Genomic DNA, 57,671 nt, shown 5'->3' with positions numbered 1-57,671 from the left:
CGGTTCCGCCCGATGTCACCGCCGACGTCATCCAGGCCGAGCTCGCACGATTCCCCGATGCCGTCGTCACCGACGTCGCCAGCGTGAAGCTCGAACCGTTGCGCACGCTGCAGGCGCGCGGCGTCGATCTCGCCCGCTACATCGGCTCGCACCCGCTCGCCGGTCGTGAGCGCGGGGGAGCGATCTCGGCGCGCGCCGACCTGTTCATCGGCCGCCCCTGGGTGGTCTGCCGGGACGAAGACACCAAGGCCGCCGACCTCGCTCTCGTAGAGGCGCTCGCGCTCGAGGTCGGGGCGACCCCCCTGGAGATGACTCCCGAGGAGCACGATCGTTCCGTCGCGCTGACCTCGCATGTTCCCCAGGTCGTCGCCAGCCTGCTCGCGGCGCGTCTCGCGGATGCGGAGGACGGCGCGCTGCGCCTTGCCGGGCAGGGTGTGCGCGATACCACGCGCATCGCGGCATCCGCTCCCGAACTCTGGGTGCAGATCCTCGGCGCGAACGCCGGTCCTGTCGTCGAGATCCTCGATGCTCTCGCCGCCGACCTCGGCGGCATCTCGGACGCGCTGCGCGCACCCGAGGCACCCGGTTCGCGGCGTGCGGTCGCCGAGACGATCCGTCAGGGCAACGACGGCGTCGAACGGCTTCCCGGCAAGCACGGACAGAACCAGCGCTTCGAGTCGCTCATCGTGATGATCGACGACACCGCAGGGCAGCTCGGACGTCTGTTCGGCGACCTCGGTGAGCTCGGCGTGAACGTCGAAGACCTCCGCCTCGAACACTCGCCGGGCGCACAGTTCGGCCTCGCCGAGATCAGCGTCGACCCGGCCGCTCTCCTCGGCGCGATCGCCGGACTCCAGGGCCGTGGATGGCGCATCGCAGGGAACTCCAATGACTGACGCCACCAAGTTCATCGCGATCGACGGGCCGGCCGGCTCCGGCAAGTCCAGCGTGTCGAAAGCCGTCGCCCGCGCGCTCGGCTTCGGGTACCTCGACACCGGATCGGCGTACCGTGCACTCGCCTGGCACGTGCTCGACCGCGGCGCGGACACCGACACTGCCGAAGCCGTGCGGGAGGCCGCTTCCGACTTCCCGGTGCGGTTGGGGCTGGATCCGGACGACCGCACCGTGCTCGTCGGCGATGTCGATGTCACCGAGGCGATCCGGGACCCCCGGGTCTCGGGCGCCGTGAGCGGTGTGGCCCGTGTCCCCGAGGTGCGCGCCCAGGTGAACGAGCTGTTCCGTCGGCTCGTCGCCGAGTCGTCGTATCCCGCCGTCGTGGTCGAGGGTCGTGACATCACCACCGTGGTCGCGCCGGATGCTCCGGTGCGGATCCTGCTCACCGCGGCCCCTGACGTGCGGGCTGCTCGACGTGCCGGTGAACTCGCCGGCGAGAACGCGGCCGCTGTCGCCGCGGCGTTGCACAAGCGCGATGCCTCAGACAGCGCCGTCGTCGACTTCCTGAACGCCGCAGAAGGCGTCGAGGTCGTCGATTCGACGGAACTCGATTTCCCCCAGACCATCGACGCCGTGCTCACGGTGATCGAGCAACTCCGAGGAGCACACCGTGGCTGACGACGAATACGAAGGCGGCCCCGACCAGCTCGCCGAGAAGATGGACCAGCTCGACGAGCACCTCGCCGAGCAGCGTGCCGAGACGCTGCGCGCCGGGCTCGCCGACTACGAGCTCGACGATGAGGATGCCGCGCTCCTCGCCGGCATCACGCTGGGCGAGGACGGCATCCAGTACAGCCCCGCGCTGCCCGTGGTGGCGATCGTCGGACGGCCCAACGTGGGCAAGTCGGCGCTCGTGAACCGCATCCTGGGGCGTCGCGAAGCTGTCGTGGAGGACACCCCCGGCGTGACGCGCGACCGTGTGACCTACAAGGCCGAATGGGCCGACCGCCGCTTCTCGCTGGTCGACACGGGTGGCTGGGAGCCGGATGCCCGCGGCATCGACCGCTCGGTGGCCGCGCAGGCGGAGGTCGCGATCGACCTCGCCGACCTGGTCCTGTTCGTCGTGGACGCGATGGTCGGCGCGACGTCGACCGATGAGCACGTCGTGAAGCTGCTGCGTAAGAGCGGCAAGCCGGTGTTCCTCGTCGCCAACAAGATCGACGACGCCCGCCAGGAGCCGGAGGCTGCCGCCCTCTGGAACCTCGGTCTCGGAGAGCCGCACCCCGTGTCGGCCATCCACGGACGCGGTGTCGCCGACCTGCTCGACGAGGTGCTGAAGAAGCTTCCGGAGGTCTCTGCGGTGGCGAAGCAGGAGATCGGCGGACCGCGTCGTGTCGCCATCCTGGGCCGACCGAACGTGGGCAAGTCGTCGCTGCTGAACAAGGCGGCGGGCGAAGAGCGCGTGGTCGTCAACGATCTGGCCGGCACGACTCGCGACCCGGTGGACGAGGTCGTCGAGCTCGGCGGGAAGATGTGGCGCCTGGTCGACACGGCCGGCATCCGCCGTCGCGTGCACATGGCGCAGGGCGCCGACTTCTACGCCTCGCTGCGTACCTCGGCCGCGCTGGAGAAGGCGGAGGTCGCTGTCGTCGTGCTCGACGTCTCCGAGACGATCAGCGAGCAGGACGTGCGCATCATCGACCTGGTGCTGGAGTCGGGCCGGGCGCTGGTGCTCGCGTTCAACAAGTGGGATCGTCTGAACGACGACGACCTCGAGAACGCCGACCGCCGTCGTTACCTCGAGCGGGAGATCGAGCAGGACCTGGCGCACGTCGCCTGGGCCCCGCGCGTGAACATCTCGGCGAAGACCGGACGCCACCTCGACAAGCTCGTGCCCGCGCTGGAGACGGCCCTCGACAACTGGGACCGCCGTATCCCCACGGGCAAGTTCAACGCGTTCCTCGCCGAGCTGGTCGCGGAGCACCCGCACCCGCTGCGTGGAGGCAAGCAGCCGCGCATCCTGTTCGGCACGCAGGCGTCGACCCGTCCGCCGACGTTCGTGCTGTTCACGACTGGATTCCTCGACCCCGGTTACCGCCGGTTCATCCAGCGCCGCCTGCGCGAGCTCTACTCGTTCGAGGGCACCCCGATCGTGATCAACATGCGTGTGCGCGAGAAGCGCCAGCGCTGACCTGTTCCGGCGCTGACCTGTTCCGGCGCATGTCGCGCCGTGGTGCCGTGACCCCGATGCTGTGAAAAGCTGAGGGGGTGACTGTCGTACCTCCTGCCGCAGGTGAACCGCGCCGCCCCGACGGACCCCGGAATCCGGGCGATGCCTGGGTCGTGGCGGAGTCGGGGGAGAGGTACTGGGGGCGCTTCGGCGCTGCCGGGCTTCTCGCCGTCGACCCGGTGCGCGGCATCCTGCTGCAGCACCGCGTCGCATGGAGCCACTTCGGCGGCACCTGGGGGCTTCCGGGCGGGGCGCTGCACGAGGGCGAGAGTGCGATCGTCGGTGCGATCCGTGAGGCACAGGAAGAGGCCGGCGTTCCCGATGAGGCCGTGCGCCCGCGATTCACGAGCGTGCTGGATCTCGGCATCTGGTCGTACACGACGGTGGTCGCGGATGTGCAGACACCTTTCGAGCCGGTGATCAGCGACCCGGAGAGCGTCGCGCTGGAGTGGGTCCCCGTGGACGAGGTGGATTCCCGTCCCCTGCATCCCGGTTTCGGAGCGGCGTGGCCCGCGCTGCGCGAACTGCTCGGTGTGCGTCCGGCTGTGGTCGTGGATGCCGCGAACATGGTCGGCTCCGTGCCGGACGGCTGGTGGAAGGATCGGGCCGGTGCGGCGTCGCGCCTGCGCGATCGTCTGGACGGCCTGTCCGTGCCCGCGAGTGTTCTGGAGTTGGGCGGCGACGTGTGGTTCCCGGGGGTCGCGTTGGTCGTCGAGGGGCAGGCGCGCGGCATCGACCAGGAGTCGGGCGCGGTGTCGGTCGTGCGTGCGGCTGCCGCGGGTGACGACGCGATCGTCGCCGAGGTCGAGCGTCGGGTGGCAGCGGGACAGGCCGTCGTCGCCGTGACGAGCGATCGGGAGCTGCGTGAGCAGGTGGAGCGAGCAGGAGCGGTGCGGACGCAGTCGGTCGGATGGCTGCGGGACCTGCTCGACGGCCGGGACTGACTCGCTCTGACCGGGATGATTCTCTCCCCACGGCATCAGACGAACATCACTCGTCGAGGTGGGGGATCGGAGTAGTCACGCCCGAGCGGACTGTGCCAGGTGACACTGCCATCTTTCTCCTGTCGCGCCGTCCACCGGTGTGGATCCGGGACGTCCGGATGCTTGAGCGTGTGATGCGCGCGGCAGAAGTGCGCGAGGTTGTCGAGTCGTGTTCTCCCACCGGTGGCGTGGTCGTGGTTGTGGTCGATCTCACTGCGGTGCGCAGGCATACGGCAGCCCGGAAAGCGGCAATGCTGATCGCGTGCGCGGAGGAAGCGCCGCATCCCTTCGGTCGGCGTGTAGGTGTCGGTCTCGACGAGCATTCCGCTCGGATCGAGGAACAGACGACTCCACCCGGTGTTGCGTGCGGCGAGGTCGCGCGCGATGTCGGGATCGAGTGGGCCGTGCCCGTCGAGTTCGGCGGGACGATCATCGGCGCCCGCGAGCGTTGTCGCGGCGACTGTGACCTGCACGCGGGCCTGGATGTGGTCGAGGCCGTCGCCGTGCGCGGCGCTGGGGTCTGCCGTGAGGAGCAGGTCGCTGAGGAGGTCGGCCTGGATCTGCGCCCACGTGCGCGTATCGGTGGGCAGGTGCTCGATCTCGGGATCGGTCGCGAAGGTATCGCCGTCGGCACTCGCGATCACCGCGGCACCGCGGGGGCCGAAGCGGGGGTCGTCGAAGCACGGGTCATCGAGGGAGAAGCTGTCGGGGCCGATGGTGTCGTGGTCGTCGTCGAACCACCAGGGGAGGGGCACGATGTCGCTGTCGTCTCTCGAGCGCACGATCTCGCGCGTCATGCGGCTCAGTCGATCGGAGATCGCCGTGGCGATCCACTCCGGGAGCACGGCGGTGAGCAGCGCGAGTCCATCATCGAGGGACTTCACGGTCACGCACCGCTCCGCGGCTGCGCGGCGGTGCCGGTCGAGGACGGTGTCGCCGATGAGCGCGGCAGCGACCTGCCGCGCGTGCGATCGGGTGCGTGCCGACGTGTCTTCTTCGGCGACCACCAGCACCGCTGTCTCGAACAGAGCCATGACCTCTGTATCGGCCCTCCCATTGCGGATGGCCTCGGCGACGATCGCACTCGCTCTGGCGATCTCGCGGACGTGACCGGAGCTGATCGCGCCGCCGGCGAACGCGGCTCGCACCGCGGGCAGGTGCGTCTGCAGCGCGAGAGCGTCGGCGAAGGCGAAGTCCATGGACCCCTTCGACACGTGCGCTGCGGCGGCGAACTCCGCGACCATGGAACGGCGGATCGCTTCGCGGTGGAAGGGGTTCGTCGAGACCTCGGCATCATGAAGAGCGATCTGCTCCACCAGGAGCTCAGCGGCCTCCGCCTCGAGCGCGGCGATCTGACGTCTCTTGTCGGTCCACGCATCCAGCACACGACGTCGCTCCTCGAGTTCGAGGTCGAGATCGGTCTGGAGAGTCATGCCTCCAGTTTAGAACATATGTTCGAGAATGGAAGAGGTCAGTCGGAAAGAATATCGCTTCGGCCGCGCAGCTTGTCGATGTCGCGGCGTTCCCGTTTGGTCGGTCGTCCGGCGCCTCGATCACGGAGACCGAGGGCGGCCTGGGGTTCCCGCTCCGGCGTGCGATCCTCATAGGCCAGCGCCGCGATCGGCGCGCCCACGCGTTTCACGAGAAGCTGGCGGACGATGAGGATCCGATCGAATCCGGCGATGCGGACGCGCAGTTCGTCGCCCACGCGCACTTGCTGGGCGGCCTTCACCTTCTCGCCGTTGACGCGAACATGCCCCGCGCGGCATGCCGTCGTCGCGGCCGAGCGCGTCTTGTACACCCGGATGGCCCAGAGCCAGCTGTCGACGCGTGCCGCATCCATCAGGCGTTCCTCTTCCTGAGTGCGATCAGCGCGCCGGCGACGATGAGGCCCTGCCCGAGCGTGTAGGTGAGCATCACGGCGGGGCTGCTCCACGAGGGGAGGGAATCCGGCAGGAACAGCCGGAATGCGAGCAGCGTGTCGCTGGCGAGGAAGAACGCGCCGCCGACGGCCACGAGCGGGTTGCAGCGGGCGGAGAAGGCGGCGGTCCCACCGAGGACGACTCCGTAGAGCCCGACCGCGATGAGCTGGTTTCCCGTGTGCGGGCCGAGGAAGAGGATCATCGCGACCCACCACGCGGCGTACACCAGCGCCCACCACGGCACTCTTCGGATGGCGAGATACCGGGCGAACAGGACGATGTATGCCACATGGGCGATGCCGAAGAACAGCAGCATCAACGGGAGTTCAGGAGCCGCGGGGAAGAACGCACCGGCGCCGTCGCCGAGCCAGGAGAACAGCAACGCCGCAAGTAACAGGAGCAACGTCGCACGCGGCGCGAGTCGGCGGGCCGAAACCAGGACGGGGATGGCGAGCATCGGCATGAGCAAGAGCTTCGTCGGCCCGGCGAGGGGGCTGTCGACCGCCAGCAGCACGACATGAAGGAGCGAGACCACGACGAAGGGGGCGAAGGCCCACGCGAAGAAGGTGGGCCGGGTGCGGCGCTGCATCCCCTCATCGTATGGTCGGGCGGACTCCGGTTCGGTCGCCGGGCCTGGCGGACGCACGGCGCTCACGACTCGACGGTGACCTGCGCGACGGTGTCGTCGACGCCGAAGTGGACGGCGGGCCAGTAGCCCTCGGGGAAGTGCTCGCCGCACCCGTCGTTCAGGTGCAGCACGACCGTTCCGTCGGCCGCCGATTCGATCGTGTCGAGAGTGAGGTCGGATGCCGCGTCGTCGAGCTCATGCGGTTCCGGCTCGCCCGTGCTGAACTGCGTCACGACGGCATCTGTGGCGATCCGCCGGAGGGTGTCGAGTCGGGCTACGACTTCACGGAGCCGGGGGAGCAGGGGTGCGACCTCGTCGGGTGTCGTGCCTTCGAGCATGAGCTCGACCTCAGCGCCGTCGACCGAGACGGTGCCGACGAACCAGTCGTGGGTCAGCACGGTGCCGTCGGTCAGCTCGGAGCGGGCGCGCGTGAGCGTGCCGAGGCGGGGGTCGTCGATCGTGGAGTGCGGGTCGCTCATGCCCTCACGCTATCGGCTGGCGTGCGCGGCGAGGTCGAGTGCCACAAGCGCACGACCCGGCTTGAGCTCGGTCTTCTCGGTGAAACCCGCGGCGAGGAATGTGCCGAGTGTGCCGTGGAACAGGTCGTTGCTGCGCTGCTTCGTGCCGCCCGTGTCGACGGGATACCCCTCGATGAGGCGGGCGCCGGACTCCTGCGCGTAGGCGACCGCGGCACGCAGCAGCTCGAGGTTGAGCCCGGACCCGCGATGTTCGCGTCGTACGACGAAGCAGGTCACGGCCCAGACCGAGTCGTCGTCGAACGGTTCGGTGCTCGCCGCCGCGATGATGCGTGTACGGGGGACGCGCGCCTGCTTCGTGCGCGGACCGATCCTGATCCATCCGGCCGCTTCGCCGTCGACGTAGGCGATGATGCCCGGAGGTGGACCCTCGTCGACCTCGGCGCGGAACAGCTCGGCGCGCTGTGGGGTGGTGGTGGCGTTCCAGTCCTTGTTGCTCAGCACCGGCCAGATGCACTGGCAGCTCGCACCGTCACCGCCGCCGGTCAGTGCATGCTGCACATCGTCCCAGCGCTCGGCCGTGGCCGGTTCGGTCGTGATCGTCACCATGCCCGCGACGGTACGCCGGGCGTCCGACACCCGCAACGGCTCGGTTCGCGGAGGGGCCGAACATGCGGCTAAGATAGGGGAGTTGCCTGCGCGAGAGTGCAGAACAACGGGCTGTGGCGCAGCTTGGTAGCGCACTTGACTGGGGGTTAAGTGGTTTCAACCTCCAGTAGCCCGAAAAAGTGAACAACGGGATGTGGCGCAGCTTGGTAGCGCACCTGACTGGGGGTCAGGGGGTCGCAGGTTCAAATCCTGTCATCCCGACAGAAAAGCCCAGGTGAGAGTAGGTTTCTCACCTGGGCTTCGTCATGTTCGGAGCGGTTTTCGTTTGGTCCCCCTCTGGTCCCCCTGGCCGGTCGAGGCGGCGCGCCGACTGCCTTCGCGATGGTTGTTCGGCCGCGGCCTGTGGATAAGGGGACCAAAAGGGGACCAGAACGGTTTCGGCGACTATCGCCCCGGCGTAGGGACCGCATCACAGGCCCCTGGACGGGGTGCTGCCGCGCCGGGCGTGCTTGCGCTGTCCGGCGGCCGAGAGGAAGGCGTTGGCCTGCTCGGCGGCGGACGCCAGGTGGCGATCGTCGGGGTGGAGGTAGCCCCGCGTGGTCTCCATCGAGGCGTGCCCGAGGATGTCTTGGAGGACGTGCAGCGGGATACCGGCATCCGCCATCCAGGTCGCCCCGGTGTGCCGGAGCCCGTGCCGGGTGAGGTTGGGCAGTCCGAGCTTGGCGACGATGCTGTCCCAGTTGGTGGCGTCGCGCACGGTCGCAGTCGTGAGGATGCCGCCCTTCGGCCCCACGAGGAGCTGGTCTTCGGGTTGCTTGTCCTTGACTAGTCGTTCCAAGACGGGGCGGAGCGGTTCGAGGATCGGCACCCGCCGTTCCTTGCGGCTCTTGGTCGGCTTGGTGACCAGGCCGCCTTTCCCGGGGAAGATCTGCCGGCGGATCACGACGAGGTTCTTCCCGAAGTCCACGTCCCCGACCTGGAGCCCGGACACCTCGGAGGAGCGTGCGGCGAGCAGGGCGGCGAGCATCACGAAGTCGCTGTAGGACTGGTGCACCGTCCCGCAGGCCCGGGCGAGCCTGTTGAGGGTCTTCATGTCCGGGATCGCGTGGGCGCGCGGTGAGGACTGCGTGGCCGACTGCCCACGGAAGGCGTTGCGGTTCAGACTCCGCTTTGCCCGGTTCTTCGCGGGGTTGATCTGGATCAGCCCGTCCCGGACCGCTTCATCGAGCACCCGCACGAGCGGCGCGATGGAGTTCTTGATAGTCGACGCCCCGTAGTGCTGTTCCCAGCCGTCGATGGTGCGGTCGATGATCCCGGCGGTGATCTGCGAGACGGGCAGATGCCCGAGGGCGGGCAGCACACGCAGCTTCAACCCGTACCAGTAGGTCTCTCCCGTGGATGTCGGGTCCAGACCTCGCGCCCACCTGTCCCCGATGGAGGTGACGTACTCCAATATGGTCATGGACACGTCCATGCCTTTCACGGAGGAGTTGCGGAGCTGGTCGAAGAAGGCGTGCGCCGCAGCCTCGTCCCGCACGATCTCGGTGCGGATCACGCGGCGCTTGGTGGTCGGGTCCGTCCAGCGGGCGCGGGCGCGGATGCCGTAGGAACGGCGCTCCATGTCGGTGGACAGCTTCACCCCGATCGGCGGTACCGGCTTGGGCTCGGCGGTCGGTAGCGGCTCAGCCCTCCGGGGCATGGTCGTGCTCCAAGCCGTCCAGCCAGCGGTCGACGGCGTCGAGCCGATACCGGGCGATCCCGCCCAGCCGCAAGAACGGCGGCCCGCTTCCTGCGGACCGCCACCGCGACAGCGTGGACTCCGACACCTTCAAGTACGCGGCTACCTCGCGGCTGTACATCAGCGGCGACACGAGCAGGCTCCCCGCGCTCTCGCTCACGGGAGTTCTCCGGTGTCCGGGTCGAGGCCGGCGTAGAACGCGTCCTCGGCGTCGCGGCGGCGCTGCACGTCGGCCAAGACGAACTCCACGAACTCAGCGTCGCGATCGACGATCGGTGTGTCCTCGATGGGATCGCCGGGCTTCTCGCCGGGCCAGACGGTCCGCCGTGTGGGGCGGTCGCGGTCGAGTCGGGTGCCGCACGCGGCGACCCAGTCGCGGAGCCGCATGCGGGCGTCGGCGAAGTCGCGATGCCAGCCCAAAGGCGCGGACCCATTCTGGTCGGGGTCGTAGGCGCAGAGCCAGTGCATATGCAGCGCTGACAGTTCCCAGACGAGTTCGGGGTGGAGATGCCAGGCCGGTGGGATCACCGAGGCCGGGAGTCCATAGGAGTGTCGGAGCCAGTCGACCCAACGGTTGAGCTCCAGCCATTCGACTTCGGCCTCCTCGGCTGTGAGCAGGTTCCAGTTGATCGGATGTGGCGGCTCCGGGATCATGGGATCGTTGAGGTCATCGTCCGGTGCATCCATCTCCGGTACCGGCGCCGACTCGCGCTCGTCGTCCATGACCGGCCTTACAGTCCCATCGCCGGGGCGGCGCTGCGCTGTGAGCTGCGGGCGGACGTGAAAGCCGAGACTTCCCGTTTCGGTGCCTCGCGTTCCGCACTGGCGCGTCGCGGCGTGCGGTCGACGTCGTAGCGGGTACGGGCGAGGTCGTGACCGATCTTCTTGGCGACGAACTCCTCGTCGTCGACGGTCTGGCCGTCTCGTTCGTAGTTGACGGGGCGGGTGTAGCCCTCGGCGACGAAGTTGTCGCCCTTCGCGAAGCGGGCGTCAGCGTGCTCGGCGGAGCGGTCGAACATGACGAGGTTGTGGAAGGTGGTCTCCAGTTGGGTGAAGGTGCCGTCTTCTTCGCGGCGGTAGTGCTCCTGTCCGAACCGGAGATACAGCCGCGGGTCGCCCTTTGCGGTCTGGGTGAGTTGCGGGTCGGACGCGACGAACCCGGAGACGGATTCCTGCGTGTGAATAGTCATGATCGTGCTTCCCTTCTGCCGCGCCGCCAGGTGCAGCCGGTGTGGCGGGAAGGTGCGCGATCGCCTCCCTGGTCAGTTCTCGGCGTGGTGCAGCTGCGCTTCGATTTCGGCGCGGTCGCTCTTGAGCCGAGCGGCGTCGGGACGGCCGGGCCAGGGGTGCAGGTCGGTGACGATGGGTGGTGCGGAACGCAGCAGGACGACGCCGGTTCCGAAAGGCAGTCGGCGGATGCGGTCGGGCGGGAAGGTCGGGACGCGGCGCACGGATCGTTGGTTGGAGCGGGTGCCGTGGTCGCCGAGTGTCACGCTGTCGGTGTATTCGTCGCGCTCGCCGATAAGTGCGGAAAGGTCTTGCAGGTCGCGGCTGTTGGATGCGCCGCCGAGGATGACCTTTACGATCGAGGCATCCCAGATCGCGTTGGCCTGGTGCTCGTTCCACTTGTCCCGTGCTTGCGCGAGCGACTGGAGAACGGGCATGGTCGTGATCCCCGATCCGCCGCCTTCCGCCATCAGGGTGGGCAGGCTGGGCAGTGGTGAGAGGTTCGCGATCTCGTCCAGTGCCAGCAGCAGGGGCGGGTCGAGACGTGCTCCGGGTGAGCGTGCGGCGAGGCGGCGGGCGGTCTCGATGAGGTCTTCCACCAGCGCAGCGACCAGTGCGGCACTGGCTCCGGCCCCGGCGCCGGTGGCCAGCAGAAACAGGGTTCCCTTGTCGCGGATGAATGCCTCTGGGGCGAAGCCTTCGCCTTCGGCGGGAGATACCGTGTCGAGGACGCGGGGGTCGGCGAGGGAGCCGAGGGCGAGGGAGACACCTTGCCAGATGGAGTCGCGGGTACGGGGATCGGAGTCGATCATCGCTTCCAGGGATTCGGCCCAGCCGGTCGCGGCCCGGGTGGAGCCGGTGAGGATCGCGACCGCATCGGCTGCGGCGGTGGGGTCGAGGGTCCATCTGAACAGTTCGGCGGGTGGCCGGTTGTCGATAGCCGCGGCGTGCAGCAACGCTTGGAGTGCGGTACGGGTCTTGCCTTCCCAGAACCCGCCGGAATCGACCCCGCCTGCGGACAGTCCGGTGCAGGCGGCGAGGCCGGCGGCGCGGATCATGGCTGTCTGCGGTGATTCGCAGCCGCGGATCGGTGACCAGCGCATCCCGGCGGGCAGTCCTTCGGCGAGGTGTTGCGGATCGAAGATCGCCACCGGTCCGACCCGCCTGCGAGCGCGCATGGTTGCGGTCAGATTGTCGGGCCGGGTGGAGGTCGCGATGACCGCGCCGGGCGCGTCGAGGATCGCGGGGATGACCAGGTGCAGGCCCTTGCCGGAGCGGGGCGGGCCGATGACCATGATGGAGTCCTCGACCGACGCCCACACGCCCACGCCCTTCGAGGCCCCGAGCCGGTAGCCGACATCTTGCGGCTTCGGATTCGCGAGACCCGGGCGGAGATTGGCGGCTCGACGGAGCAGGGCCTTCTGGGAGGCTGCGGTCGCGACGTCTTGGCGAGTCGCGATCCCGGCTATCCGCCGCGGATCGGCCTCGACCCGATGCGTGTACCTGCGGACTCTGACCCACACGAACCCCACCAGCGTGACGAGGAGGGCGAGGATGAGGCCGGTGACGATCCAGTAGACGACGACGTTCAGATGCTCGGCGTCGAGAGCTGTACCGGGGTCGCCGGGATGTGCCAGGACACCGATTCCGGATGCCGGCCCGCCGTGGGGTTGGCTGGTCCCGGTGAGCCAGGCGGTGATGGTGCCGGCGCCGCGGAGGACGAGGGCGATGCCGAAGAGCGCGACCAGCCCGATCATGGCGGCGTTGGTCAGCTCGTCTCCGAACGATCCGGTCTGCCGGCCCTCACCGTTCACGACAGTCGCCGGATCACCGTCGTGCCGGAGATGCGACCGAGCAGCAGGACCTCCACGGGGCCGTCGACGTGATCCGGGAGCGGGCCCGCGGGGTCGATAAGCGCGCGGGCAACGCCGGTGGGGGCGGCGTCGGTGTGTCCAGTGATGATCGCGACTGCGACATCCTCGCCGGGGATGAACCCCTCGCCGTCGATCTGGTCGAAGGCCGGCGTCGTGGGCGCGGGAGCGGCGTCGACGGTGGGCTCGGGCTCGGAGAGGGCCCGGCGGCGCCGGGCGGTGATGAGGTCGGTGAACACGGAGCCGTCTGCTTCGCGGACCTCGACGCGGATGGTGCGGGTGCGATCGTGGCTGGCCTGGTCGATGATCTGCGGGAACGACTCACGCCGCCAGGGCGGCGCCCATTCAGGCGGCGTGATCGGGGCCCCATCGATCGTGGCAGTCAGCGTACCGGCCTTGTGCACCGTGAGGATCAGGGTCGGGATCGCGACGGGCGGCTGGTCGAGTTCGCTTCGCTTCATGCCCGGCAGGTACGCCGCCGAGCCCAGCTTTCTAGATCATGCGGGTGGTGGTGTCGAACAGGGCGAGCTCGTCGGGATGCATCTGGTGCTGCACGACGAAAGAACGCTCCTTGATGCGCCACAGGCCCTGTCCGGTGCCGAGCCCGGGCAGGAGGCGTTGTTCGGTGCCGGTCAGACCGAGAGCGTTCGCGGTAGTGGAGAGCTGGTCAGATTCCTGCCGGTAGATCACCCGCGTTTCCGCGTTGGCGAGCAGACTGTTCGCCAGCGACCGCATGGCCGAGCCCTGATCGCCGACGTTATCCAGGTCGGAGAGCTTGTGGAAGATGAGCATGTTCGCGAGCCCGTAGTGCCTCGCGAGTCGCCACTGCGCGTCCATCCGGCGTAGGAGGGCGGGGTGGGCCATGAGTCGCCAGGCCTCGTCGTAAATCATCCAGCGCTTTCCGCCGGCGGGGTCCATGAGTGCGGCTTCCATCCACGCAGACGCGCAGGTCATCAGCACCGATAGGAGGGCGGCGTTCTCCGCGACACGGCTGAGGTCGAGACTCACCATCGGTAGCGACGGGTCGAACCGCACCGTTGAGGGTCCGTCGAACAGGCCGGCGAGGTCGCCGCCGACGAGTCTGCGCAGCGCGTGGGCGACGAGCCGGCCATCTTCGGCGAGGCGGTCGTCGGCGTCGGCGGACGGGGTGAGGAGGCGGTCCACGATCATCGGCAGGATCGGCACGTCCGCGTCCTGGACGGCGGCGGTGAGGGCGGTGTCGATCGCGGTGTGCTCCACGGGTGAGAGGTCGCGGCCGAGGACCGTTTCCGCGAGGGCACCGAGCAGTTCGCGGCGCCGCGAGGCCAGGGTGCTGGCCCATTCCTGGTTCGAGAGCCCGGAGGGGCGGTGGCCTTCATCGAGTGGGTTCAGTCGCGCGGCGAGTCCGTGCCCGAGGACGATCGCTTTCCCGCCGACTGCTTCCGCCACGGGGCTGTGCTCGCCTTTGGGGTCGCAGGGCACGTATACGCGACGCCCGAACGGCAGGGAGCGCGTGTAGAGCGACTTTGCGAGGCTCGATTTCCCGGAGCCGACGATGCCAGCCAGGATCATGTTCGGCGCGGTGATGACGCCCCGCCGATACAGTTCCCACGGGTCGTAGACGAAGCTGCCACCGGAGTACATGTCTTGTCCGACGAACACGCCCTGACTGCCCAGACCCCCTTCGGCGAGGAACGGGTACTGCGCCGCGAGCACGGCGCTGGTGTCCTGATGCCTCGGCAACCGCAGTCCCCCCGGTGAACGCAGGGCCGCCAGCCCCGCCTCGCCGGCCCTCGGAAGATACGTGACCGAGCGTCGTTCAACCCGTTCGGCCACAGCCTTGGCTTTCGCGACGTCCCGGTCGGTGCGGCGTTGCTCCGCGATCAGTCGGGCGGCGGCCTCGCGACGTTGCTTGCGGTACTTGCGGCGCTCTGAGGCTGGCTCCACCAGCACCGCGGTGTGCAGCTTCTCCCGCTCGGCGCTCATAGCGTCAGCCCTCGCGCCTGCTTGACGGCGGTGATCGCAGCTGGCTCGAACCATGACCCGTCCCGCTTCGCAGGCTGAACCGGTGCCCGCTTCGGTGCGCCCGGCGACGAGTACGACCCCAGCACCTCGGGGCCACCCATGGCCGGTGGCGCGAGCATCTCAACCTCTTCGGCCTCCGGGGCGGGCTCAGTCCGGCGGAGGAGTGAGACGTATCCCATGTGCGGATTGACAACCAGCGCGTAGTCGCCCGAGGTGATCACCTGGTCGTTGGCGCCTGCTCCGGGTTCGTCGTAGACGTACCCGTTCTCGAGCGCGGCCTGGGTGGTCTCGTCGCCATAGTCCCACTGGGCGAGGTAGTCCACCGCGTCAACGTGGCCCAGCTCGCCGAGGATGCGCAGCGGCCGTTCAGCATCCTCACCCTGCAGGAACACGACCGTGATCCACTGCTCGGCCGGGGCCGGGCGCGGGTGCCAGACAATCCGGCCCGACTCGGCGAACGCGGCGGAGAGTTGGTCGTCGGCCTGATCGATCAGCGCCGCCGCCTGCTGGAACCCGTCGGCAGCAGCGGTCGCGGCCTGCGCGCCGGATGCGCGGTCGCCGTCGTCGGCACTCACGTGGTCCCGGCGGGCGGTGTGGACGGCGGCGATCTGGCCGAGTATCTGATGCAGAGACCGGATGCCGACGGCCAGCTCGCCGATCACCTGGTAGGTGTCGGCGGGGTCGTCCCAGGTCCGGGTCGCGTGGGCCAGGCCGCGGAGAGCCTCGGAAGCTTCAGCGGCGTCGGCGAGGGGGTTCTCATAGCTGGGCATGACCGGCCTCCATGGCTCGTATCGGAAGTGCTGATCAGGTGCACGCGCCCGATTGGTGTCGGTCATGCTCCGTAGGCTTGGAGGTATGCCTTATGTCGCCACCGTGCTCCGCGTGATGATTGCCTCACCGTCCGATGTGCCTGAAGCGCGCGACGCGGTGGAGAAAGCGGTACATGGCTGGAACGACGCCAATGCAAGGACGAAGGGCGTGATCCTGCAGCCGTGGCGTTGGGAGACATCCGCGGTTCCTGTCATGGGCGCCCATCCGCAGAAGCTCATCAACGCCCAGGGCGTCGATGATTCAGACATCGTGTTCGCACTGTTCGGCGGCCGACTAGGTTCGCCAACCCCCGATGCAATCTCCGGGACCGTGGAAGAAGTGGACCGCGCCGTGGAACTGGGGCGGCCGGTGCATATGTACTTCTCGACCGCACCGCTTCCTCATGACGTTGACACCAGTCAGCTCGATGCAGTGCGCGCCTTCAAGAAGGGCATGCAGGATCGTGGCCTGCTCGGCGAGTTCAGCAACGTCGAACAGCTCAACCACGAGGTCTGGAAGGCGATTGAACACGACATCGCGGCAATGTCGCTTCAGAGCGTCACAGCGCCTCCGTCCGAGCCAGTCGGCGTCGACTTCTTTGTCCAGCCTCGGCAGGAGCGCGAGATGTCTGGTCTGAACTCCAAAGGGGCTCCTCGCTACAGCACCAAGCATTGGGCGGAGGTCACGAATACGGGAGACCGAGACGCCGAGAGCGTCACGTTCGAGAGTCCCGCGGAGAATGGCGGCATGTTCGTCGCCGGAGCCGACGAACCCACGATCATCCATCGCGGCCAGATGCGGCGGGTGCCACTGATGTTCACATGGGGCGGGTCCAGTGATCCCATCCTCCGGATTCACTGGATCGAGGATGGCGAGAGCCGGCACCGGGACTTCCACGTCGGCTAGTTTGTGCCCATCAAACCGAGCGGCACAGTGGGAGGGCGGCTGCGGTGAACGCGGCTGCCTGCTGGCCGACCAGCCGCCTGGTTTCGCAGGAACTCTGGATCGCAGCCTGGGTGATGGCTGCAACCGCGGCTTCCAGCTCGTCGACGGTAGGCGCGGACACGCTGATCAGGCCGGTCACGCGCAGGACTCCGTGGCCCGCGGTGAGGTCCGCTTCCTGTTGCAGCACGTCTTGGAACTCCGCGGTTTGGGCGGCGTCTTCGATCTGCCCGAGTCTGGAACGCTGGGCGGCGTCGCTGATGTACTCGACCTTCTTGCGGCGGATGTCGCGGGCGGCCTGGTCGGAGCGCATCGGGGTGTAGATCAGCGACACGGCTCGCTGGATGCCGGTGGACAGCAGGATCGGGGCGGTGAATCCGGGGTAGACGAGGCTTCGGGGCCATTCGGAGATCCAGAGCACGGCGTGGTGGGCGGAGTCGGTGCGCAGGTTGCCCCAGGTCTCGGTGACCGCGACCGGGCCGGCGGTGGCGAGGTCGCGGCCGATCTGCCCGTGCCGTTCCAACGCGGACGCGACGGCAGGGTCGTAGGCGGAGCGGAGGATGACGGCGATCTGTCCGGCGTCGAGCCACCCGGACGGGGCGAGGTCGGCCGACCGCAATGCGGACGCCAGGGTCGACATCTCCTGCCGCAGCACCCCGGCGGCCCCCTTGATGCCGCCGCCGGCGGTTCTGATCTGCCGGGCCGCGGCCTTCATGTCCAGGCTCAGGCTGATCGTGGTGGCGTGCCGTTCCCCAGCAGGCCCGGCACGTTCGATCAGCTCGGCGTAGGTGTCGGCGGCCCAGGAGCCGTCCGGGGTGCCGTGCGTGGTCCACCACTCCGCGAGCCCGGTGCCTGAGTCGGGCAGGGTGCGCTCGAGGACTTGCAGGGTCGCGATCCGTCCAGACCGGCATACCGTCGCCAATGCGCGGCCCCAGGTGGTGACGCGGCGTTCCTGCTCGCCAGGATCGAGGAGCACGAACGCGGGATGTGTCACGTCACAGACGACCGTCAACGTCGCGGCGTGGGGGTCGCGGATCATGCAGGCCCCGGTCTCCGGATCGATGTATTCGCGGAGCCGGGCCACGTCGCCGGGCAGGGCGAGGGTGCAGGCGGGGCGGGGCTTCACGATCCCGCGACGGTAGAGCAGTTGCCCGCCCGTGACCCGCCACAGCCACCAGAACGCGACCGGCAGCCACTCCACCACCGGGCGCCCGCCGACAGGGATCCACGTCAGTGCGGCGCTGAGAACCCAGATCGGGGCGGTGTAGGCGAGCAGCATCCCGCCGCCCGCGTAGAACGCGGCGATAAGGGTGAGGCCGCCGATGCCGAGGGTGACGAGCTGCGCGACCGACAACCCCAACAGCACGCCCCGGCGCGTGAGGCGGGAGAACTTCACCGGCACGAGCTCGCCCGGCGCGGGCTCTTTCGCATGACTGACCATCGGTCACTCCTTCGTCGCCTTGGGCGGGGTTTGGGGTGCCCGGCGCACGCTTGGCGCTGCGGTCGGCGCGGGTGCCGAAGGCGGCGGAGGGGCGCTGGATTGTCCGGCGCCGCTGGCGACCGTCTCGCCCTGACCGGCCAATGCCGCACCGGCCTTCGGTCCCGCGGTGGCCGCGGCTTTCACGACCTGCGCGCCCACGACCACGGCCACCGCTGGGCCTGCCGCCGCTGCACCGGCACCCGCCGCGCCTGCTCCGGCACTCGCCCCTGCCCCGGCGCCCGCCCCTGCACTCGCACTGGTCGCCCCTGCTGAGCCGCCGGTCGGGGAGGCCATCGGCGCCGCCGCACCACCGCCTCCAGAGCCGCCGCCGGGCCTGCTCGCTTGACCGTCGAGTACCTTCTTCGGCCCGTCACCGGACGGCTTCGACGGGATCGGGATGGGTCGGTTCAGGGCGCGTTTCGCGTCGTCCTCGGCGGCGGCCTGCCCGTAGTAGTCGGTGCCGACGAACGCGAGGAACCGGTACGTCAGGTACGGCGCGAACCCCGCCAACGCCATCAGCACGATCCCTGCGAGCGGGTCGGACACGGAGGCCAGGTCGAGGTCGATGGGGGCCGCGACCTGGGTGATCGCGACGAGGAAGATCACGACGAGCACGAGCTTGGACAGGATCAGGGCGATCACGAACATGGCCCACTTGCTCACCCAGCCGCGGGCCGCGTCCCACGACGATCCGGAAAAGGCGAGCGGGGCGAGGGCGACCGCGACGAGTAGCAGCGATTTGCGGATCAGCAGCGACAGCCAGACGATCGCCGCTGCTGCGATCGCGAGACCGGCGAGGAAGATCATGATGATCGCCCCGACCCCGGGCGCGGGGATGGACAGCGCGGAGAGCCCAACGACGAGGGCGGCGATCTTGTCGCCCATGGTCTTGGTGGTCTCGCCGGCGGCTTGGATGATCCCGACGCAGAGCTGGTCGGTGATCTCCAACAGCAACGCGACCAGGGTGACGACCACGAAGGAGCCGATCACGGCCTTCCCGAGGCCGAGCGCCGCGCGGGTCAGCGCGGTGGGGTCACGCCGGATCATCCCGGTGATCAGTTGCAGGCAGAAGAACAGCAGCATCACGAACACGGCGATGCCGAACACGAGGTTGAACACCGACAGGAACCCGGGCCGTTGCACGTTCACCAACGTGGTGGTGTCGAACACGGCCCAGACGGCGGTGAACAGCCAGCTTGCCGCGCCGCCCATCGCCTGGGCGAGCCAGTCGAACGGCGCCGCTACCAGCGATGCCGCCGCCTCACCTGCGGTGTTGCAGACGGTGGAGATGACGGGGACATCGCATATGCCCATCACAAGACCTGCTTTCTACCGGACCGGGTTCTAGACGGTCTGGCCGACGCCCCAGAAGAAGTTCACGAGCGCGACGCTCGCGCCGCAGACGATCGCGGCACCGCAGGACACGAGGACGCCGACCTTGCCCCGACCGGCCAGATGCGGGTTGCTGGAGTTCGCGCCGTAGGCCCAGACGACGGCTGAGACGATCAGTGCCAGGACGGCGAGGATCAGGCCGACCGTCATCACCGCACCGACGATGGTGCGCAGGGCCGCGATCCCGGGAAGACCGGAACTGTTGGGGGGAATGTCGATCACGATGGTGTCTCCTTCAGGCGAGAGGTGGCTTCTGCCCACAGGTGCACCGTGCTGACCGCCGCGTCCTCGCTCGCCCGCATCACCGGGCACGTCTCAGGGGGCGGGTCCGGGTGTGCGTCAGAGTCGTTGACCGAGAGCGATGAGCCAGTTCATCCACGCCACCCCGCCGCCCGCGAGCACGGCGGCGCCGAGCGCGACGAGCACCCCGACCCGGCCTTTCGTGGCGGCGGAGTAATTGCCCTGCGCGGCGGCGATCGCCCAGCAGATCGCCGAGACGATCAGCATGAGCACGGCGATGACGACCACGAACATGAACAGCGCGCCGACGACCTGCTTCAGATCACCGATCCCGGCCAGCCCGCCGAAGTTCGGAAACACGCCCATCACGCACCACCGCGGGGGAGTGCAGCCGTGATCGGGCCCGCCGGTTCCGGCCAAGGCGCAGCTGTGGTCCCGTGGGCCTCACATCCGGTCGTGGGGCCGGTGGTCGCGGTGGGGAGGTTCGCGGCGCCGTGCTGGGTGAGCCACGCGGCGGCGTCGATCGCCGTGCCGTTGGTGCCGCCGGGGCGGACCTCGAAATGCAGGTGCGGGCCGGTGGACATGCCGGCGGAGCCGACGTCGCCGATGTGCTGACCGGCGGTCACCCGGTCTCCGACGTGGACGAGGACGCCGGTGTCCCACATGTGCCCGTACGCGGTCGCGACCGTCTGACCGTCGATGTGATGCTCGATGACGATCAGGTTCCCGTATCCGCCGACCGGCCCTGCAACGGTCACGACACCGTCCGCGGCGGCGAGGATCGGCGTCCCCTCAGGGGCGGCGAAATCGGTGCCGGTATGGAACGACGCTTCCCCGGTGATCGGGTGGATACGCAGGCCGAACGGCGACGCCAACACCCACGTCCCTGCAGGCAGCGGGAACACCACACGCGACGAGCCGTCCGCAACGGTCGTTCCGCCGGTGGCGGAGCCCGCCCGCGAGACACCGGCGTGGGTGAGGGCGTTGAGGATGACGTCCGCGACGGGTGCGTTGTTGCGGTAGCGGTAGGGGAACGCGGACACCTCGACGGACTGTGCGGCTTCCCCGGGGTCCATGGTCTGCCAGCCGGGAATGTCGAGGAGACCTCGGGGGGAGCCATTGTTCGGGCCGGTCGGGCCGCCGAAGAATGCGCGGGCTTGGTACGTCGGGTCCATGAGTTCGGCGACGGTGCCCCACCCGGATTGCGGGCGCATCTGGAACAAGCCGAGGGAATCGTGGTCGCGGCCGTTGCCGTCGTTGGGGTAGTTCGCGGACTCGGGGTAAGTGCCGGTGTTCGCGAGCATCCGCAGCGTGGACTCGCTGAGCGCCGCCATCAGCGCGATCTTCACCCCGGGCCGGCCGACCCCGTCGATCCGGCCGCCGACCGTGATGATCGTCGCCGCATGCGTGAGCTGTGTCTTGTTCAGCGTGAACGTGGAGCCGTCCGCCGTGGTGACCCGGAGGCTGTCGGGCACGGCTCCGACCGAGAGCGACCCGGTGGTCGAGCATGCGGCATCGGCGGCCGGGTTCATCAGCACCCCAACCGACAGCAGCAGAGTCGCCGGCGCGAAGAAGAGTGCGGCGAGCGTGAGAACGGCGAGCTTACGGAACACGAGACGCCTGCTCTCACCGCAGCGGGTTGTCGAGCTGAGACAGCCGCAGCAGATGGCAGGTCGGGTAGGTCGGTGCACAGACGATGAACACGGTGAACGACACCGCATGCTCGCTGGACACCGGTTCGCCGTTCCACACGCCGTCGCGGTACCGGGTGCCCTCGATCGTGTACGCCCCGGTGCCCGGTGCGATCTGACCCGGCTGAGCCTGTGCTACGGCGTCGGCCCACGCCGCGGGCACGAACACTCGATCGATCACGAGGTGTTGCCGGGTTTCGTGCTTGCGCAGCTCGATCCACGCGTCCCGCGTCGGCAGATACGCCGAGACATCGGACGCCAGGCCGGCCTGTTCGGTGCCGGTCGGGTCACCGGTGTCGAGGACGATGGACGTGTAGTCCAGAGGCATCAGCCCGCTCGTGGTGTCCCACCCGAAGATCGCCTTCGCGACATTGCGGGCGAACGTCTCCGGGGCAGCGGATCGCACCACCACCGGCATCCGCTGTGACGCCGGTCCCGGCATCGACGGTGCGGACGGCGGGGACGGTGAAAGCTCCGGGTGCGGGGCGCTCGCGCCGCGCGGGCCGGCGATGAGGCCGTGGATGCCGACCCCGGCGAGGAGCAGCAGCACGACCCCCGCGGCAATCAGCGCGATCAGGCGGCCACGCGAAGGCGACGGAGAACGAGAGGTCTTCATGCCCCTTAGGTGCACCCCGACCGCTACAGGCCACGGCCTCACACGGCGCGCAGGTGCGGCATTGCAGCCCGCTCACGCGCGGCGCGGAGGTCGCTGGCGAACCGTCGGGTGCCCTCCGCGGTCGTGTAGAACGCCTCGGCTTGCTCGTCGGTGAGCTGCGCGGTGAGTTCGTCGAGGTCGTAGTGCATCCACCACGAGTCGAGCTCGGCCCAGGTCAGCACGAACGCCCGCACCGCGTACCGAGCCTCCGGTACCGCCGGCGTCGGCGCCTTGGGCTTCTTCGTCTTCTTCGAGCCGTTCTTCGCCTCGGCCCCCACCCGCGCAAGGGCCTGTTCGGCAAGATCGTGCAGATGCGCATCGCGGGCGGCCTCGCCGCTCCGTTCGAGTTCGCGGACACGCTGATACGCCGGATCGACCGGACTACCGGTCTCGATGGCCGCCAGCCCGGCTCGTGCTTCTGCACGCAACGCATCGCGCGTCTCAGGGTCCGCGACAAGGCGTTCGAGGTAGCCGATCTGTTCCAGCCGCGTGTACGACGCCGCACCGGTGACCATCTGCGCGGCCTGCCTGCGGGCATCACCGGGAGGGGTGGTCAACGGGTCCGCCGATTCGGCGGACCCGTTCTTCCACCGCGGTTGGTAGTCGCTCGTGAACTGCCCGGCCGCCTCCCGGCGTGCCGCGTCCTCGGCCATCAGCGTCTTGATCTCGCGATACAGGCCCGCGGCTTCCAGTGGGGTGAGGGTCTTGTGAAGCTGGTTGTCGTCCTGCTCGGCCAGCAGGTGCCCCAACCGGTCCGAGATGGCGGAACGCACCCAGACGTTGACGGTGCGCCAGCCGAGCGTCTTGATCGCTGCGAGTCGCCGCACCCCGCACACGAGCACACCGTCCGGGGTGATCGTGATGGGTTGCAGCAGCCCGTCGCGGTCGATGGACGCGGCGAGGGCGTCGAGGTCGCCGAGGTCGTGCCGGTGCCGGTGGCCGACCTGGATCGACTCGACCGTTCGGTCCAGCTCGATGCGCCCCGTCGCCGTGGTCATCACGCACTCCGCCGCCCGGTCCCCGTATGGGGCGCGGCCTGGCTGATGGTCGCCACGAGCCCGTCGTCGGCCAGCAGGCTCGGCAGGCTTTCGCCGATCAGGAGGCGCAGCAGGATGCCACGGCCTTCGCCTGTCGCGCTGTAACCGGGAGTGGTGCGACCCAGCAGCACCCGCAACAACACGGTCCACGACACCGCAGGGACATCAAGGAGAGCGCGGGCGTGCCGGTCGCGGCGCAGCACCTCGTAGGTGGAGGTGCGTGATCCGATCCGGGCGAGGGCTTCGCAGACGTGCTCGATCGCGGGTCGGGCGGTGCCGTCGGGCCAGCCCAGCAGCAGGAACAACAGAATCGCGTCCTCCACCGCGCCGGTCACCGACGCAGGCTCACCCGAATCCACCTCGTCGTCGTGGTGGTAGGGGTCGGTGACGTGGAATGCCGGGTGGTAGTCCGACAGGGTGTTCTCGCGTTCGGAGAGGCGTTCGGGGTCGTGGAAGCAGGAGACGTGCGGGCGGCGGGCTTGATGCACCGAGCACAGCAGCCCTTGGCCGCGTTCTTCGGCGATGCAGGTGATCCGCACCGCGTGGGTGACGACGGCCCAGGGGTCGTCGGCTTCGCGGGCGGCGCGGGTGCGCATCACGTCGAACGCCGCTGACGCGGCCTCCCACGGGTCCAGGCCGTGTTTACGCGCCAGCGGCGTGTACTTTTCCGCGGCGTAGGTCATCAGTTCGGCGGCTACCGGGTCGTGCTCCCATGCGCCGGGGCCGGCGTCGTGGAGCCGGCGCAGCAGGGCGCGCAGGCCCTCCCCATTGGTGTAGTCCTCACCGGCAGGATCGGTCGCCGTCGTTGTCGTGGTGGTCATGGTCAGGGCACCTCCTGGCAGGCAGGTGCGCCGGTCGCTCCTAGCTACCGTCACCCCGCCGTCCTGGGTGTCCATGACCCATCACCACCCCGGGCTACCTCATCCCGACCCCGGGCCGTGCCGGACTCTCGGCGTGTTGACCGCGACGACCGAACGCGGACACGGGCGGCAACCGCTTTGCCCGCTCCGACACCGACCGTGCCCCGGTCGCGAGGGTCGAACGGAAACGGCGGCCCTGCACGGCTTGGAACTCGATCCCGCGCCCTGCGAGAGCTCCGCTGGAACGGACGAGCAGATCGGTCGGGCGCACCCAGTCCACGCCCCTGCCGCGTACCCGATTCAGCCGCTCCTGCAGCGCATCGCGGCGGTCGGACTCCTGCTTGATCGCATCAGGCGTGCCCGCCTCCAAGGCCTCGGCTTCGGGCTTGGACTGGTCGTGCTCAGGGATGCCCTTCGGCGATGGTTCGCGCATCAGGTGGTTGGGGCTCATGCTGTCGCTCCCTCCGGCAACGGCCCAGAGTCCGGTTGCGCTGGTTCATCGGATTGGTGCGCGTCGGCGAACCAACGCCCAACGGTCGAGGGATGCACGTCCAGGGCGCGCGCGATCTTCTTGTTCGACAGCCCCGACTCGCGCAGTTCCGCCGCCCTCTCGCGTCGGCCCGCCGCTCGCTCGGGCATTGACGGGGTGATCGCGACCATCCCGGCCTGCATGGCGGTCAACGGCGCCTCAGCGACCGATACGGCCCCCGCGGTCTTTGCCGTCTGGTCGGCTGACTCGCTGGGACGGGCGCGGGTGAGGATGACGGTGAGGTGCGTGATCGCGAGCAGCACGACCGGTGGCACCGCCGCGACGGACGCAGCCAGCCCTGCGGGGACGTCCGCGTCGGCCGAGACAACTGCGTGCAGCGAGTTCGCCGTCACCGACACCGCCGCCGAGCCAGCGAGCAGCGTCCACGGATACCAGGCGACCCGTTCCCCGCCGAGCGCGACGACCGCGACCGTGGACACCACGATCACGCCGTCCACGATCAGCGGCCACGCCCAGGCTTGTCCGTCGCCGATCCCGGACCGACGCGCCAAATCCGCGAGCGAGGTGAACGACAGCCAGAACGCGCCCGCGGCGATGAACACCGTGCCGGCCGCCGACGTGATGACCGCCCACTGGCGGCCTGGCCACGCCCTCACAAGAGCCCCCGGGCCGGCACCCGCTGCCGAGCGACACTAGGCGCAGCAGGAGCTGCGCGGTCGTCTCGGATCGCGATCGCGTGAACGCGGCGATAGGCGCTGTCGACAGTCCGGACGATCTCACGCTCCTCGAAGCCAGGCTGCACCGCAGCCGTCACCAGCACCTCCCGTGCGTCCGCGAGGGGGACATCATCCTCCGCCAAGCGGCACGCCGCCCAGAACAATGAACGATTCCGTTCACCCTCGCGCTGCCGGCTGACCCACAACGCCAACCGCTCCGCCTCGACGGCCGTGTCGCGCATGACCGCGGCTGACGGTCTCGGCGGGGTGGCGCGTGGTGGGGTGAGGAAGTCACGCAGCCGCAGCGCGTCCACTGGAGCACCTCCGCTGCCTCCGGCGACGATGCGGTAGCGGGTCGGGGTTCCGTCGATCGTACGGATCGAGGGCGCGGCGACGATGTAGCCGCCGTCGCCGCGGAAATCGATGCCCGCTCTGGCAGACTGCCACGACCTCTGCTCGACCCCGGGTACCGCAGGGAAGTAGGCGTGCAGGCCGCCAGTCGGAGTGCCCACCAGCAGCCCCCATCCGTCGACCAGACCCGCGGCGTCGGCGCGGGCGAACGCGACGGTCCCGTCGACCGGACCGTGCACGTCGACATCCACGACGACCAGGCCGGACACGCCCCCGGTCGGGATGCCGATGTTCGCAGCCGGGGCCGCTCGCCACCAGGCCCGAATCTGAGCCGCATCGGTCGTCGCGTCGAGGAACCCTCGCCCGCCGCGGATCAGCGGCGTCTTGCCGCCTGGCGCACAGGGGAAGACCGGCACCCCTGCCAGCGCGAGAGCCAACGCCGTGCTGGGTAGCCCCCAACCACGTCCCGCCCGTGCGAGTACCGCGAGCCTGTCACCGTCAGGCATCACAGCCCCCGCCCTGCCCGCACCTGCACAGTCAGCGTTGGCTGGCGCTCCGGCATCGGCGCTGTCGCCCGAGACGGCTGCTCAGCCGTCGCCGCATCGTTCCCGAGACCCGGCGGGATGCCGTCACCGACGTGAACTGTGTCGAGCCGATCAACGATGCCGAGGGCGGTCTTCCGCACGCGTTCCCCGGTGGCCTGTACCACCTGAACCGGGTCCTTCCCGTCGACCCGCGCGGCCCAGGTCGAGACATACGGGATCGTGTAGCCGGTGGTGTCCATGCCGTGCGCGGCGCCGATCATCAAGGCTACGGACTCGGCCTCGACTTCGCCGATACCGCGATGCTGCCGGGCGTCCTCGTCGTCAGGGCCGTGCATCAGCACATGCGCCAGCTCGTGCGCGAGCGTCTTGACCTGCGCGGCCGGGTCCATGTTCTCCCGCACCGCGACCTGACGTGCACCCCAGTCGGTCATCCCGTTCGCGCCGTGGATCATGCCCTCGTGCGGCACCCGCAACAGCGTGAACCCTGCCGCCGCGACCTGCGCGGCCAGGCCATCCCACAACCCGGAGGGCGCTTCGCCTTCCAGCAGTGTCGGAGCGGGTGGCTCCGGGATCGGATCGCCGGCGGTCTGGGACACGTCCCACACGTAGGCGGGTCGGGCACCGACCATTCTCGAGCGCACGACCTCGCCAGGGTGCGGCTTCTCCCGCGGATCGAGCCGACGCCATGAACTCGCATCCGCGGGCGTCGAGGACGCGAAGCGGCCAGTGACCGGGGCGAAGATCATGTAGCCCGACTGGCCCTTCCCCACCTGCCGGCCGAGTTGCTGCCACTGCCTGTAGCCGGCGACGTACGACGGCATCGGCTCGGGCACACGACCGGCCCCGAATGCGGCCTCGTGCTGAACCCAGATCAGCAGCGTGTTGTTGAACGAGCGCGAACGGAACCTGGCTGCGAATGCCAACGCCCGCGCCCAGTCCTGCCCGGACACTAGGGTCTCGACGGCGCCGGTCAACCGCTCGTGTAGCTCATCGAGCTTCGCATCTCGCGCCGCCCGCGCGTCCTCGGTCACAGCCATCGTCAGACCTCCCTCCGCGAAGACCACACGTGCGTGGTCGTGCGACTGCGAGGTACGCCGAGAAGATCAGGAAGACAGCACGGACAGGAACCGAGATGGCGACCGGCAGGCTCCGTGACGAACCCGACGAGTCCTTACCGGCCTACACGATGCGCAGGATCGGCGCTGCGGCAAGAGCGCCAATCTGCGGGTAACACCCGGACATTCGCGCGCATCACCCGGATGTCGGCTCTTTGACGGATCGGATCATCGCTCGGTATCGACTCGGCGTAACGCCGACGCTGCGCCTGAACTGCAGTGCTGCGAAATCAGAATCGCTCCAACCCACCTCACGGGCAACCACCGCGATCGGACTGTCCGAGGCGCGCAGGCTTGCGGCCATTTGCTCGACGCGAAGCATCGTCAGATAGGCCATCGGAGGCTTGCCGTATGCATCGACGAACAGACGACCGAACTGGGATTTCGACAGGTTCGCCCGCGCGGCGAGACCGCCTACCGACCATGGTCCGGCAGGGTCAGCGCGTAGCATCCGTTCGGCTTCACGCACTTCGACGCGCAAAGGCGCGAGTCTCCGCACGCGGGGCAAGGCTGGATTCCTGGTCTGCCTTTGCGTTCGCGATGTTCGGACTGGCGAAGTCTTGATGAACGGTGAGATCACGTGCGTGATCGCGAACCACAGCGCCTGCATTCGGTAAAAATTCGACACTGGCTTGTTGGCGGTGCTTAGCATTACCAGCTCGTCCAGCCATGGCGACAAGAGTTCGAGGCGGTCTCGCCCGATCCGAATGACCTGGACGGCCTCGGTGTACAGCTTGACGGCGAAGTCCTGAGCAGCACGACGGTCCTCCAAGAGACCGACGTTCTGCCAGTAGATCTGATCGATCACATAATCCGCGTCCGCGAACATCGTCGTCACGGTGATATGCGCATCCGGTTCGATCCCGCAGAGCGTATTCGCGCTAAGCAGCACCACGTCTCCTGTGCTAAGCGATTGCTGCCCGAACCCGCTTAGGAGGGTCGCGCTTCCACTACGGATGACGATCATCTTTACGTAGTCATAAGCGATCGGCCTCACCGGATCGCGGACCAATTGCGTTCGTGCAGCGATTGGCGAGAACAGGGGTGCCTGTTCACGCTCTGGTGCGGGTTGTTCGTTGGGCATTCGATGCCCTATTCGAGCGCGCGCGAGGAAGAGCTGCGGAGACCCGCCCTACCGCGTGATTCGGAGGCGCTGAACAAGTGCGCGTCGTCGCGGCGCGCCGGGACACGAGCAAGCAAGCGCCGCCTGTTCATCCGCCAGGCGACGCTTGCTTGGTGTTTCGGCTGCGACGTATCAGGTGATCGCCTTGGCCTTCAGGCGCTCAAACTCCGCTTGGGTGATCGTTCCCGCGTCGAGGAGCTGACGTGCCTGCGAGATTTCCGCTGCGGGCGACGCCTGGGCGACGGAGCGGATGTACTCGTCCGCCGCCTGCTGCGCCTCGCGCTGCACCGTGGAGGATCGCTCGGCCATGCCGCTGCCACGCGCTATGAGATACACGAGCGCGGTCAGGAAGGGCACGAAGACGAGAAAGATCAGCCAAACGGCCTTCGCGACACCGTGCAGTTTTCGATCACGGAACAGATCTCCGATGATCGCGAACAGCGCGAAGAGGTAGGCAATGAAGACGAAAACGGTGAGGAACCACCAGATGGTGTCCCAGATGGTCGACCAGAAAGGCATGGACGCTCCAATAAGCTCGTGGGCGGATTCGTTCAGAGCCTAAGGTGACCAGGATCATCGCCAACACGCGTGGAATTGGCCACCCCTAGATATGGGGTCGGCTCTATGCAGGCCATTCCGGGTCGGCATCCGCCGGAGCCGGACGGGTGCCCACGGAATTCTCCTCGAAGTAGGGGTGTGAGTGTGACATCTGGTCGGGTTCCGGGCTCCGGTATCCTCGTAGACGGGATGTCGAACAGTGGCGTGCCTTCGAGCGAGACCATCTGGGAGGCGGGCATGAGGGCACGAGTTGGCATCATCGACGACCATCCTGCGGTCATGCTCGGGGTTGCGTCGGTGCTGAGCGCGCAGCATGACCTCATGGTTACCGCGACCGTCACGACGGCTGATGAGCTGCTCGCGCTTGACCAGCAGTTCGACGGGATCCTCCTCGATCTGACCTTGGCTGACAGGTCCACACCGGCTGAAAACCTTCGTGCGTTGGGCGCTCTGAATGCTCCCGTACTTGTCTACACATCCGGCGACCGTCCTGGGCTCATTCGGGAGGCCGCACGTGCGGGAGCTGCCGGCATGGTGCGCAAGTCCGAGTTCCCAGATGTCATCGTCGAGGCTGTGCGCGGGATGATTCGCGGTGAGGTGGTCGCCTCCGCCGATTGGGCAACCGTGATCGACTTTGATCCCGACTTCGTCGACGCGCACCTCTCGCCCCGCGAGGCAGAGGTGCTCGGACACTACGCAGCGGGCGAGACGGCAGAGCGCGTGGCGTCACTCCTCTTCATCTCACGGCAGACCGTGCTCGACCACATCACCCGCATCCGCGCCAAGTACGCGAGCGCCAACCGCTCAGCACCGACGAAAATCGACCTCTATCGTCGCGCGGTCGAGGATGGCCTCATCCCCGCGGGCGATGACACAGCTCCCTGACGTCCGAATCTCCTCGACGATCGACCGCCCGCTCGGCTGGCTGATCGCCGTCGGCGGCTGCATCGTCATCCTCGATCAGACCGCGTTCAGGTTGCAAGAACTCGGCGACTGGGCGTCGTGGTGGAATATCGGAGCATTCGTCGTTGTCGCGGGGATCGTTGTCCTTGCGGTAGGCGGACTCGTGCTTCCGACGCGCCTCCTCACGATCGTGTGGTGGGGGCTTCCGACTCTGTACATCGCGTTGCAGGCAACATGGATGCTGGGGTACCACGGGACTAGCCTCGACGCTGCAGTTCCCTGGCTGTGGACGGTCGAGCCTCCGATCGTCACACTTCTGCTGCTCTTGATGCGCCCGGTTGCCGCGGTTATCACGACGCTGATGATCTCCTCCGTCCCGGCGCTCTCCAGCCTGATGATTCTGGGCACGGTCCCTTATGGGGTGCTGCACGAGACGCCGATTCAGCTCGGGAACGTGGTCTACGTGGCGGTATTCATCGGCGTCCGCTACCAACTCACACGGCTGCGAGCGCTTGAGCGGGAGGCCCACCGTCAACAGCGTCGGCAGATACGGGCTGCGGTCGTCGCCGAACAACACGCGAAGCTCTCCCGCGTCGTCCACGACGAGGTGCTGTCGGTGCTCTCCTCTGCGATGCAGACCGTCGGTGGCCCGCCGACGGTGCTTCGGCGGGCGGCGGCTCGCACGCTCGTCGCACTGGACGAATCGGCTGGCGGGGACGAGCCCGGTGCGGAACTCATTCCCGTACGCGAGGCGGTCGCCCTGGTCGCTGGTCGTCTTCGCATGATCGATGAGGACTGCACGCTGAACACGCGTGCTTCCGAGGGGGCTGTCCGACGGGACCTCGCCGAGACGGTTTCGCTTGCTGCGGCTGAGGCGCTTCGAAACAGTGTGCGGCATGCGGGCCATGATGCGACCCGGAGTGTACGGCTTGCGCTGTCGCCGGAACGCGTGAGGGTTGTCGTCGAGGACGACGGTGTTGGTTTTGAGGCGTCAGCGTCACGATCGGGGATGGGGATTCCTGAAAGCATCATGGGCCGGATGAAGGAAATCGGCGGGTCTGCTTCGGTGCGGTCGCACCCGGGTCAGGGGACGGAGGTGGTCATCTCGTGGCCGACGTAGTCACCGCATCCACCTCTGCAGGCGGTCTAGGCACGAAGCCAGCACGCTGGGCTTTCGTGTTCATGTGGGCGACCGGGGTCTGGCTGGGGCTGATGGGTCAGATCACTCCGCTCGAACTTTTCAACGCGTCAGCGTACGCCGCCGCACCGATCGGCGGATTGTTGCTCACGACTCCAGGCAACCAACCGTTGCCACGGCACAAGGTCTTCTGGCTGCCCGTGATCGCGCTCTACGTCACGGTTGTGGTCCTCTACCGCACCCCAGAGGTGTCGACAGTATGGGCGCTAACCTTCACGGCCTACCTCGTCGCCTTCCTCATTCCGCGAGGCAACCCCGTGGCTGGCGGAGTCGGCAGTGCGCTCGTCATCGGCTATGCGCTGGCCTGGGGTCTCGTCCGAGATCCGTCTGGCTCCGGTCTGGCCCTCCTTCTCGGGATCCCCGTCGGCTGCTTGGTCGCGGGTGTGGTGTGGCGGCTCGTACTGGGTTGGATCGTGCACAAGGAGCGCGCGCACCGCGGCGCGGCCGCAAACGCTGCGGAGCACGCGGCAGCATCAGACGAGGCCGTTGCGGCCTCGCGGCGTGAGCTTGCCGATATCCGTGCGGCGGTCACGCCCCTGTTGTCAAGAATCGTTGCGGGTGAGACCATCGACGATGCGATGCGCACGGAACTGACGCTGACCGAAGCCTCCATCCGCGACCGCATCCGGGCGCCCCATCTTCAGCACCCTCTCCTCCTTGATGCGATCGCGCGTCTGCGCGCTCGTGGTGTGATCGTCGTCGTACTCGGTGAGCCGGCCGCTTCTGGCGCGGTGATCGCGACGTCGCTCGCCACACGGATCGTTGAGCTGATCTCAGGAACATGCGAGGGTCGCGTCACCGTTCGGAATCTTCCGGAGGGCAGGGCCGCAGCGGCGAGCGTTGTCGTCCAAACTCGGGACACCTCTGAGCAGGTGCTGCTCGCCGCCGACGGTCAGGTGCGTGCCCGCACGTGAGGCCGCGAGGGACGGCCGAGATCACCGCTTTGACGGAGTTGATCGGCGAGTTCAGCTCGGACGCGCAAGTACCGTTCCCGTACAGATGGCCCGGACGTCTTCAGCACCCGAGCGATGACGTCGAGCTCGAGCCGCTCCCAGGCCACCAGGCGCACGATCTCGGCGTCGAGCGGTTCTCGGTACGAGATCAGCTGGCGGACGTGCCAATCACGGTCATCGGCGTCCAAGTCTCGCTTGCCGTCATCCGCCGCGATCATCCGCAGCGCCCGATGGAGCGCCGGCGCCTCGGCACCGAGGGGTTCACCTCGACCCGCGGCCGTTAGCACTGCACGCGCCGCCCGGAATACGCGAACGGTATTCTCCGCACCATCGTGCACGGAGTCCGGGAACGAGCTCCGTAGCCGTCGGGCAGCCACAACGAACAGCGGCGCGCCGTCCTCGAAGTGATCTAGACGACGCACCAGGTACAGGAGCAGACTTCGACGGTGACGGTCGAGCGCGCGCAGGCCGGCGGACGGAGCGCGCGGGGAGCCGGGCTCGTCGCGGATCCAGTCAACGACCTTGCGTAGTTCCACCTCGACTGTCCGAGGCAGCGCGATGAGCGGCGAGGACGCCGTGAGAAGGTCGTCGATAGTCGGGATGGCGCACCTCTCAGGAGCCGATCTCGAGAAACGGATGCTGCCCTTGTCGGCAACATCTCCACGCTAGGTCTCGGCTCGCCCGCCATGGCATCCCTCGTAGCAGGGGAAGAGACAACGGCAGGAACCTAGGTCTTTCGGTGGAGTATTCTCCACCGAAAACGATGGAGAGCGGGCAGCGAACTCATGACCAGCACGGAGATCATCGGCGTTGTCGTGCTGTGTGTTCACATCGTCATTGGCTTTGTCGCCGCGGTGGTGATCTCCTTGCGTCGCAAGCCCGCGACCGCAATCGCCTGGATTCTGGCGATTGTCTTCATCCCTCTCCTCGGCCTCGTCGCCTTCTTTCTCGTCGGGTTCGGCCGTCTTCCTCGGGCTCGACGCGACAAGCAGCGCGCTGTCAATGCGATGATGCTGGAACGCTCCGGCGTGACCGAGCATCTCGCGGGGTCGGGTGACCCCGAGTGGCTCGGTACGGCGGTCAGGCTGAACGAACGGCTCGGCGCGCTCCCCATGGTGGGGGGCAGCACCGCCGCTCTGATCGAGGACTACGGGGAGTCGTTCGATGCGATGATCGCTGACATCGATGCGGCGGACGAGTTCGTGCACGTCGAGTTCTTCATCCTGGTCCTCGATCAAACCACCCGCCCGCTCTTCGACGCACTGGCTCGCGCCGCGGCGCGCGGTGTACAGGTACGAGTGTTGTCCGACTTCGTGTCGGGGCACATGTTCCCGCATCGGAAGGAAACCGTCGAGTCGCTTCGTGCGATGGGGGCGCAGTGGCGGCCCATGTTGCCGCTACGGCCGTGGCGCGGGCAGTGGCAGCGACCGGATCTACGCAACCATCGCAAACTCGTCGTGGTCGACGGGCGGGTGGGATACACGGGGTCGCAGAATCTCATCGATGAGTCATATCTCAAGCCGAAGAACCTCGCACGCGGGCTGCATTGGCTCGAGCTGATGGTCCGGCTCGAGGGTCCCATTGTCGGCGAGCTTGATGCCGTCTTCGTCACCGACTGGTACAGCGAGACCAGTGAGCTCCTGGCTGTGCGCACGCACCCGGCTGCGATGCCAGGGGCCGTGTCGTTCGGCTCACCAGCAGGCAGCGGCGCGGTGGTGCGGGGTGTCGACGCGCAGGTCATCCCGAGCGGGCCGAGTTTCGAGAACGACAACAATCTCAAACTGTTCGCGATGCTCATCCAGAACGCTCGAAGGAGGGTGAGTATCACGAGCCCCTACTTTGTGCCCGATGAGTCCACGTTGCTCGCCCTGGTCACCGCGGCCTCTCGTGGGCTGGAGGTCGAATTGTTCGTGTCGGAGGTAGCCGACCAGATACTGGTCGCGCATGCACAGCGTTCGTACTATGAGGCGCTGCTGGACGCTGGCGTGGTGATCTGGCGCTATCGTGCGCCGACAGTGTTGCATTCGAAGCATTTCACGATCGATGACGACGTCGCGGTCATCGGCTCGAGCAACATGGACATCCGCTCCTTCAGCCTGAACATGGAGGTGTCCGTGCTCGTTCGCGGCCAGGAGTTCACCAGCCGCATGCGCCTCGTCGAGGACCACTACCGCTCGAACAGTGCTCGGCTTGATCCGGAGACGTGGTCCCGGCGACCGCTAGGAGGCAAGGTGCTCGACGCGATAGCGCGCCTCACCTCTGCGCTGCAGTAGGAGGAATTCCCTACATCGAGGGACATACGCCGCGCACGCGCGCGCCCTAACGTCGGTGATGCCGCCACACAGACAGTAAGGACCACCGTGCAGATCGACATGCCCACCCGCGCCGACATCGAACGATTGGCTGCTGCCCGGGACCCCCTGAGCATCAGCATCTACCTTCCAACGAGTCAGGTTCCGGCGCATGACGAAGAGAACCGGCTCCGAGCACGCGCTCTCTTCGAGCAAGCGATCGAGCGGGTGGGTGAGCTGACCGACAAGCGCACACTGCAGGCGCTCAAGGACGACCTATACACGCTTCTCGACGACCGGGAGTTCTGGATGGATCTGGGTCGTAGCCTTGCGGTGTTCGTCACACCGTCGGGCGTTCTTGAGTTCCGGCTCGCGAACGAGCTTGCCGCCTACGTGGCCGTGGCCGACCGGTTCGCGATTAGTCCGCTCCTGCGTGCGGTCACATTCCCGCACGCCGCTTTCGTATTGGCCATCTCCCAGAACGGCGCTCGGCTGGTCGAAGTGAGCGCGGACCAACCGGCTCGGGAAGTCCACGTTCCCGACTCCCCGCGCAACGCAATGAGCCCCTTTGGCCTTCGTTCGATTGGAGGTCGCTCACCATACGGCCGCCTCCAAGGCGACGAAGGACGCAAAACCCGTCTCACGCAGTATGCGCGAGCAGTCGACCATGCGCTCCGGCCCGTTCTCAACGGTGAGTCGATCCCGCTCATCCTCGCGGCGACGGAGCCGTTGGCATCCATCTATCGCGGCGTCAGCGGCTACGCGGGGCTCGCTGCGGAAGGTATTCACGGGAATCCCGACGAGTTGACCGAAACGCAGCTCGCCGAAGCCGCCCGCGCGGTACTCGACGGCATCTACGACGCCGAGCTGGCGGAGCTCGCCGAACTGTTCCGCGACAGGCGGAACACCGGACGAGCAGCCACCGATCTCAGCGATCTCGCGCGGGCGGCAGCGTTCGGGATGCTCGACACGCTGGCGGTCGACATGGACGCCATCGTGCATGGGCATGTCACCGACGAGGGCGACCTTGTCCTCGAAGACGTCGATGGCTTCCCGACCCCGGGTCACGACGCCATCGAGGAGATCACCCGCCGGGCACTCGCAACTGGCGCTCGAGTTCTCGCCGTACGCGGCGCCGATCTTCCGGAGAGCGTGCAGGCCGCGGGAATTCTGCGCTACGCGCTGTAGACGGTTCCAAAGCCCCGCGGACTTCGCTGAGCTGCAACCCGAACCGAGAGAAGGACGCGCCAATGTGTACTCGTATTCTGTGGAACCGCTCGACGCCGTACGTTGTGGCCCGCACCATGGACTGGCCCGACTCGACGATGCCTGTGCTCACGGTCCTCCCACGCGGACTCACGCACGACGGCTCACTCGTCGCCGGGCAACCGATCACCGACAATGGCCTGATCTGGACATCCCGGTACGGTTCGGTCGTGACCACGATCTACGGCGTCGGTACCGCCGATGGATTGAACGAGAAGGGCCTCGGCGCGCATCTGCAGTATCTCGAAGGCACCGACTTCGGACAGCGCGATGCGGAGGTTCCGGCACTTGGAGCTCACCTGTGGGCGCAGTATCTCCTCGACATGGCGGCGACGGTCGAGGAGGCCGTCGCTCTCCTCGACCACGTGCAGCTTGTGATGATGGAGTCGCACGGTCACCGCGCGACGGCCCACCTCGCGATCGAGGATGCCACAGGAGACTCGGCCATCATTGAAGTGCTGGGCGGGGTCGTGACCGTGCACCGCGACCGGCGTTTCACCGTGCTGACCAATGAGCCGCCCTTCCTCGAGCAGGTGCGACTGCTGCGCGAGCAGGACTTCTCAGCACCGAACGACCGATCGCCCCTCGACGGCAACGTGAACCCCGAGGCCCGCTTCCAGCGCGCCGCGTACTTCACCAACCTGCTCCCGCACCCTCAAGAAGAACGGGAAGCCGTCGCCGGGGTGCTCGCGATCGCGAGGAACGTGTCGATCCCGTTCGGCGCGCCGTACGAGGGATTCGGGCTCTACAACACGGAGTACCGGACGGTGGCGAACCTCACTGCTGGACGGTACTACTTCGAACTCACAACGGCGCCGAACGTGTTCTGGGTGACCCTTGCCGAACTGGACTTCTCCGTCGGCGCTGCCGTGGGCTCACTCGACCCTGACGACATCACCCTGACCGGCGACGTCAGTGCACTATTCCGAAGCGCTCCCGCACCGTTCTAACCAGGCGTCTAGCGCAACGGTTCCGGTCGTTCGAGGTCGCGTGGATCGAACCGAATCCCCTACGTGTAGGGGTGAGGCCAGATCGGGAGCCTCGTTACTCTGGCCGCGGCAGCTGCTTTCAGACTGCAGATTGGATAGCACATGTCATCGATAGCAGCGGCAAAACCGGACAAGTCCAAGGGGTTGCTCAACCGGATCGAACGCATCGGTAATGCGGTGCCGAACCCGACGATCATGTTCGTCTACCTGATCCTCTTCATTGCTGTGCTCTCGGCGGTGCTGTCTTGGTTCAACATCAGCGTGACGGACGACGTTGTCGTCCAGGTGCCGAAGGATCAGTTCCATCAGATCAACGAGCAGATGGGTGGCTCATGGTCGATCTACGACTCGACCACGGGACAGCCCGCCGACGTACCGGACTTCGTGATCAAGAAGGAGACCTTCGAGATCCGCAACCTGCTCTCGATCGACGGCATCCGATTCTTCTTCAGCAACTTCGTCGACAACTTCGCCGGATTCGGCGTGGTCGCCGTGGTGCTCGTATCGATGGCGGGCGTCGGGGTCGCAGAGGTCGCCGGGCTCATGGGCGCGCTCATCCGCAAGACCGTCAAGGTCGCGCCACCCAAACTGGTCGCCTTCATCCTCATCTTCGTCGGCGTCCTGTCCTCGGTTGCCACCGACGCCGGCTACCTCATCCTGGTGCCGCTCGCTGCGGTGGCGTTCAAGACCGTGGGTCGCAACCCTCTCGCAGGACTTGCCGCCGCGTTCGCAGGCGTCGGAGCCGTGTTCGGCGCGAACTTGCTCATCACGCCGTCCGACAGCATGCTCACGGAGATCACGAACGAGGTGCTCTCGAAGGCAGGGATGCCGACCATCACGGTGACCCATAACTTCTACTTCAGTATCGTCTCCGCCATCGTCATGTCGGTCATCGTGCTGCTGGTCACCGTCTTCATCACCGAGAAGCGCCTCGGTCCCTGGGATGCGGCGGAGAGCAGCTACACAGACCCGGACGCCGCGATCGACCACACCGCCGAGGGCCGCGGACTGAAGTTCGCGGGGTGGGCGCTCCTCGGATACCTGGCCGTGATCGCGCTGCTGACGTTCCCACCGGGTGCACCGCTGCGCGACCCGGAGGCAGGCGCCATCATCGGCACAACCCCGTTCATGTCGAGCCTCATCTTCATCATCTCCCTCGCGTTCCTCGTATGTGGCATCGCGTACGGCGTCGGCGCGAAGACGCTCCAGGGCGGAGACGCGACAGTCGGCGCCATCGCTAAGACATTCGGCAGCCTGGGCGGGCTGCTGGTGATGTTCCTGATGATCGCCCAGTTCATCGCACTGTTCAACTGGACGAACATGCCCACCGTCGCTGCGGTATCGGCTGCGGATCTGCTCGAGAAGGCGAACGTGCCCACGGTGGTTCTGCTCGTTGCCTTCATCCTGGTGATCGTCGTGCTCGACATCATCCTTCCTGGGCTCCTGCCGAAATGGGTCATCTTCGCGCCGGTGTTCATCCCGATCTTCGCGTCGCTCGGCGTCGCACCACAGACGCTCCTCGCCGGCTACCGGGTCGGAGACTCGCCATTCAACGTCATCACCCCGCTGATGGTCTATCTGCCGTTCATGGTGACGATCGCCCAGCGGTACAAGAAGAACGCGGGCATCGGCACGATCATCGCCCTGATGATGCCATACGCGATCACGGTGCTCGTGGCCTGGACCCTGCTCTACGTCGGCTGGTTCCTTCTCGGCATCCCCTGGGGACCCGACTCACCTGTCAACGTCCCTGCCAGCTGAGCTCTCTTCTCGAAAGGACCCTGCCGTGAGTACCCTCTCCGTTGCTCCCTCCCTCCAAGCTGAACTCGACATCCGGGTTGTCGCGCAGGACGCGACCATCGTGGCCGACGCGCTGGCAGTTCCCGTCACGACCGACGGACCAGTGCCTGATATCCTCGGCGTCGACCTCGAAGCGCTCGAGCGAGCGGGGTTCACGCCGAACGTGGGGCAGTCGATCTCGTTCCCGTCGTCCCGGCCGCCCGTACTCGTCGCCGTGGGCGTCGGTACGGTGATAGATCTCGATACCGCGCGGCTGCGGGATGCCGCCGCCGCATTCGCATGCGCTGTACCGAAGGACGCAAAGCTCGCCACTCGAGTGCCTGTCACGGGCGGGCTGCGGGCGGATGATGCGGCCGCGGCCATCGTCGAGGGCATCGTGCTTGCGCGCTACCAGTTCTCGCTACGCAGCGAGCCGAAGGGGCCAGTCCCCGTCACCTCTATCGTCCTCGTGGCCCCTGACGGTGAAGAGACCGCGGTTGCCGAAGGCGCGGCGAAAGGACTCGCCACCGCGCGGGCTGCGGCATTCGGGCGAGACCTCGCCTCCTGCCCCGCCGGGATCCTCACCGCCACGCGACTGGGCGAGCTCGCGCTCGAGGTCGGGGCGACAGCTGGCCTTCACGTGGAGGTGTTCGACAAGGCGGCGGTCACCGAGATGGGCCTTGGTGGGCTGCTCGGCGTCAACAAAGGCTCGGTCGAGGAGCCGCGCATGATCGTGCTCAAGTACGTCCCCGAAGGGGCGCCAACGGGACACCTCGCCCTGGTCGGCAAGGGCATCATGTATGACTCCGGCGGCATCAGCCTCAAACCTGGTGACCTTGCGCATTCACAGATGAAAAACGACATGACCGGAGCAGGCGATATTCTCGCCGCGATGTCCGTGCTCGCCGAACTCCGGGCGACGACCTCTGTCACCGGGTATCTGATGTGCACCGACAACATGCCCTCCGGATCCGCAATGCAACTCGGTGACGTGCTCACCATGCGCGGAGGCAAGACCGTGGAGGTACTCAACACCGACGCTGAAGGCCGACTCGTCATGGCAGACGCACTCGTGCTCGCCGTCGAGGAGGGGGTCGACGCGATCCTCGACATCGCAACGCTCACCGGTCAGGCGCTACGCACGCTCGGTGAAGATGTCGCCGCAGTCATGTCGAACTCGGACGTCTTCGCGGCCCAGGTGGCCGCCGCAGCCGAGACGGTCGACGAGCCAGTCTGGCGATTGCCGCTCGTGCGCCGCTACCGAGAAGAGCTCGATTCCGATATCGCCGACCTCAAGAACATCGGGGGAGCGAACGCCGGATCGATCACCGCAGGGCTGTTCCTCGAAGAGTTCGTCGGGGATACTCCGTGGGCTCACGTCGACATCGCAGGCACGGCGCAATCCTCCACGGCACGCCGGTGGATCAACCGAGGACCGACTGCGTTCGGCGTCCGGCTCCTGATCCAGCTCGCCCTCTCCTTCCGCCCGCCCGAGAGCAGCTAATGCCCGGCGTACGGCGGGTCGGGCAAGCCTCCACGACCCTACTGGTCTGCCTGGCAATCGGGCTCGGCACTGCAGGGTGTGGCGCCGTCGAACTCCCCGAGCGAACAGCACGTCCGACCATTTCACTGCCCACCAGCCTGCCAACGCGAGACCCAGGTGGTGGATCGCAGGAGGGTGCTGGCGAGGAGGCAACCGACCCCGCCGCGCCGCCAGCCGAATCATCCCCGGAACCCGAGCCCGAATCGTCCGCGGAACCCGCGCCCGAAGCTGGATCGGAGCCCGATCCTGGGGCCTTGCCCGAAAGCCCAGACGCAACCGCGCCCGAAGACGAGGAACGCAGTACACCTGACGAAATCCAGCCTGATTCGTCGCGCACCACATGGTGGCCTTTCGCGATCGTGCTGGTCCTTGGGGCCGCGCTCCTAATCGTGCTCGCACGTCGCGGCCATACAAAGCGCGCTTGGGACGAACGCCTTGAAGCCACGCATGCCGATCTTCGATGGCTCGAACAGACCCTCGTCCCGCAGGTTCTCGCACAAGCGACATCGGCCGAAGCCGGTGCCGCGTGGTCCGCCGGGAAGACACGCGTGCTGTTGATCGATGAAGAGCTGTACGCGTTGCAGACCGCGGACATTGATGAGAACCGTGTCCGGCGCGCGGCCGACGACCTGCGGGCCCTGCGTGACTTGGTGGACGCCGTTAACGTGGAGACTTCGGCGGATGAGGCCCTCGATGCTGAAAGTTTGCGAGTGCGGCGGGCCACTGTAGAGCTAAAGCGCGCTCACGTACGCGCCCGTCTGGGGGGCGCATAACGATGGAGACCACACGTCGAAGCATTCGGCGCCACATCTCAACCGGCGCGCTGCCTGAGCCTGGGATCGTGACCGACGTTTTGGAGCGCACCCACCGCAGATACGGCAGTGTCGAAGACGGGAACTTGTCGTCCGTGTACCCGGCCCTCGAGCGCGCCGACCCGGCGCACTTCGGCATCGCGCTGGTGGGCGCCACCGGGTCTGTCTACGAGGCAGGGGATACGCGGGTTCCGTTCAGTCTGATGAGCGTCGCAAAGCCATTTGTGTTCGCCCTCGTATGCGATCGAGTCGGGGCAAGCCGCGTGCGCGAACTCGTTGGAGTCGATGCAACCGGGCTGCCCTTCAACTCGGCATATGCCGTCGAGCGCAGCCAACACGGTCGCACCAACCCGATGGTGAACGCGGGCGCGATCGCCGTCACCAGTCTGCTGCCCGGCACGTCACTGGAGAGACGTTGGGAGGTCCTGGCAGAAGGCCTGTCGCTGTTCGCCGGGCGCGTTCTGGCGCTCGATGACGACGTGTTGAGCTCCGCTCGCGAGACGAACCTCCGGAATCGGGCGCTGTCTCTGTTGCTCGCTGAGACGGGCGCGCTTGAGGGCGACCCATTCGACGCGACCGACTTGTACACGCGTCAGAGCTGCCTAAGCGTGACAGCAACCGACCTTGCCGTCATGGGGGCGACGCTCGCAGACGGCGGAGTAAACCCCGTGACAGGCGACCAGGTCGTCAGCGGCGAGACAGCACGGGCCGCGCTCGCAGTCATGACCGTCGCGGGGCTCTACGAAGCATCCGGGTCGTGGCTGTGGGACGTCGGCCTTCCCGGCAAGAGCGGCATCGGCGGCGGGATTGTGACAGTGTCACCCGGCAAAGGAGCGGTAGGCACGTTCTCTCCCCGCCTCGACGCCGAAGGCAACAGCGTGCGCGGATGGCTGGCGACGCGCGCCGTCGCTGTGGAGCTCGGACTCGACATCCTTGCATCAGAACCCCTCGCGCAAGACCGAAAACACCAATGACGGGTGGAGCGTCGTGAGCAGCACACCTATTCAGCGCGAGGCGCTGGATTCGCGCCGTCGGCGAGAACGCCGTGCCTTGACGGCGTCACTGATCCTCTCCGTGGTGCTGGCGATCTCCGCGCTGGTCGTCGGGATCCTGGCAGGCATCCGCATCATCGTCTTCGACGGCGCATACATGGCGATCGGTTGGATTCTGTCCTGGGCGTCCCTAAGAGCCGCTCGAGCCGCAGCATCCGGACCCACGCGACGGTTTCCGTTCGGGCGGGACGCGCTCGCCCCGCTGATGGTCGTGATTCAGGGGCTGGCTCTGGCTGGAACGCTCGTGCTCGCATTTGGGGACGCTCTTGTAGTCATCCGCGATGGTGGAAGCGAGGTGAACGTCCTTGTTATCTCCATCTACGGACTCATTACCGCGCTGCTTGGGTTTGGTGCGGCGTGGTGGCTCCGCCGGTTGGCAGCCGGTTCTGATCTTGTCGCCGCTGAGGTGGCGCAGTGGCGTGCGGGATCGGTGCTCAGCGTGATCATGGTCGCGGGCGCGATCGCGGTAGCGGTCCTTGCCTTGACACCCCTGCGGGACATTGCAAGATTTGCGGATCCGATCCTTGTTTTCGTCGCGTGTGCGGTGCTCGCCCCAGTGCCCGTGCGGCTCATCCGGTCGGGTGTGAACGAATTGTTGGAAGGCGCACCGCCGCCTGAGCTCGCGGCCCGTGTCGCCGAGGTCGTCGAGAAGGCGCGCGCCGAGTTCGGGCTTCCGACCCCTGTCGTGCGGGCGGGCAAGGTCGGGCAAAAGATCTATGTCGAAGTGGACTTCGTCGTCGGCTCCGCCGCGTGGAGTGTTGCGCAGGAAGACGAGGTCCGCCGCTCGATTATCGATGGGCTGTCTCGATTGGAGTTTGACGCGTGGGCCTCTGTCGCGGTGACCTCCGACGCGACCCTTGCTGACTAACCTGACGCTGCCGCTGTGTCGATCCATCCCTATTCCAATAGCGAAAGCGATTCACCATGAGTGCGATGAAGGTGGTTTGTTGGGCTACTCCTCGTGACTTGCGCGGCCAGCAATGATGTTGGTGCGTGAGGAAGTTCCGCCCGCGGTAGTGGTCAGTCCGGTCGGGACCATGTCATGGACGATCGCCATCGCGGTACTCGTGCTCAGCGTTCTCGTGGTCCTCGTCGTCCGCCGCCGCGACCGGACGCGTCGCATGCGGCTGCCAGCGACCACAGCCCCGCTGTCTGCCGGTGCGGTGAGCTTCGCGGCTCTCGAGACCGTGGGTGAGGCCATGATCGATGCTGGGTACACAGTGAAGACCGTGCACTCCACACTCGAAGATATCGCCCGGGTCAACGGCTACCCGCGCACTGAGATCGTCGTCATGCCGACGGCCCTGTTCGTTTCCACGCGTGGCGGCGGTGAGTTGCGCACGGGAGCTGTGTCGAGCGGTCATACGCCGTTGCTGCTGCATCAACTCGACGACCTCGACCGGATCGTCGGGCAGGCGAGGACCGGCGGTGTGGATGCCAGTCGGGCGCGGGCGCTCATCAGACTGATGCGCATATCTCCGCCACCGTTCTCCGCCACGGCCCGTGTCATCGCCTACGTGTTCTTGTGCGCGGCGCTGGCTGTGCTTCTCGGCGCGTCATGGGCCGGCGTCGCCGTCGCTGCAATACTCGGCAGCGTCGTCGGCGCTGTGCTGCTGCTCGCGGCGGGTCTCCCTCGTCTCCACGAGCCGATCCTGACCGCAGCACTGGCGTTTACCTGCTCAGTAGCTGTCTTTCTCCTAGCACGGACGGAGCTCGACCCAGGAGTGCTGCCATCGCTCATCGCTCCGATCGTCGTGCTTCTGCCCGGTGCGCTGTTGACCACCGGTGTCATCGAGCTAGCGACTGGTCAGATGGTCTCCGGGGCCGCCCGGGTCGCAACGGGGTTCATGCAACTCGTCCTGCTCGCTACGGGAATCGTCGCGGGTGCTGCGCTTGTGGGCATCCCTCACATCGACCTGACCGAAGCCGATCAGCCCCTCGGGCCGATCGCTCCCTGGATCGCGGTGGCCGTGTTCGGTGCAGCCGTCGTCATCAATCGCGGTGGGCGGGCGCGGTCGATCCCGTGGATTGTTCTCGTCCTCTATGTCGCATATGCCGCCCAGGTCATTGGCGACATCTTCTTCGGGGGCGTCCTGTCAGCCTTCGTCGGCGCCCTCGCAATGACCCCGATGGCGGGATTCGTATCGCGATTGCCTTCTGGGCCGGCTGCGCCGGTCACCTTCCTTCCAGGGTTCTGGATGCTGGTGCCTGGTGCTCTGGGCCTGGTTGGCGTCACAACGATTCTCGACGGCGACGGGAGTGGCGCTGCGACCATCGTGACGACTGTGTCGACCATGGTCGCTATCGCACTCGGCATCCTGTCCGGTTCGGGGCTCAGTGGACGCTTCCGCTCACCCCGAACGCTCATCTGAGTCTCGGTCCAAAACTGAGCAACAGACAGTGGCCCCCCATCGACATCATGGAGTTCGGGCCGATCACCCGAAGGAGAGGAGCTGTGGAATGACCGCTGATTCAGGGACCGTGGTGTCCCTTGTGCTCGAGGACCTGGACGAGCTGTTCACGCCGCGGCCCGTTGACCCGCTCCACGGCAGGTTCGATGACAGGACGGGATTCGAGTACCTCGTTGAGACCGTGGATGGCTCCGCGGATGGCCTGCGGATCGACATCACCGTGACGGGGTCTACGGACGAGCGGCGTTCGGAGAGGCAGATAGCGGACGCCCTGGGAGGGTTCGCTATTGCCCACTCGGAGCGCCTCGAGTCGGAGAAGGCGCGGATACGACGTCTCGGGTTCAGGGAGCTCTTGTTCGGTCTCATCTTCCTTGCGGCATGCCTGCTGGGTGGCAGCGCGGTGGCGGTGCTCGACATCGGTCCCCACTGGGTACGCACCTTCCTCGGGGAGGGCCTCGTGATCGTCGGATGGATCGCCCTCTGGCATCCTGTCGACATGCTGTTCTTCGAACACCTCCCTCTTGCACGGGAGCAGCGGGTCCTCGCCCGACTCGCAGCCGCGTCCGTACGATTGGTCGGCGCCGATGACTGACGTGCACCGCCCTCTGACCGAGGCCGCGGAGCCTGCGCGATCCTTGCGCGTGGAGTCGCAGGCAATCTACGTGGCACTCATCGCGGGATCACTCGGCGCGCTCGCCGGGCTTATCCTCGCGCTCACCGTGCCGCCGCTTCCCATGGCCGGCGATTGGTCGTTCGGGGCTGTCCTCGCGGTGATGGCCGCCGCCACGGCAGCGGTCGCGGGAACGATCGGCTATTGGGGTGGCCGCACTGCGCACGGACAGGAATGGCGGCAGAACCTGTCTTCCGTCACGTTCACGATCAACACGATCGCGGTGGTCCTGGTTCATGTCGTCCTGGCCGCGCTGACCGTGCTCGTCGTCTACATCGTTTTGGGGCTGGGGTTCGTCGGACTCCTGGTCGATCTGTTCTGGTCGGTCGTTTTGGCGGCCGTGACGCTCGGCTTGACCGGCTACATCACTTACCTTTCGGTGTCTCGGATGACGACGCAGCGGATGTCGACCCTGCTGATGGCGTTCGTGGCTATCGGCACCATCGCTGCGATGATCACCACAACTGATAAGTCGTGGTGGGGGACGCATTTCAGTCATCTCGGGACGTTCTGGTCCGTCTCCAGTCTGCTGTTCAACGGGACACTCGTGGTCGGCGGGCTTCTCGTGACCGCGTTCGCTGTGTACCTGGCGAACGACCTCCGTGCACTCGTGAAGCGTGGGATTCTGCAACGGGCGAGCAGTTCCCGGGTCATTTCGATCATGTTCATCGTGATGGGCGTCATGCTCGCCGGCGTAGGGCTCGTCCCGGTGAACGTGAGCCGGCCGATCCACAACATCTGTGCGAGTGGCATGGCCGTCATGTTCATCGGGCTGCTCGTCGCGGGCCCGTGGGTTGTTCGTGGGATGCCGCGCGCCTATTTCATCGCGTCCGGGGCGTTCCTGGCGGCGGTGCTGCTTTCGACGGCGTTGTTCGTGGTCGGGTACTTCGGCCTGACAGCATTCGAGATCATCGTTTTCGCTCTGGTCTTCGGTTGGATCGCCGTGTTCATCCGCTTCCTCGGCGTCGCCGACCAAGCCACCGAGGCGACGTCCGGACTCGGCGCCTGACACCCGTCGACCGCGCATCACCCACATCGCGCCGTCGGCCCGTGTCGACCGAAACAGAGTGCAGCGCCGATACCATCGCCTCGTTCTCCCGAAGCACGGTCGGCGTCATCCAGTCTCGTCAGCTGAACGGCCAGATGAGCGGTACGTAGTAGACGGCCATGGCGCCGAAGAAGATCGCGAGGGGGAGTCCGAGCTTCCAGTAGTCGCCGAACCGGTAGCCGGCGGGCTTCATGACCATGAGGTTGGCGGGCGTCGCGATCGGAGTGAGGAAGGACGCAGCGCCGGCGACCGTCAGTGCCATCATGAACGGCTGTACCGACGCGTGCAGACCTGAGGCGACGGCCACCGCGACCGGTGCGACGATCAGCACGGTCGCGGTGTTGCTGATCACCTGGCCGAGCAGGATCGTCAGGACGACGACGGCGAGTAGCGCGGTTCGTGGGCCGGAGTCGCCGACGACCGTGATGAGCCAATGGGCGACGAGTTCGGCGGCGCCGGTGGTCAGGAACGCGGTCGACAGCGGGATCATGCCGGCGACGAGGACGACGGTCGTCCAGGAGATCGACCGGTATGCCTGGTTCACCCCTACTACGCGGGTGACCACGAGCGATCCCGCGGCGAGCATCGCGGCGGCGGCGGGCGGGACGAGCCCTGTCGCGAGGAGTACGACCATGAGCGCGAGGATGACCATGGCACGCTTGGCGCCCCTCCCGAGCGGGACGGAGCGGCGCAGGGCGCTGGGCGCGTCGACGACCATGACGTCGCTGGACTCCGTGTGGCGGGTCAGGTCGTCCCAGGAGCCCTGCAGCAGCAGCGCATCGCCCGCGTGCAGGGTGACTTCGCGATCGTGCAGGACCTCCGCGCCGCGGCGTGCACCGAGGATCACGAGGTCACCGCTCGGGCTTGCCATGCCGGGGAACACACGGGTGCCGATAAGTGGTGAGCGGGGCGGGATGACGATCTCGCTGACGCCGCTCGCGGGACCGATCAGCGTCTTCGTCTCGAGAGTGACGTTGTAGTCGATCTTCAATCGTCGGGTGAGCCTGCTGAGGTCCGTGGGCATGACAGCGCTCGGACGCAACGGCAGCAGCATTCGACCGAACAGCACGATGATCAGGATCGTGCCGATCACGAGCGGGATACCGACGAGCGCGAACTCGAAGAACCCGAACGGGCGGCCGCCGCTTTCCGCCGCGCGCTCCGACACGATGATGTTCACCGGTGTGCCCGTCAGCAGCAGCATGGAGCCCGCGTGCGCGGCGAACGCGAGGGGCAACAATAGCTGAGACGAGGCGATCCCTGCGCTGCTCGCGACCACGATGACGAGGGGAAGTAGCGCCGCAACGGCTCCGTTCACGCTGATGAGCGCAGTGAGCCCCGCCACGAGCAGACACACGACGAAGAGGATCGGGGTGCGCTTCTTGCCTGCCGCGCCGATGACCTTCTGACCCGCCCACGCCGTGACCCCGGTGGCGTCGAGCGATTCGCTCACGATGAACAGTGCCGCGATGAACAGCACGGTCGGATCTCCGAACCCGGCGACCGCCTGTGGGAACGTCAGGACGCCGGTGAAGTACAGCGCGAGGGAGACGCCGACCGCAACGATCCCCAGGGGGATCCGGTTGCTCGCGAACGCGATGATGGCGAGCAGGAGGATCCCGAAGGTCGCCGCGATGGGATCCATCGCTAGCCCGGCAGCGCGAAGTCAGCCGCGACAGCCGCGAGCAGGCGTGCCCCGAAGCCAGTGGCGCCGGACGCGCGCCACGAGTCGTCCTTGTCGGACTGCATTGTGCCGGCGATGTCGAGATGGGCCCACGGCGTCGCCCCGACGAAGTGGTCGAGGAACAGCGCCGCGGTCGTCGCGCCGGCGTACTTGCCGCCGAGGTTCGAGATGTCGGCGATCTCGGAGTCGAGCTGCGGCCGGTACGTGCGCTCCAGCGGCATCCGCCACACCTGCTCGCCGGTGGCCACGGCGGCGGACTCCACGAGCGCCGCCATGCGGTCGTCGTTCGCGAACACCGGTGCGGTCGCCTGTCCGAGCGCCATCAGCGCGGCACCGGTGAGGGTCGCGATGTCGATGATGGCGTCCACGCCGTCCTCGTTGGCGAGCGCGATGGCGTCCATCATCACCAGGCGGCCCTCCGCGTCGGTGTTCTTGACCTCCACGGTGGTGCCGTTGCGGGCGACGAGGACATCGCCCAGCTTGTACGCCGTGCCCGAGGGCATGTTGTCCGTGCACATCAGCCAGCCCGTCACCGCGGCCGTGGCGCCGAGGTCGGCGAGCACGGTGAACGCGCCGAGAACCGCCGCCGCGCCGCCCATGTCCATCTTCATGAGCAGGTGCATCGGGTCGCTCGGCTTCAGGCTGATGCCGCCCGAGTCGTACATGATGCCTTTGCCGACGAGCCCCAGATGGCCGCTCGGCTCACCCGCGGGCGTGTAGGACAGCTTGATCATGCGCGGCTCTTCCACGGAGCCCTGATTGACGCCGAGCAGGCCCCCGCAGCCGAGCTCGATGAGCGCCGCCTTGTCGAAGACCTCCACCGCGAAGCCGAACCTGGCTCCGAGCCCTTCGGAGATGCGGGCGAGGTCCGTGGCGGTGAGGTGGCCAGGAGGCGTGTTCGTGACATCGCGTGCGACGACGGCCGCACGGGAGGCGAGCCGCCCGGCGGTAAGGCCCGCCCTCACCTCGTCTGCATGGGCGCCCGCAAGGTCGATGGTGAAAGACTCGAGCGGGATGTGCTTCGACGCGCTCTGCAACGCCGTGTAACGGTAGCGCGCGAGCACCGCGCCCTCGGCGATGGCCGCCGCCGCCGCGCGGGGCTCGGCGGTGCTGCGGTCGACGACGAGCGCGACGCGCGCGCTGCGGGGTGCGGCGCGCACGAATGCGGCGGCGAGATCGCGCAGCTTCGCGGTATCCAGTTCCGCGGCATCCCCCGCGCCGACGGCGACGACGTCGGGGCCTTCTTCTCGAGGGACGAAGAGCGTCTTGCCGACCGCGGTGGTGAAGCCCGCCCGGGTGAGCGCGTCGCGGTCGAGCCCCAGGGCGGGGGCGACGTCGCCGTCGAGGAAGACGGCATAGCCGACCGTCTGCACGTCGCCGGGCGCATCCCCGGCGGTCAACACGATGGCGTCGAGCGCGTCGAGACCTGGTGTCGTTGGGAAGTCGGCAGGGATCAGCTTGTTCGCGCTACGGGTCATCGCTTCGTCTCCTCAGCAGTCACAGCCGCGGGATTCAGCGGCACGGATTCGTCGATGTCGTCGGGGTCGTCCGGCTCGAGCCGCTCCGGAAGCTCGCCGTCGATGCGTCCGGGCATTCTCAGCGCAGGCACGATGGCGAGCGCCGCGAGCAGTGCGAGGCCCATCAGCGACCACTGCAGCGAATGCAGCCGCGCATCCTCGTTGATCGCGATCGCCGCGGTCTTCTCCGCCTCGGAGGCGGTCGTGCCGTTCAGCACCGCTTCCAGCTGGGCGTTTGTGAGGAAGTCGGCTTGGTCGATGCGCACCTCGCTGATCAGCTGTTGCGAGATCTCCGGATGCGCGACCGCGGAGCTTGCGAGCGTGGACGCGAGGATGCCGACGGCGAATGCGCTGGCGACGGCGATGCCGACCGAACCGGACAGGTTGTGGACCAGGCCGCGCCAGGCGCCGACGTCGCCCGCGAGCTGCTTTGGGGCGGCGGAGAGGAGCGTGTTGAACACGAGGGCCACGATCGATCCCTGGCCGAGGCCGAGGAGGATGAGGCCGATCACGATGAACGCCTGGCCCCAGTCGCCGCGGATCGTAGAGGCCAGCAGGGTCAGCGCACCCGCGACGACGATGAAGCCGGCCGACGCGAGCACGCGCGGGGGGAAGCGCTTGTACAGGTATGCGACGAACGTTGATGCGAGGAAGATCGAGATCGTGTAGGGGATGATCGAGAACGACGTCTGGATGCCGGACAGCCCCTGGACGACCTGCATGTACAGCGGGATGAGGAAGTTCGCCGCCGTGCCGACGAACAGCATGATCGCCATGCACGCGGTGACCGCGAACTCGCTGCTGGTCGCGAGCACGCGCAGGTCGAAGATGCGCGAGCGGTGTTCGCGTTGCCGTTTGGATACCCAGAGGAAGAAGAGTTGTCCGATGATCAATCCCAGGACGATCAACACCGGCGCGGGGGAGATGCCGGCGATCGAGAACGGGGCCTGGTCGGTGGCGCGCCACACCCCCCACGAGTTCAGGCCGGAGAACCCGAAGCTGAGAAGGATAATCGCGACCGCGGCGAGCACGGCGCCTGTCCAGTCGATCTTCAGGTTCGGCTGGGCGGGGACCTTGCGCACGCCGAAGCTGAGCACCAGGTTCAGGACGCCGAGGGCGACCATCAGAGCGAACGACCAGCGCCATCCGATCGTCTCCGCGAACCATCCGGCCAGCAGCAGGGCGAGAATGCCTGCAAGCGGGATCGCCGCCGCCAGGAGGCCGATCGCCTTGCCCTGACGCTCGCCGTGGTAGTTCGTCGCGATGAACACGGTCAGGGCAGGGGCGATCAGGGCGATCACGGCACCAGAGGACGCCTGAGCGATGAACAGCATCGCCGGACTGACGCTCAGCGCCACGCCGGCCATTGCCGCCGCGTGGATCGCCACGGCGATCTGGAAGACGCCGCGCGTGCCGAAGCGGGCCCCGATCTTCGCGCCCAGCAGGATGAACGCCGCCATGGCGAACGTGCCGGCCGTGATCGCGGTGCCGACCGACGTCGCCGGGGTGTGTAGATCTGTCGTGATGCCGGCCATCGACACGGTGAGGGCGTTCACTGCGAAGGAGGCCTGGATCTGCGTCAGCACCACCACGATGAGCGGTAGCCATGACGCTCGTGGTTCCGCCGCTACGGTCGTTGACCCTTCGGGTGCAGGTCTGGTCATCTCTTCGTCGCCTTTCGCGCGGTCCTTCGCAGGGTTCCGTGTCCGGATTCTCCGTGGGGGAACTGCGCCTCGCGCTCCGCTGGCCCGATCCTATGGGACGAGAACGACGGCAGCGGATAGGCACTTGTAGGGGTTATGACGCTGACGTCCGGGCATCCTGCCGCGGCACCACGACCTGTCGCACGACGATCAGAACAGAGGCGGTGACAGGAATGGCCACGAGGGCCCCCAACAGCCCCATGAGTGCGGCTCCGACCATCGCGCCGATGATCACGAGAATGCCCGGTACCGCCACCGCCCGGCCCATAATCCGCGGCGTCGTGTAATACGCCTCGACCTGGATGAAACCGAGGTACAGCACGCCGAACACGAGCGCGGCCCAGGGACTCACGAACAGCGCCGCAGTGGTGCCGATCACGAGGAAGACCAGCGAACCGATGAGCGGGACGATCGTGATGAAGAACGCGCCGATCGCGAGTAGGAGTGCGATCGACGATCCGATCGCGAACTGCAGGATGAAGACGACCACGGCGTTGATCGCCGCAACGGTGATTCCGCCGGACACGACACGGCCCACCAGCGAGGTGATCTGATCGACGAGCTCGCCGAATTGCACGCGGCGGTATGCCGGGACGATCTGGGTCAGGGCCTGTTTCATCGGCTCCAGCGCGGACACGAAGTACACGGTCAAGACCATCACGATGACGGTGGATGAGACAGCTCCGATTGCGCCGGTCCCGATCTTCAGCAGGCCACCTGCGATTGCGACGAGGGATGTGAGGTCGGCAAGGCTCCGGACGAGGTCGCCGATGATCGCATGGACGTCGATTCCCCAGATCTCCCGGATTTCCTGCACCCATGCGGTCGCGCCGAGCTGTCCAATCTGGGCGGGCGCATTGTGTACCGCGTGTACAAGTTCCGCGACGAGCGGCGGGATGATGAAGAGGATGATGGCTGCGAATACCAGCACGACGGCTGTCACGACCAGGGTGAGGCTCGCGGTCCGGCTCAGCCCGTGTCGGCCGAGGAGATTGATGAGGGGCAGGAGCCCGAGGGCGAGGAACAGTCCGAGGAAGACGGAAAGGGCGACTGCGCCGAGCGACGCGAATGTCAGAGCGAGGCCGACCGCGACGAGCACCCCCAGCGCCACGACGAGCCCGGATGCGAAGGGTCGTGCAGGCACAGTGCGGAAGAGGCGGTGTGCTTGTTCCGAGGCGTCATCTGTGCTCGCTTGGTGCCTCGGCGCTGCGTCAGGAGCGCTCACTCATGATCCCCTTCCGGCGTGCTGGTTCTTTGCGCCAATTGCGTTGTGTGGACTGCGCTTGGCGGGGCTCGAGGGGTGCCTTAGTCGGTGTCGAAACCGGGTGTTACTGTGAGGCATGGAAGATTCCCTCTGGGTCCTGAAGCGGTCAGAACTCGACCTCATTCGTGAAATCGAGCCGGATCGGATGGAGCAGCTCGACGAAGACGAACTCCTAGCGTTGCACAAGCGCATCCGGAGGGCGCGTAACAAGCATGTCAGCAACTACCGCCGTAAGGGCGCCAAGCGCGTTGCTGAAGAAGGCGGTCGCGGCGCCGCCCGACCCGGCAACAAGAAGTCCCTCCTGCGGGCGGAGGTCTTCGAAGAGGCGTTGGCGCGGGTCTCCGACCGGCTCGCTGTCGTCGCTCACGAAGAGGCGGAGGCGCTCAAGGCCGAACGTCTGGCGCGGGCGCAGAAGGGCAAGTGGTCCGGTCCCGAGTCCCTCGGTGTAACCGACGGGGGAGTTGCGGATGCCGGCCGCATGCGATCGCACGAGAAAACTACCGGCGGTCTAAAGCGTGACGCATCCAGCCGTTCCCAAGGCGCTGCCCGCCAGGCCAAACGCGATTCGCGGTAGGAAACCCAGCTCCAACGATCCATGAGGTCGCCTGCCTTCAGGAAGTGCTTGCCGCAGTCTCCGGAAGTTCGGCCTGCGCCTGCCCTCACGAGGATGAAGCTCATGCAGTCGTGTGCTTCGGGTGACGCGGGGCGTCGATAGCGACGGGTCTCCGCGCGCAGGGGCCACCGCGTCGCTTGGCGAACGCCGGTCTCGCGGCCTCCAGGTGCGCGAGCGCTCCGAATCGCGATCCGGCGATCCATGGCGCGCCGAGGCGATCCCGGTTCCACGCACCTTCGAGCGCGGCGGCGATGACCTGGCCTGCTCGGAGTCACCTCGGCCCATCTGAGCCACCACACGTCTTTCAGACGAGGACCGAGCAGGCTTCCCGGAGGTGTCCGGGCTCCGTGAGACCCTTGTTCTTGACAGTCAACGAACGGAGCAGACCAGTGGCCAGCGGCTTCAAGATCAATAAAGAAGGCATCCGCCAGTTCACGCGCGAGCTGGAGCGGGAGTTCGCGAAGAATCCGGTCCGCATCCCTGTCGAGGCCGACTCATCCACGGTTGGCGCCGCTGGCGCGCTGACGGTGAACAACTACCACGGGCCAGTCGTTACGGTCACTGGAGGCAATGCGCAACTCGCGTGGAACAACGCCGGTGATGTATCCCAGACCCAGAAGAAGGTCGAGCAGATCGCACCCGGCTACGAAGACCTCGCGCGGGCCCTGACGGATCTGCTTGCCGAACTTACATCCTTCGGCCTTGGAGACGATGAGCAAGAGGCGCGATCGCAGGCAGAGGCTGTCTTGGCAGAGGTCGTCAAGACTGACCCGGATCAGGGCGTGATCAGGCGAGGGCTGACGATGATCAAGGGATTGCTCGCTCCGATCGCCGCGGGAGTCACAGCCGCGGTTACCGCCGAATCGACCGAAGCGGCGCGTCATACAATCGAGGTACTTGGCAGCAGCCTGCCGCTCTGACGACTCGAAGCTGACCGACCACGGCGGTTGCCGTCGCAGTCTCATACGATCGGCTACCCGCCGCGTGACCTGTTCGGTTCTCCGCACCTGCTGTGCGTGACGGTTTCGATGCGGGTGATGTCGGCGGGCGACGGCTACAGGTACCTCTTGAAGTCTGTCGCGGCCGGCGACGGTGACCGCTCGTTGTCCACTCCGCTGACCCGCTACTACGCCGAGGCGGGCACCCCGCCGGGGTTTTGGATGGGCTCGGGGCTGGGCCGGCTCGGCCACGGTGAGCTGGCGCAGGGCGCCCGGGTCTCCGAAGCCCAGCTCCAGCTCTTGATCGGGATGGGGCACGATCCGCTCACCGGCGACCCGTTGGGCCGCGCCTACCAGCAGTTCGATTCGGTCGTGGAACGGATCGAGCAGCGCGTGAATGCCTTCAGCTCCGAGCTGGGGCCGGCCGCGCGGGCGCAGGAGGTCGCCGCGATCGAGGCTGAGGAAGCCGAGCGTGGCACCCGTCGCGCCGTGGCCGGTTATGACTTCACGTTCTCGGTGGCGAAGTCGGTGTCCGCGATCTGGGCGGTCGCCGACGCGGGCACGCAGACGTTGATCGCGGACGCGCATCACGCGGCAGTTGCAGAGCTGGTTGCGTTCCTCGAACGCGAGGTTGCAGCGACCCGCGTGGGCGCAACCGGCCCGGACGGAGCGGTTGCGCATGTCGATGTCGCCGGCGTCGCAGCGGCGGCATTCGACCACTACGACAGTCGATCTGCCGACCCGCAGTTGCACACGCACGTCGTCATCAGCAACAAGGTGCTGACCGTGCAAGACGGCCGCTGGCGCACCCTCGCCGGCCGGCCAATGCACTCGGCGGTCGTCGCGGTCTCCGAGCTATACAACGCGGCACTGGCCGACCGGCTCGCGCGCACGCTCGGAGTCGAGTGGGCAACGCGGGAACGCGGTCGGGATCGGAACCCGGCCTGGGAAATCGAGGGCGTGCCGGACGAGCTGATCGGTGAGTTCTCCACCCGCTCCCGGCACATCGAGGCCGAGAAGGATCGCCTGATCGCGGAGTACGTCGCCCGGCACGGCCGGCAGCCGTCCGCCCGGACGGTGCTGAAGCTCCGGGCGCAGGCGACGCTCGCCACCCGGCCGGACAAGCAGCTCAGGTCGCTGGCCGACCTCACCGGCGAGTGGCGACAGCGCGCAGGCCGGGTGCTCGGGCAAGACGCGACCGGCTGGGCGCGCACCCTCACCAGGACCGCCGCCGAGGCACCGCGCGCGGCGCTGCGCGCTGACGACGTGCCGCTGGACGTGGTGGGCGAGGTCGGGCAGACCGTGATGGAGACGGTCGGTGAGAAGCGTTCGACCTGGACTCGCTGGAACCTGCACGCCGAAGCGTCCCGGCAGTTGATGGGGTGGCGGTTCGCGAGCATCGAAGATCGCGAGGCGATCACCGGGCTCGTGGTCGACGCCGCCGAGCGCGCCTCCCTGCGGCTGACCCCGCCCGAGCTCGCGACCAGCCCGCTCGAGTTCCGCCGCCCGGACGGCACGACCCGGTTCCGCCCACGGCACTCGACCCTGTTCTCATCCGAGACGCTGCTGGCCGCCGAAGACCGCCTCCTGGCCCGCGCCGCCGACACCGGCGGCCCGGTCGTGTCGTTGGAGGTCGTGGAGAAGGTCACCAGCCGACCCGACTCCCAGCACCGGATGCTGGGCGAGGATCAGGCCGCGGCGCTGGCCGCGATCGCCCTCTCCGGCCGGGTCGTGGATGTCCTGGTCGGCCCGGCCGGTGCGGGAAAGACCACGGCGATGAACGCATTGCGCCGTGCCTGGGAGAAGGAGCACGGCCGCGGCTCCGTGGTTGGGCTCGCGCCTTCGGCGGTCGCCGCGCAGGTCCTCGCCGACGACCTCGGGATCGCCACGGAGAACACGGCGAAGTGGTGGGACATCCACATTCGCACCGGGGCGACCTTCACCGCCGGGCAGCTCGTGGTCATCGACGAGGCATCCCTGGCAGGCACCGCCTCCCTCGACCGGATCACCAACGAGGCGGAGCAGGCCGGCGCGAAAGTGCTCCTGGTCGGAGACTGGGGCCAACTCCAGTCGGTCGATGCCGGCGGCGCGTTCTCGATGCTCGTCCACGCCCGAGACGACACCCCGGAGCTGAGCGACATCCACCGCTTCATCCACGCGTGGGAGAAGACGACCTCTCTGCAACTCCGCCACGGGCGGCCCGAAGCGATCGACACCCTCATCGACTACGACCGGATCACCGGCGGCGAGGCTGAGGCGATGATCGTCGCCGCCTATCGGGCGTGGCAGCGTGATGTTGCCGCCGGGCTCGCGTCGATCCTGGTGGCCGAGACGCACGAGACGGTGACCACGCTCAACGCGAGGGCGCGGGCGGATCGGATCATCGACGGCGCTGTGAACCCGGCCCGGGAACTGCCCCTGCACGACGGCACGGCTGTCTCCGCAGGCGATCTGGTCATCACCCGGCACAACGATCGCCGGCTTCGCAATGGCCGAGCCTGGGTCCGCAACGGTGCCCGCTGGATCGTCACGCAGGTCCGCGAGGACGGATCGGTCAGCATCCGCCCGGCCGGCCGCCGGTTCGGCGGCGGGATCGTCCTGCCCGCCGACTATGTGGCCGAGTACCTGGACCTGGGCTACGCGGTCACCGCGCACCGCGCGCAGGGCGTCACGACTGATACCGCGCACGCGGTCGTCACCGCGACGACGACGCGGGAGAACTTCTACGTCTCGATGACCCGCGGCGCCCACAGCAACCACGCCTACGTCGCCGTCGACCGGGAGGACTACGAGCACGCGACCCCGCATCCCGGCGACAGCCCGAACGCCACAGCACGCAGCGTCCTCGACGGCGTGATCCAGCACGTCGGCACCGAACTGTCGGCGCACGAGACGATCACCGCCGAGCAGGAACAGCTCGGCGGAATCGCGCAGCTCGCCGCCGAGTACGAGACGATCGCGCAAGCCGCCCAGCACGACCGCTGGGCCGCCCTCCTTGCCGCATCGGGTCTGACCGGCGAGCAGGTCGATGCCGTGCTCGACTCCGACGCCTACGGTGCGCTGTCGGCCGAGCTGCGCCACGCCGACGCCAACCATCACGACCTCGACACCCTGCTGCCCAGGCTCATCGCCGCGCGCACACTGGACGACGCCGCCGACATCGCCACCGTCATCCATGCCCGTCTCGCCCGCGCCACCATCCGGCCGGCCGGGTCCGGCCGCGCCCGCAAGCCGGCCCGCCTCATCGCAGGGCTGATCCCGCACGCCGGCGGCCCGATGGGCGAGGACATGCGCCGCGCCCTGGACGAGCGTCGTGACCTCATCGAGGCCCGCGCTGACGCCGTGCTTCGTGGAGCCCTCGCCGACAAGAGCCCTTGGACGGCGAGCCTGGGTCCCGTACCCGAGGACGAGAGGCAGGACGGGGCGTGGTGGCGCGCCGGCCGCATCATCGCGGCCTACCGCGACCGGTACCAGATCGCCGACGACCGCTCGCCGCTTGGTCCGGCACCGGAGAGCACCAGACAGAAGATCGACCGCACACGAGCCGAAGCATCGCTCAGTGCACTCACCCCGAGCACGTCGCGTGAGCCTGAACGCGACATGGCGCGGGTCGCGGATCGCGGCTTGCGCTTGTGAGTATCCCCGATCCGACACGCGACGTGGTGCAATGCCGGACCGATCACGTTGCTAGATCGAGCGGGGCGGCATTCCCGTCCCGGAACGGTCGATCCGGTGTCCGCGCCCGAACTCCGCTCGGTTCAACACGTCGGGAATTGTCGAGTCGGTGTCGAGAAGGGCGACGACGTCGCTGGCCTGGGTGATGACAGACGCGAGCCCTTGCTTGATGAGTTCGTTCGGGCCGGTGCTGGCAACGCTTGTCACAGGGCCGGGCACTGCTCCGACACCCCGCCCGAGACTCCGGGCATTGCGGACCGTCGTGAACGAGCCGGAGCGCACCCCGGCTTCAGGTATGACGACGGCGCTGGTCAGCGCCGCCATCAGCCGGTTGCGAGCCTCAAATCTGTGCTTGGTCGGCGCGGTTCCAGGAGGCAACTCGCTCACCAGCAGGCCAGCGTCCCCGACCCGGTCCAAGAGTTCACTGTGTCCAGCCGGGTACCGTCGATCCAGGCCCGTCGCGAGCACTGCGATCGGCTGGCCCGCTGCTGCGAGAACGGCACGGTGCGCAGCTCCTTCGATGCCGTAAGCGCCGCCTGCGACAACCACCCGCTGCTCATCGGCGAGGCCCGTTGCCAGTTCGCGCGTGACATGCTCCCCGTAACCGCTCGACGCCCGAGCACCGGTGATCGCGACCCGCTCACTCAACCCCGATCCACCATGTCGGGTGCGGTTCGTGGGCGTGCCGTGAAGTGAAATGTCCTTCTGGTCTGGGAAAATGTTGATTGTCTAGAGCAACGTTTACCAGTCCGGAAGGACACCTCGTAAGTGAAAG

The 57,671-nt window shown here is 67.5% G+C and carries 54 protein-coding genes, 1 tRNA gene and 1 pseudogene (1 of these 56 running past the window's edge); 23 read left to right on the top strand and 33 right to left on the bottom strand.

The annotated features are described in order from the left end of the window. The 4 genes from WFM69_RS17905 to WFM69_RS17890 all read left to right on the top strand — a co-directional run. Positions 1–896, top strand: partial view of a prephenate dehydrogenase gene (locus WFM69_RS17905; protein WP_337006992.1) — the 3' portion only. It extends 241 nt beyond the left edge of the window; only the last 896 of its 1,137 coding nucleotides appear in the window; its start codon lies off the left edge, out of view; the stop codon is at positions 894–896. Further along, entirely contained in the window at positions 889–1,572 is a 684-nt protein-coding gene (cmk, locus tag WFM69_RS17900) for a (d)CMP kinase (RefSeq protein WP_337006990.1), read from the top strand. The genes WFM69_RS17905 and cmk overlap by 8 nt, the downstream gene beginning before the upstream one ends. A 40-nt stretch (positions 1,573–1,612) precedes the next feature. After that, positions 1,613–3,085, top strand: coding sequence for a ribosome biogenesis GTPase Der (gene der / locus WFM69_RS17895; RefSeq protein ID WP_337007020.1), 1,473 nt, complete (start codon positions 1,613–1,615; stop codon positions 3,083–3,085). Positions 3,086–3,162: 77 nt separating this feature from the next. Next, positions 3,163–4,068 (top strand): NUDIX hydrolase, encoded by a 906-nt coding sequence (locus WFM69_RS17890; RefSeq protein ID WP_337006989.1) that lies wholly within the window; start codon positions 3,163–3,165, stop codon positions 4,066–4,068. A 35-nt stretch (positions 4,069–4,103) separates the two neighbouring features. On the opposite strand, the gene WFM69_RS17885 is transcribed toward WFM69_RS17890, so the two are convergent. The 5 genes from WFM69_RS17885 to WFM69_RS17865 form a co-directional block, all read right to left on the bottom strand. Next, a complete protein-coding gene (locus WFM69_RS17885) occupies positions 4,104–5,540 on the bottom strand; it encodes an HNH endonuclease signature motif containing protein (protein WP_337006988.1) in 1,437 nt (478 codons plus the stop codon). 38 nt (positions 5,541–5,578) lie between these two features. After that, the gene (locus WFM69_RS17880) at positions 5,579–5,950 is read right to left on the bottom strand and encodes an RNA-binding S4 domain-containing protein (protein WP_337006987.1); all 372 of its coding nucleotides are present in this window, start codon (positions 5,948–5,950) and stop codon (positions 5,579–5,581) included. Next, on the bottom strand, positions 5,950–6,618 hold the full coding sequence (locus WFM69_RS17875; RefSeq protein ID WP_337006985.1) for a lysoplasmalogenase family protein: 669 nt from the start codon (positions 6,616–6,618) through the stop codon (positions 5,950–5,952). The genes WFM69_RS17880 and WFM69_RS17875 overlap by 1 nt, the downstream gene beginning before the upstream one ends. 62 nt (positions 6,619–6,680) lie before the next feature. Continuing rightward, on the bottom strand, positions 6,681–7,136 hold the full coding sequence (locus tag WFM69_RS17870) for a hypothetical protein (protein WP_337006983.1): 456 nt from the start codon (positions 7,134–7,136) through the stop codon (positions 6,681–6,683). 9 nt (positions 7,137–7,145) lie between these two features. Beyond that, positions 7,146–7,742, bottom strand: coding sequence for a GNAT family N-acetyltransferase (locus WFM69_RS17865; RefSeq protein WP_337006981.1), 597 nt, complete (start codon positions 7,740–7,742; stop codon positions 7,146–7,148). 187 nt (positions 7,743–7,929) lie between these two features. Between WFM69_RS17865 and WFM69_RS17860 the strand changes: the two genes are divergently transcribed. Next, a tRNA-Pro gene (locus WFM69_RS17860) sits at positions 7,930–8,003 on the top strand. Between the two features lie 208 nt (positions 8,004–8,211). Here WFM69_RS17860 and WFM69_RS17855 read toward each other — a convergent pair. The 8 genes from WFM69_RS17855 to WFM69_RS17820 all read right to left on the bottom strand — a co-directional run bounded on the left by WFM69_RS17855 (position 8,212) and on the right by WFM69_RS17820 (position 15,352). Continuing rightward, a complete protein-coding gene (locus tag WFM69_RS17855; protein WP_336627513.1) occupies positions 8,212–9,441 on the bottom strand; it encodes a tyrosine-type recombinase/integrase in 1,230 nt (409 codons plus the stop codon). After that, complete coding sequence (locus WFM69_RS17850; protein WP_336627512.1) at positions 9,425–9,640, bottom strand: helix-turn-helix transcriptional regulator; 216 nt, start codon at positions 9,638–9,640, stop codon at positions 9,425–9,427. Before WFM69_RS17850 ends, WFM69_RS17855 begins: the two co-directional genes overlap by 17 nt. Then, positions 9,637–10,203 carry a hypothetical protein gene (locus WFM69_RS17845; RefSeq protein ID WP_442927775.1) on the bottom strand — a complete coding sequence of 189 codons (567 nt, stop codon included), beginning with the start codon at positions 10,201–10,203 and terminating at the stop codon, positions 9,637–9,639. Before WFM69_RS17845 ends, WFM69_RS17850 begins: the two co-directional genes overlap by 4 nt. Positions 10,204–10,211: 8 nt before the next feature. Further along, entirely contained in the window at positions 10,212–10,670 is a 459-nt protein-coding gene (locus WFM69_RS17840) for a single-stranded DNA-binding protein (protein ID WP_336627511.1), read from the bottom strand. Between the two features lie 72 nt (positions 10,671–10,742). Then, positions 10,743–12,464: a TraM recognition domain-containing protein gene (locus WFM69_RS17835; RefSeq protein ID WP_336627536.1), complete on the bottom strand. Its 1,722-nt coding sequence runs from the start codon at positions 12,462–12,464 to the stop codon at positions 10,743–10,745. A gap of 53 nt (positions 12,465–12,517) precedes the next feature. Beyond that, on the bottom strand, positions 12,518–13,039 hold the full coding sequence (locus WFM69_RS17830) for a hypothetical protein (RefSeq protein ID WP_336627510.1): 522 nt from the start codon (positions 13,037–13,039) through the stop codon (positions 12,518–12,520). 31 nt (positions 13,040–13,070) lie between these two features. Further along, positions 13,071–14,543: a VirB4 family type IV secretion system protein gene (locus WFM69_RS17825; RefSeq protein WP_336633416.1), complete on the bottom strand. Its 1,473-nt coding sequence runs from the start codon at positions 14,541–14,543 to the stop codon at positions 13,071–13,073. Further along, entirely contained in the window at positions 14,540–15,352 is an 813-nt protein-coding gene (locus WFM69_RS17820; RefSeq protein WP_336633417.1) for a hypothetical protein, read from the bottom strand. Before WFM69_RS17820 ends, WFM69_RS17825 begins: the two co-directional genes overlap by 4 nt. Positions 15,353–15,437: 85 nt before the next feature. On the opposite strand from WFM69_RS17820, the gene WFM69_RS17815 reads away from it, so the two are divergent. Continuing rightward, complete coding sequence (locus WFM69_RS17815) at positions 15,438–16,298, top strand: DUF4062 domain-containing protein (protein ID WP_336627507.1); 861 nt, start codon at positions 15,438–15,440, stop codon at positions 16,296–16,298. A 10-nt stretch (positions 16,299–16,308) separates the two neighbouring features. Here the strand turns inward: WFM69_RS17815 and WFM69_RS17810 are convergent, their stop codons facing one another. From WFM69_RS17810 to WFM69_RS17745, 14 genes and pseudogenes are all read right to left on the bottom strand, one after another. After that, positions 16,309–17,775, bottom strand: coding sequence for an SCO6880 family protein (locus tag WFM69_RS17810; RefSeq protein WP_337006980.1), 1,467 nt, complete (start codon positions 17,773–17,775; stop codon positions 16,309–16,311). Between the two features lie 3 nt (positions 17,776–17,778). Then, positions 17,779–19,128, bottom strand: coding sequence for a conjugal transfer protein TrbL (locus tag WFM69_RS17805; RefSeq protein WP_336627505.1), 1,350 nt, complete (start codon positions 19,126–19,128; stop codon positions 17,779–17,781). Between the two features lie 30 nt (positions 19,129–19,158). Then, positions 19,159–19,428: a DUF6112 family protein gene (locus WFM69_RS17800; RefSeq protein ID WP_336627504.1), complete on the bottom strand. Its 270-nt coding sequence runs from the start codon at positions 19,426–19,428 to the stop codon at positions 19,159–19,161. Positions 19,429–19,545: 117 nt separating this feature from the next. After that, positions 19,546–19,812, bottom strand: a complete 267-nt coding sequence (locus WFM69_RS17795) for a DUF6112 family protein (protein ID WP_337006979.1) — start codon at positions 19,810–19,812, stop codon at positions 19,546–19,548. Between the two features lie 41 nt (positions 19,813–19,853). After that, positions 19,854–21,059, bottom strand: a pseudogene (locus WFM69_RS17790) (M23 family metallopeptidase); the annotation flags it as partial. Positions 21,060–21,072: 13 nt separating this feature from the next. After that, a complete protein-coding gene (locus WFM69_RS17785; protein WP_336627502.1) occupies positions 21,073–21,753 on the bottom strand; it encodes a hypothetical protein in 681 nt (226 codons plus the stop codon). Between the two features lie 38 nt (positions 21,754–21,791). Next, complete coding sequence (locus WFM69_RS17780; protein ID WP_336627501.1) at positions 21,792–22,790, bottom strand: ParB N-terminal domain-containing protein; 999 nt, start codon at positions 22,788–22,790, stop codon at positions 21,792–21,794. Further along, positions 22,790–23,650: a hypothetical protein gene (locus tag WFM69_RS17775; protein WP_336627500.1), complete on the bottom strand. Its 861-nt coding sequence runs from the start codon at positions 23,648–23,650 to the stop codon at positions 22,790–22,792. The genes WFM69_RS17780 and WFM69_RS17775 overlap by 1 nt, the downstream gene beginning before the upstream one ends. Before the next feature lie 94 nt (positions 23,651–23,744). Continuing rightward, entirely contained in the window at positions 23,745–24,140 is a 396-nt protein-coding gene (locus WFM69_RS17770) for a hypothetical protein (protein WP_336627499.1), read from the bottom strand. Continuing rightward, positions 24,137–24,835, bottom strand: a complete 699-nt coding sequence (locus tag WFM69_RS17765) for a helix-turn-helix domain-containing protein (protein WP_336627498.1) — start codon at positions 24,833–24,835, stop codon at positions 24,137–24,139. The genes WFM69_RS17770 and WFM69_RS17765 overlap by 4 nt, the downstream gene beginning before the upstream one ends. Then, positions 24,832–25,683, bottom strand: a complete 852-nt coding sequence (locus tag WFM69_RS17760; RefSeq protein WP_336633518.1) for a bifunctional DNA primase/polymerase — start codon at positions 25,681–25,683, stop codon at positions 24,832–24,834. The genes WFM69_RS17765 and WFM69_RS17760 overlap by 4 nt, the downstream gene beginning before the upstream one ends. A 68-nt stretch (positions 25,684–25,751) precedes the next feature. Continuing rightward, positions 25,752–26,828 carry an ArdC-like ssDNA-binding domain-containing protein gene (locus WFM69_RS17755; RefSeq protein ID WP_336633519.1) on the bottom strand — a complete coding sequence of 359 codons (1,077 nt, stop codon included), beginning with the start codon at positions 26,826–26,828 and terminating at the stop codon, positions 25,752–25,754. Positions 26,829–27,042: 214 nt separating this feature from the next. After that, positions 27,043–27,990: an AraC family transcriptional regulator gene (locus WFM69_RS17750; protein ID WP_336627562.1), complete on the bottom strand. Its 948-nt coding sequence runs from the start codon at positions 27,988–27,990 to the stop codon at positions 27,043–27,045. A 171-nt stretch (positions 27,991–28,161) separates the two neighbouring features. After that, positions 28,162–28,548 (bottom strand): SHOCT domain-containing protein, encoded by a 387-nt coding sequence (locus WFM69_RS17745; RefSeq protein WP_336627561.1) that lies wholly within the window; start codon positions 28,546–28,548, stop codon positions 28,162–28,164. A 228-nt stretch (positions 28,549–28,776) separates the two neighbouring features. On the opposite strand from WFM69_RS17745, the gene WFM69_RS17740 reads away from it, so the two are divergent. Genes WFM69_RS17740 through WFM69_RS17730 form a run of 3 tightly spaced genes read left to right on the top strand, consistent with a single transcriptional unit; the run spans position 28,777 to position 31,602 of the window. Then, positions 28,777–29,472: a response regulator transcription factor gene (locus WFM69_RS17740; RefSeq protein WP_336633520.1), complete on the top strand. Its 696-nt coding sequence runs from the start codon at positions 28,777–28,779 to the stop codon at positions 29,470–29,472. Next, complete coding sequence (locus tag WFM69_RS17735; RefSeq protein WP_336627559.1) at positions 29,456–30,610, top strand: sensor histidine kinase; 1,155 nt, start codon at positions 29,456–29,458, stop codon at positions 30,608–30,610. Before WFM69_RS17740 ends, WFM69_RS17735 begins: the two co-directional genes overlap by 17 nt. Beyond that, a complete protein-coding gene (locus WFM69_RS17730) occupies positions 30,598–31,602 on the top strand; it encodes a hypothetical protein (RefSeq protein ID WP_336627558.1) in 1,005 nt (334 codons plus the stop codon). The genes WFM69_RS17735 and WFM69_RS17730 overlap by 13 nt, the downstream gene beginning before the upstream one ends. Here the strand turns inward: WFM69_RS17730 and WFM69_RS17725 are convergent. Continuing rightward, entirely contained in the window at positions 31,581–32,177 is a 597-nt protein-coding gene (locus tag WFM69_RS17725) for a hypothetical protein (protein ID WP_336633522.1), read from the bottom strand. The two genes, WFM69_RS17730 and WFM69_RS17725, sit on opposite strands and share 22 nt — an antisense overlap. Before the next feature lie 249 nt (positions 32,178–32,426). On the opposite strand from WFM69_RS17725, the gene cls reads away from it, so the two are divergent. The 11 genes from cls (at position 32,427) to WFM69_RS17670 (ending at position 45,463) form a co-directional block, all read left to right on the top strand. Continuing rightward, entirely contained in the window at positions 32,427–33,914 is a 1,488-nt protein-coding gene (gene cls, locus WFM69_RS17720) for a cardiolipin synthase (protein ID WP_336627556.1), read from the top strand. 87 nt (positions 33,915–34,001) lie between these two features. After that, on the top strand, positions 34,002–35,120 hold the full coding sequence (locus WFM69_RS17715) for a baeRF11 domain-containing protein (RefSeq protein ID WP_336627555.1): 1,119 nt from the start codon (positions 34,002–34,004) through the stop codon (positions 35,118–35,120). Positions 35,121–35,182: 62 nt separating this feature from the next. Further along, complete coding sequence (locus tag WFM69_RS17710; protein WP_336627554.1) at positions 35,183–36,148, top strand: linear amide C-N hydrolase; 966 nt, start codon at positions 35,183–35,185, stop codon at positions 36,146–36,148. A gap of 141 nt (positions 36,149–36,289) precedes the next feature. Continuing rightward, a complete protein-coding gene (locus WFM69_RS17705) occupies positions 36,290–37,948 on the top strand; it encodes an AbgT family transporter (RefSeq protein WP_336627553.1) in 1,659 nt (552 codons plus the stop codon). 25 nt (positions 37,949–37,973) lie between these two features. Beyond that, positions 37,974–39,470: a leucyl aminopeptidase family protein gene (locus WFM69_RS17700; protein WP_336627552.1), complete on the top strand. Its 1,497-nt coding sequence runs from the start codon at positions 37,974–37,976 to the stop codon at positions 39,468–39,470. Between the two features lie 293 nt (positions 39,471–39,763). Next, positions 39,764–40,282 carry a hypothetical protein gene (locus WFM69_RS17695; RefSeq protein WP_336627551.1) on the top strand — a complete coding sequence of 173 codons (519 nt, stop codon included), beginning with the start codon at positions 39,764–39,766 and terminating at the stop codon, positions 40,280–40,282. A 2-nt stretch (positions 40,283–40,284) separates the two neighbouring features. Next, positions 40,285–41,295: a glutaminase A gene (glsA, locus tag WFM69_RS17690; protein WP_336627550.1), complete on the top strand. Its 1,011-nt coding sequence runs from the start codon at positions 40,285–40,287 to the stop codon at positions 41,293–41,295. A gap of 13 nt (positions 41,296–41,308) precedes the next feature. Continuing rightward, on the top strand, positions 41,309–42,241 hold the full coding sequence (locus tag WFM69_RS17685) for a cation transporter (RefSeq protein ID WP_336627549.1): 933 nt from the start codon (positions 41,309–41,311) through the stop codon (positions 42,239–42,241). Between the two features lie 214 nt (positions 42,242–42,455). Next, positions 42,456–43,745 carry a threonine/serine ThrE exporter family protein gene (locus WFM69_RS17680; protein WP_337006976.1) on the top strand — a complete coding sequence of 430 codons (1,290 nt, stop codon included), beginning with the start codon at positions 42,456–42,458 and terminating at the stop codon, positions 43,743–43,745. Positions 43,746–43,833: 88 nt separating this feature from the next. Beyond that, positions 43,834–44,376 carry a hypothetical protein gene (locus tag WFM69_RS17675; RefSeq protein ID WP_336627547.1) on the top strand — a complete coding sequence of 181 codons (543 nt, stop codon included), beginning with the start codon at positions 43,834–43,836 and terminating at the stop codon, positions 44,374–44,376. A 49-nt stretch (positions 44,377–44,425) separates the two neighbouring features. Continuing rightward, positions 44,426–45,463 (top strand): hypothetical protein, encoded by a 1,038-nt coding sequence (locus WFM69_RS17670; protein ID WP_337006974.1) that lies wholly within the window; start codon positions 44,426–44,428, stop codon positions 45,461–45,463. Positions 45,464–45,581: 118 nt separating this feature from the next. Here the strand turns inward: WFM69_RS17670 and WFM69_RS17665 are convergent, their stop codons facing one another. From WFM69_RS17665 to WFM69_RS17650, 4 genes are all read right to left on the bottom strand, one after another. Next, entirely contained in the window at positions 45,582–47,147 is a 1,566-nt protein-coding gene (locus WFM69_RS17665) for an SLC13 family permease (protein WP_336627545.1), read from the bottom strand. 2 nt (positions 47,148–47,149) lie between these two features. Next, positions 47,150–48,664 carry a leucyl aminopeptidase gene (locus WFM69_RS17660; protein ID WP_336633514.1) on the bottom strand — a complete coding sequence of 505 codons (1,515 nt, stop codon included), beginning with the start codon at positions 48,662–48,664 and terminating at the stop codon, positions 47,150–47,152. Further along, positions 48,661–50,367: an MFS transporter gene (locus WFM69_RS17655; RefSeq protein WP_336627543.1), complete on the bottom strand. Its 1,707-nt coding sequence runs from the start codon at positions 50,365–50,367 to the stop codon at positions 48,661–48,663. The genes WFM69_RS17660 and WFM69_RS17655 overlap by 4 nt, the downstream gene beginning before the upstream one ends. A gap of 133 nt (positions 50,368–50,500) precedes the next feature. Next, positions 50,501–51,550 carry an AI-2E family transporter gene (locus WFM69_RS17650; RefSeq protein WP_336627542.1) on the bottom strand — a complete coding sequence of 350 codons (1,050 nt, stop codon included), beginning with the start codon at positions 51,548–51,550 and terminating at the stop codon, positions 50,501–50,503. Between the two features lie 196 nt (positions 51,551–51,746). Between WFM69_RS17650 and WFM69_RS17645 the strand changes: the two genes are divergently transcribed. From WFM69_RS17645 to mobF, 3 genes are all read left to right on the top strand, one after another. Then, positions 51,747–52,244 carry a hypothetical protein gene (locus WFM69_RS17645; RefSeq protein WP_336627541.1) on the top strand — a complete coding sequence of 166 codons (498 nt, stop codon included), beginning with the start codon at positions 51,747–51,749 and terminating at the stop codon, positions 52,242–52,244. A 428-nt stretch (positions 52,245–52,672) separates the two neighbouring features. Beyond that, positions 52,673–53,203 (top strand): hypothetical protein, encoded by a 531-nt coding sequence (locus WFM69_RS17640; RefSeq protein ID WP_336627540.1) that lies wholly within the window; start codon positions 52,673–52,675, stop codon positions 53,201–53,203. 108 nt (positions 53,204–53,311) lie between these two features. Further along, positions 53,312–56,857: a MobF family relaxase gene (gene mobF / locus WFM69_RS17635; RefSeq protein WP_336633517.1), complete on the top strand. Its 3,546-nt coding sequence runs from the start codon at positions 53,312–53,314 to the stop codon at positions 56,855–56,857. 51 nt (positions 56,858–56,908) lie between these two features. Here mobF and WFM69_RS17630 read toward each other — a convergent pair whose 3' ends face one another. Next, positions 56,909–57,544 carry a DNA-processing protein DprA gene (locus WFM69_RS17630; RefSeq protein WP_336627539.1) on the bottom strand — a complete coding sequence of 212 codons (636 nt, stop codon included), beginning with the start codon at positions 57,542–57,544 and terminating at the stop codon, positions 56,909–56,911. Positions 57,545–57,671 lie beyond the last annotated feature (127 nt).

The organism is Microbacterium sp. LB12, assembly GCF_037150835.1.
Lineage (GTDB): Bacteria > Actinomycetota > Actinomycetes > Actinomycetales > Microbacteriaceae > Microbacterium.
The sequence above is the reverse complement of the archived record's forward strand: the minus strand, read 5'-3'. Positions and strand labels throughout refer to the sequence as shown.

Bases quoted from the DNA above. Each gene is read 5' to 3' on its own strand.
- cmk (WP_337006990.1), top strand. From the start codon at position 889: ATGACTGACGCCACCAAGTTCATCGCGATCGACGGGCCGGCCGGCTCC.
- der (WP_337007020.1), top strand. From the start codon at position 1,613: ATGGACCAGCTCGACGAGCACCTCGCCGAGCAGCGTGCCGAGACGCTG.
- WFM69_RS17885 (WP_337006988.1), bottom strand. From the start codon at position 5,540: ATGACTCTCCAGACCGATCTCGACCTCGAACTCGAGGAGCGACGTCGT.
- WFM69_RS17880 (WP_337006987.1), bottom strand. From the start codon at position 5,950: ATGGATGCGGCACGCGTCGACAGCTGGCTCTGGGCCATCCGGGTGTAC.
- WFM69_RS17875 (WP_337006985.1), bottom strand. From the start codon at position 6,618: ATGCAGCGCCGCACCCGGCCCACCTTCTTCGCGTGGGCCTTCGCCCCC.
- WFM69_RS17870 (WP_337006983.1), bottom strand. From the start codon at position 7,136: ATGAGCGACCCGCACTCCACGATCGACGACCCCCGCCTCGGCACGCTC.
- WFM69_RS17865 (WP_337006981.1), bottom strand. From the start codon at position 7,742: ATGGTGACGATCACGACCGAACCGGCCACGGCCGAGCGCTGGGACGAT.
- WFM69_RS17855 (WP_336627513.1), bottom strand. From the start codon at position 9,441: ATGCCCCGGAGGGCTGAGCCGCTACCGACCGCCGAGCCCAAGCCGGTA.
- WFM69_RS17845 (WP_442927775.1), bottom strand. From the start codon at position 10,203: ATGGACGACGAGCGCGAGTCGGCGCCGGTACCGGAGATGGATGCACCG.
- WFM69_RS17840 (WP_336627511.1), bottom strand. From the start codon at position 10,670: ATGACTATTCACACGCAGGAATCCGTCTCCGGGTTCGTCGCGTCCGAC.
- WFM69_RS17835 (WP_336627536.1), bottom strand. From the start codon at position 12,464: ATGATCGGGCTGGTCGCGCTCTTCGGCATCGCCCTCGTCCTCCGCGGC.
- WFM69_RS17830 (WP_336627510.1), bottom strand. From the start codon at position 13,039: ATGAAGCGAAGCGAACTCGACCAGCCGCCCGTCGCGATCCCGACCCTG.
- WFM69_RS17825 (WP_336633416.1), bottom strand. From the start codon at position 14,543: ATGAGCGCCGAGCGGGAGAAGCTGCACACCGCGGTGCTGGTGGAGCCA.
- WFM69_RS17820 (WP_336633417.1), bottom strand. From the start codon at position 15,352: ATGCCCAGCTATGAGAACCCCCTCGCCGACGCCGCTGAAGCTTCCGAG.
- WFM69_RS17815 (WP_336627507.1), top strand. From the start codon at position 15,438: ATGCCTTATGTCGCCACCGTGCTCCGCGTGATGATTGCCTCACCGTCC.
- WFM69_RS17810 (WP_337006980.1), bottom strand. From the start codon at position 17,775: ATGGTCAGTCATGCGAAAGAGCCCGCGCCGGGCGAGCTCGTGCCGGTG.
- WFM69_RS17805 (WP_336627505.1), bottom strand. From the start codon at position 19,128: ATGGGCATATGCGATGTCCCCGTCATCTCCACCGTCTGCAACACCGCA.
- WFM69_RS17795 (WP_337006979.1), bottom strand. From the start codon at position 19,812: ATGGGCGTGTTTCCGAACTTCGGCGGGCTGGCCGGGATCGGTGATCTG.
- WFM69_RS17785 (WP_336627502.1), bottom strand. From the start codon at position 21,753: ATGAAGACCTCTCGTTCTCCGTCGCCTTCGCGTGGCCGCCTGATCGCG.
- WFM69_RS17780 (WP_336627501.1), bottom strand. From the start codon at position 22,790: ATGACCACGGCGACGGGGCGCATCGAGCTGGACCGAACGGTCGAGTCG.
- WFM69_RS17775 (WP_336627500.1), bottom strand. From the start codon at position 23,650: ATGACCACCACGACAACGACGGCGACCGATCCTGCCGGTGAGGACTAC.
- WFM69_RS17770 (WP_336627499.1), bottom strand. From the start codon at position 24,140: ATGAGCCCCAACCACCTGATGCGCGAACCATCGCCGAAGGGCATCCCT.
- WFM69_RS17755 (WP_336633519.1), bottom strand. From the start codon at position 26,828: ATGGCTGTGACCGAGGACGCGCGGGCGGCGCGAGATGCGAAGCTCGAT.
- WFM69_RS17750 (WP_336627562.1), bottom strand. From the start codon at position 27,990: ATGCCCAACGAACAACCCGCACCAGAGCGTGAACAGGCACCCCTGTTC.
- WFM69_RS17745 (WP_336627561.1), bottom strand. From the start codon at position 28,548: ATGCCTTTCTGGTCGACCATCTGGGACACCATCTGGTGGTTCCTCACC.
- WFM69_RS17740 (WP_336633520.1), top strand. From the start codon at position 28,777: ATGTCGAACAGTGGCGTGCCTTCGAGCGAGACCATCTGGGAGGCGGGC.
- WFM69_RS17735 (WP_336627559.1), top strand. From the start codon at position 29,456: ATGACACAGCTCCCTGACGTCCGAATCTCCTCGACGATCGACCGCCCG.
- cls (WP_336627556.1), top strand. From the start codon at position 32,427: ATGACCAGCACGGAGATCATCGGCGTTGTCGTGCTGTGTGTTCACATC.
- WFM69_RS17710 (WP_336627554.1), top strand. From the start codon at position 35,183: ATGTGTACTCGTATTCTGTGGAACCGCTCGACGCCGTACGTTGTGGCC.
- WFM69_RS17705 (WP_336627553.1), top strand. From the start codon at position 36,290: ATGTCATCGATAGCAGCGGCAAAACCGGACAAGTCCAAGGGGTTGCTC.
- glsA (WP_336627550.1), top strand. From the start codon at position 40,285: ATGGAGACCACACGTCGAAGCATTCGGCGCCACATCTCAACCGGCGCG.
- WFM69_RS17675 (WP_336627547.1), top strand. From the start codon at position 43,834: ATGACCGCTGATTCAGGGACCGTGGTGTCCCTTGTGCTCGAGGACCTG.
- WFM69_RS17665 (WP_336627545.1), bottom strand. From the start codon at position 47,147: ATGGATCCCATCGCGGCGACCTTCGGGATCCTCCTGCTCGCCATCATC.
- WFM69_RS17660 (WP_336633514.1), bottom strand. From the start codon at position 48,664: ATGACCCGTAGCGCGAACAAGCTGATCCCTGCCGACTTCCCAACGACA.
- WFM69_RS17655 (WP_336627543.1), bottom strand. From the start codon at position 50,367: ATGACCAGACCTGCACCCGAAGGGTCAACGACCGTAGCGGCGGAACCA.
- WFM69_RS17645 (WP_336627541.1), top strand. From the start codon at position 51,747: ATGGAAGATTCCCTCTGGGTCCTGAAGCGGTCAGAACTCGACCTCATT.
- mobF (WP_336633517.1), top strand. From the start codon at position 53,312: ATGCGGGTGATGTCGGCGGGCGACGGCTACAGGTACCTCTTGAAGTCT.